Annotated in this window: 49 protein-coding genes (2 of these 49 cut by a window edge); 28 read left to right on the top strand and 21 right to left on the bottom strand. The window is 71.0% G+C overall.

The genetic code is table 11. The annotated features are described in order from the left end of the window. Window positions 1-644, top strand: partial view of a HAMP domain-containing protein gene (locus tag HHX30_RS29200; protein WP_169985634.1) — the 3' portion only. It extends 3,568 nt beyond the left edge of the window; the window shows 644 of its 4,212 coding nt (coding positions 3,569-4,212); its start codon lies beyond the left edge, outside the window; its stop codon occupies window positions 642-644. A gap of 3 nt (window positions 645-647) precedes the next feature. Further along, complete coding sequence (locus HHX30_RS29195; RefSeq protein WP_169985633.1) at window positions 648-1,274, top strand: two-component system response regulator; 627 nt, start codon at window positions 648-650, stop codon at window positions 1,272-1,274. Window positions 1,275-1,352: 78 nt separating this feature from the next. On the opposite strand, the gene HHX30_RS29190 is transcribed toward HHX30_RS29195, so the two are convergent. Together HHX30_RS29190 and HHX30_RS42865 are read right to left on the bottom strand one after the other, a co-directional pair. Further along, window positions 1,353-2,882 carry an NYN domain-containing protein gene (locus HHX30_RS29190; protein WP_169985631.1) on the bottom strand — a complete coding sequence of 510 codons (1,530 nt, stop codon included), beginning with the start codon at window positions 2,880-2,882 and terminating at the stop codon, window positions 1,353-1,355. A gap of 271 nt (window positions 2,883-3,153) precedes the next feature. Continuing rightward, the gene (locus HHX30_RS42865) at window positions 3,154-6,720 is read right to left on the bottom strand and encodes a sigma factor (protein ID WP_169985629.1); all 3,567 of its coding nucleotides are present in this window, start codon (window positions 6,718-6,720) and stop codon (window positions 3,154-3,156) included. Between the two features lie 188 nt (window positions 6,721-6,908). Between HHX30_RS42865 and HHX30_RS29180 the strand changes: the two genes are divergently transcribed. Next, window positions 6,909-7,451, top strand: a complete 543-nt coding sequence (locus HHX30_RS29180; RefSeq protein ID WP_169985627.1) for an orotate phosphoribosyltransferase — start codon at window positions 6,909-6,911, stop codon at window positions 7,449-7,451. On the opposite strand, the gene HHX30_RS29175 is transcribed toward HHX30_RS29180, so the two are convergent. Together HHX30_RS29175 and HHX30_RS29170 are read right to left on the bottom strand one after the other, a co-directional pair. Further along, window positions 7,423-7,872: a DUF4115 domain-containing protein gene (locus HHX30_RS29175; protein WP_169985625.1), complete on the bottom strand. Its 450-nt coding sequence runs from the start codon at window positions 7,870-7,872 to the stop codon at window positions 7,423-7,425. The genes HHX30_RS29180 and HHX30_RS29175 overlap by 29 nt on opposite strands. 99 nt (window positions 7,873-7,971) lie before the next feature. Beyond that, window positions 7,972-8,652 carry a DedA family protein gene (locus HHX30_RS29170; RefSeq protein ID WP_311922902.1) on the bottom strand — a complete coding sequence of 227 codons (681 nt, stop codon included), beginning with the start codon at window positions 8,650-8,652 and terminating at the stop codon, window positions 7,972-7,974. A gap of 178 nt (window positions 8,653-8,830) precedes the next feature. On the opposite strand from HHX30_RS29170, the gene fbaA reads away from it, so the two are divergent. The 4 genes from fbaA to HHX30_RS29150 all read left to right on the top strand — a co-directional run bounded on the left by fbaA (window position 8,831) and on the right by HHX30_RS29150 (window position 12,865). Next, window positions 8,831-9,853, top strand: coding sequence for a class II fructose-bisphosphate aldolase (gene fbaA, locus HHX30_RS29165; RefSeq protein ID WP_169985623.1), 1,023 nt, complete (start codon window positions 8,831-8,833; stop codon window positions 9,851-9,853). Window positions 9,854-10,007: 154 nt separating this feature from the next. Then, on the top strand, window positions 10,008-10,430 hold the full coding sequence (locus tag HHX30_RS29160) for a DUF3151 domain-containing protein (RefSeq protein WP_169985621.1): 423 nt from the start codon (window positions 10,008-10,010) through the stop codon (window positions 10,428-10,430). 151 nt (window positions 10,431-10,581) lie between these two features. Beyond that, window positions 10,582-11,865 carry an adenylosuccinate synthase gene (locus HHX30_RS29155; protein ID WP_169985619.1) on the top strand — a complete coding sequence of 428 codons (1,284 nt, stop codon included), beginning with the start codon at window positions 10,582-10,584 and terminating at the stop codon, window positions 11,863-11,865. 73 nt (window positions 11,866-11,938) lie between these two features. Further along, window positions 11,939-12,865, top strand: coding sequence for a glycerophosphodiester phosphodiesterase family protein (locus HHX30_RS29150; protein ID WP_169985617.1), 927 nt, complete (start codon window positions 11,939-11,941; stop codon window positions 12,863-12,865). Between the two features lie 188 nt (window positions 12,866-13,053). Here HHX30_RS29150 and HHX30_RS29145 read toward each other — a convergent pair whose 3' ends face one another. The 3 genes from HHX30_RS29145 to sigJ form a co-directional block, all read right to left on the bottom strand. Next, entirely contained in the window at window positions 13,054-13,248 is a 195-nt protein-coding gene (locus HHX30_RS29145; protein ID WP_169985615.1) for a ferredoxin, read from the bottom strand. Window positions 13,249-13,268: 20 nt separating this feature from the next. Continuing rightward, window positions 13,269-14,465, bottom strand: coding sequence for a cytochrome P450 (locus HHX30_RS29140; RefSeq protein ID WP_169985613.1), 1,197 nt, complete (start codon window positions 14,463-14,465; stop codon window positions 13,269-13,271). A gap of 145 nt (window positions 14,466-14,610) precedes the next feature. Beyond that, window positions 14,611-15,537 carry an RNA polymerase sigma factor SigJ gene (gene sigJ, locus HHX30_RS29135; RefSeq protein ID WP_169985611.1) on the bottom strand — a complete coding sequence of 309 codons (927 nt, stop codon included), beginning with the start codon at window positions 15,535-15,537 and terminating at the stop codon, window positions 14,611-14,613. Between the two features lie 149 nt (window positions 15,538-15,686). On the opposite strand from sigJ, the gene wrbA reads away from it, so the two are divergent. After that, entirely contained in the window at window positions 15,687-16,295 is a 609-nt protein-coding gene (gene wrbA, locus HHX30_RS29130; protein WP_169985609.1) for an NAD(P)H:quinone oxidoreductase, read from the top strand. Between the two features lie 129 nt (window positions 16,296-16,424). Here wrbA and corA read toward each other — a convergent pair whose 3' ends face one another. Then, window positions 16,425-17,543, bottom strand: coding sequence for a magnesium/cobalt transporter CorA (gene corA / locus HHX30_RS29125; protein WP_169985607.1), 1,119 nt, complete (start codon window positions 17,541-17,543; stop codon window positions 16,425-16,427). Window positions 17,544-18,001: 458 nt separating this feature from the next. On the opposite strand from corA, the gene purD reads away from it, so the two are divergent. From purD to HHX30_RS29095, 6 genes are all read left to right on the top strand, one after another. Beyond that, the gene (gene purD, locus HHX30_RS29120) at window positions 18,002-19,243 is read left to right on the top strand and encodes a phosphoribosylamine--glycine ligase (protein ID WP_169985605.1); all 1,242 of its coding nucleotides are present in this window, start codon (window positions 18,002-18,004) and stop codon (window positions 19,241-19,243) included. Window positions 19,244-19,298: 55 nt separating this feature from the next. Next, complete coding sequence (locus HHX30_RS29115; protein WP_311922901.1) at window positions 19,299-20,147, top strand: phosphoribosylaminoimidazolesuccinocarboxamide synthase; 849 nt, start codon at window positions 19,299-19,301, stop codon at window positions 20,145-20,147. A 177-nt stretch (window positions 20,148-20,324) separates the two neighbouring features. Next, window positions 20,325-21,602: a UDP-N-acetylglucosamine 1-carboxyvinyltransferase gene (gene murA / locus HHX30_RS29110; protein ID WP_169985603.1), complete on the top strand. Its 1,278-nt coding sequence runs from the start codon at window positions 20,325-20,327 to the stop codon at window positions 21,600-21,602. Window positions 21,603-21,864: 262 nt separating this feature from the next. Continuing rightward, window positions 21,865-23,109: a transcriptional regulator gene (locus HHX30_RS29105; RefSeq protein ID WP_169985738.1), complete on the top strand. Its 1,245-nt coding sequence runs from the start codon at window positions 21,865-21,867 to the stop codon at window positions 23,107-23,109. A gap of 36 nt (window positions 23,110-23,145) precedes the next feature. Continuing rightward, window positions 23,146-24,111 (top strand): EamA family transporter, encoded by a 966-nt coding sequence (locus tag HHX30_RS29100; RefSeq protein WP_169985601.1) that lies wholly within the window; start codon window positions 23,146-23,148, stop codon window positions 24,109-24,111. A gap of 140 nt (window positions 24,112-24,251) precedes the next feature. Further along, window positions 24,252-24,722: a Clp protease N-terminal domain-containing protein gene (locus tag HHX30_RS29095; protein ID WP_169985599.1), complete on the top strand. Its 471-nt coding sequence runs from the start codon at window positions 24,252-24,254 to the stop codon at window positions 24,720-24,722. Window positions 24,723-24,833: 111 nt separating this feature from the next. On the opposite strand, the gene hisC is transcribed toward HHX30_RS29095, so the two are convergent. Together hisC and HHX30_RS29085 are read right to left on the bottom strand one after the other, a co-directional pair. Then, complete coding sequence (gene hisC, locus HHX30_RS29090) at window positions 24,834-25,892, bottom strand: histidinol-phosphate transaminase (protein ID WP_169985597.1); 1,059 nt, start codon at window positions 25,890-25,892, stop codon at window positions 24,834-24,836. Between the two features lie 70 nt (window positions 25,893-25,962). Then, entirely contained in the window at window positions 25,963-26,439 is a 477-nt protein-coding gene (locus tag HHX30_RS29085; RefSeq protein WP_169985595.1) for a hypothetical protein, read from the bottom strand. Window positions 26,440-26,578: 139 nt separating this feature from the next. Here HHX30_RS29085 and HHX30_RS29080 point away from each other — a divergent pair, with 139 nt between their 5' ends. Beyond that, window positions 26,579-28,735, top strand: coding sequence for a glycoside hydrolase family 6 protein (locus HHX30_RS29080; RefSeq protein ID WP_169985593.1), 2,157 nt, complete (start codon window positions 26,579-26,581; stop codon window positions 28,733-28,735). Between the two features lie 84 nt (window positions 28,736-28,819). Continuing rightward, a complete protein-coding gene (locus tag HHX30_RS29075; protein WP_169985591.1) occupies window positions 28,820-29,545 on the top strand; it encodes a polysaccharide deacetylase family protein in 726 nt (241 codons plus the stop codon). Here the strand turns inward: HHX30_RS29075 and HHX30_RS29070 are convergent. The 7 genes from HHX30_RS29070 to HHX30_RS29040 all read right to left on the bottom strand — a co-directional run bounded on the left by HHX30_RS29070 (window position 29,524) and on the right by HHX30_RS29040 (window position 38,573). Continuing rightward, window positions 29,524-30,738 (bottom strand): acyltransferase, encoded by a 1,215-nt coding sequence (locus tag HHX30_RS29070; RefSeq protein WP_169985589.1) that lies wholly within the window; start codon window positions 30,736-30,738, stop codon window positions 29,524-29,526. The two genes, HHX30_RS29075 and HHX30_RS29070, sit on opposite strands and share 22 nt — an antisense overlap. 101 nt (window positions 30,739-30,839) lie before the next feature. Further along, the gene (locus tag HHX30_RS29065; protein WP_079314646.1) at window positions 30,840-31,496 is read right to left on the bottom strand and encodes an NrtR DNA-binding winged helix domain-containing protein; all 657 of its coding nucleotides are present in this window, start codon (window positions 31,494-31,496) and stop codon (window positions 30,840-30,842) included. Between the two features lie 178 nt (window positions 31,497-31,674). Next, on the bottom strand, window positions 31,675-32,256 hold the full coding sequence (locus tag HHX30_RS29060) for a hypothetical protein (protein ID WP_169985588.1): 582 nt from the start codon (window positions 32,254-32,256) through the stop codon (window positions 31,675-31,677). A gap of 245 nt (window positions 32,257-32,501) precedes the next feature. Beyond that, entirely contained in the window at window positions 32,502-34,328 is a 1,827-nt protein-coding gene (locus HHX30_RS29055; protein WP_169985586.1) for a DUF4434 domain-containing protein, read from the bottom strand. Between the two features lie 113 nt (window positions 34,329-34,441). Continuing rightward, window positions 34,442-35,530, bottom strand: coding sequence for a glycosyltransferase (locus HHX30_RS29050; RefSeq protein ID WP_169985584.1), 1,089 nt, complete (start codon window positions 35,528-35,530; stop codon window positions 34,442-34,444). Window positions 35,531-35,544: 14 nt separating this feature from the next. Continuing rightward, window positions 35,545-36,807, bottom strand: coding sequence for a nucleotide sugar dehydrogenase (locus HHX30_RS29045; RefSeq protein ID WP_169985582.1), 1,263 nt, complete (start codon window positions 36,805-36,807; stop codon window positions 35,545-35,547). Window positions 36,808-36,905: 98 nt separating this feature from the next. Beyond that, on the bottom strand, window positions 36,906-38,573 hold the full coding sequence (locus HHX30_RS29040) for a glycosyltransferase family 4 protein (RefSeq protein WP_169985580.1): 1,668 nt from the start codon (window positions 38,571-38,573) through the stop codon (window positions 36,906-36,908). Window positions 38,574-38,635: 62 nt separating this feature from the next. Between HHX30_RS29040 and wecB the strand changes: the two genes are divergently transcribed. From wecB to HHX30_RS29005, 7 genes are all read left to right on the top strand, one after another. Beyond that, complete coding sequence (wecB, locus tag HHX30_RS29035) at window positions 38,636-39,769, top strand: non-hydrolyzing UDP-N-acetylglucosamine 2-epimerase (protein ID WP_169985578.1); 1,134 nt, start codon at window positions 38,636-38,638, stop codon at window positions 39,767-39,769. 150 nt (window positions 39,770-39,919) lie between these two features. Then, window positions 39,920-41,998 carry a glycosyltransferase gene (locus tag HHX30_RS29030; protein WP_169985576.1) on the top strand — a complete coding sequence of 693 codons (2,079 nt, stop codon included), beginning with the start codon at window positions 39,920-39,922 and terminating at the stop codon, window positions 41,996-41,998. Window positions 41,999-42,191: 193 nt separating this feature from the next. Beyond that, the gene (locus HHX30_RS29025; RefSeq protein WP_169985574.1) at window positions 42,192-43,112 is read left to right on the top strand and encodes a CPBP family intramembrane glutamic endopeptidase; all 921 of its coding nucleotides are present in this window, start codon (window positions 42,192-42,194) and stop codon (window positions 43,110-43,112) included. Window positions 43,113-43,174: 62 nt separating this feature from the next. After that, a complete protein-coding gene (locus HHX30_RS29020; RefSeq protein ID WP_169985572.1) occupies window positions 43,175-44,476 on the top strand; it encodes a sensor histidine kinase in 1,302 nt (433 codons plus the stop codon). Continuing rightward, window positions 44,464-45,123 (top strand): response regulator transcription factor, encoded by a 660-nt coding sequence (locus HHX30_RS29015; protein ID WP_169985569.1) that lies wholly within the window; start codon window positions 44,464-44,466, stop codon window positions 45,121-45,123. The genes HHX30_RS29020 and HHX30_RS29015 overlap by 13 nt, the downstream gene beginning before the upstream one ends. A 127-nt stretch (window positions 45,124-45,250) precedes the next feature. After that, on the top strand, window positions 45,251-46,771 hold the full coding sequence (locus HHX30_RS29010) for an MDR family MFS transporter (RefSeq protein WP_211592710.1): 1,521 nt from the start codon (window positions 45,251-45,253) through the stop codon (window positions 46,769-46,771). A 162-nt stretch (window positions 46,772-46,933) separates the two neighbouring features. Beyond that, window positions 46,934-48,448 carry an ATP-binding protein gene (locus tag HHX30_RS29005; RefSeq protein WP_169985567.1) on the top strand — a complete coding sequence of 505 codons (1,515 nt, stop codon included), beginning with the start codon at window positions 46,934-46,936 and terminating at the stop codon, window positions 48,446-48,448. 64 nt (window positions 48,449-48,512) lie between these two features. Here the strand turns inward: HHX30_RS29005 and HHX30_RS29000 are convergent, their stop codons facing one another. From HHX30_RS29000 to HHX30_RS28985, 4 genes are all read right to left on the bottom strand, one after another. Beyond that, window positions 48,513-50,018, bottom strand: coding sequence for a flotillin family protein (locus HHX30_RS29000; RefSeq protein ID WP_169985565.1), 1,506 nt, complete (start codon window positions 50,016-50,018; stop codon window positions 48,513-48,515). Window positions 50,019-50,062: 44 nt separating this feature from the next. Continuing rightward, entirely contained in the window at window positions 50,063-50,263 is a 201-nt protein-coding gene (locus HHX30_RS28995) for a hypothetical protein (protein WP_169985563.1), read from the bottom strand. A 172-nt stretch (window positions 50,264-50,435) separates the two neighbouring features. Beyond that, window positions 50,436-51,479 carry an acyltransferase family protein gene (locus HHX30_RS28990; RefSeq protein ID WP_169985561.1) on the bottom strand — a complete coding sequence of 348 codons (1,044 nt, stop codon included), beginning with the start codon at window positions 51,477-51,479 and terminating at the stop codon, window positions 50,436-50,438. Window positions 51,480-51,557: 78 nt separating this feature from the next. After that, a complete protein-coding gene (locus HHX30_RS28985) occupies window positions 51,558-52,370 on the bottom strand; it encodes an SDR family NAD(P)-dependent oxidoreductase (RefSeq protein WP_169985559.1) in 813 nt (270 codons plus the stop codon). Between the two features lie 267 nt (window positions 52,371-52,637). On the opposite strand from HHX30_RS28985, the gene HHX30_RS28980 reads away from it, so the two are divergent. The 5 genes in view from HHX30_RS28980 to HHX30_RS28960 are tightly spaced (at most 27 nt apart) and all read left to right on the top strand, a layout consistent with a single transcriptional unit that may run on beyond the window. Further along, window positions 52,638-55,367, top strand: coding sequence for a nitrate- and nitrite sensing domain-containing protein (locus tag HHX30_RS28980; protein ID WP_169985557.1), 2,730 nt, complete (start codon window positions 52,638-52,640; stop codon window positions 55,365-55,367). Beyond that, window positions 55,364-55,771, top strand: a complete 408-nt coding sequence (locus tag HHX30_RS28975) for a roadblock/LC7 domain-containing protein (protein ID WP_169949728.1) — start codon at window positions 55,364-55,366, stop codon at window positions 55,769-55,771. Before HHX30_RS28980 ends, HHX30_RS28975 begins: the two co-directional genes overlap by 4 nt. A 13-nt stretch (window positions 55,772-55,784) precedes the next feature. Further along, window positions 55,785-56,150, top strand: a complete 366-nt coding sequence (locus HHX30_RS28970) for a DUF742 domain-containing protein (protein ID WP_169985556.1) — start codon at window positions 55,785-55,787, stop codon at window positions 56,148-56,150. After that, on the top strand, window positions 56,131-56,706 hold the full coding sequence (locus HHX30_RS28965; protein ID WP_139573805.1) for an ATP/GTP-binding protein: 576 nt from the start codon (window positions 56,131-56,133) through the stop codon (window positions 56,704-56,706). Before HHX30_RS28970 ends, HHX30_RS28965 begins: the two co-directional genes overlap by 20 nt. A 27-nt stretch (window positions 56,707-56,733) precedes the next feature. Next, on the top strand, window positions 56,734-57,450 hold the 5' portion of the coding sequence (locus HHX30_RS28960; RefSeq protein ID WP_169985554.1) for a PLP-dependent cysteine synthase family protein. It continues 309 nt past the right edge of the window; the window shows 717 of its 1,026 coding nt (coding positions 1-717); its start codon is at window positions 56,734-56,736; its stop codon lies off the right edge, out of view.

Genomic DNA, 57,450 nt, shown 5'->3' with positions numbered 1-57,450 from the left:
TGCCCCCGAACTACTCGGGGCCGCTCGCCGCACCCGACGGCGGCGCGATCGCCACGCCCACCGAACCGGAGGGACGCGAGGACGAGGTGCCCGACCTGCACATCAAGGACATCCTCCCGGAGATCCCGCTCCCGACCGACCTGCCGGTCCCGCAGTACACGCCGCTGGTGGACGGCCATGACTGGCAGGGGGACGACCCGCTGACCGGGGCCAAGATCCTCATCGTGGACGACGACATCCGCAACGTCTTCGCGCTGACCAGCGTGCTGGAGCGGCACGGCTCGACCGTCGTGTACGCCGAGAACGGCCGCGAGGGCATCGAGCAGCTCGAACGCAACGAGGACGTGGCGCTCGTGCTGATGGACATCATGATGCCCGAGATGGACGGCTGGGCCACGACCTCGGCGATCCGCACGATGCCGCAGTTCGCCGACCTGCCGATCATCGCGCTGACGGCGAAGGTCATGCGGGGCGACCGCGAGAAGAGCATCGCGTCCGGCGCGTCCGACTACGTGCCCAAGCCCGTCGACGTCGACCGGCTGCTCGAGCGGCTGCGCGGATGGCTCATGCGCGGCCGCGGCGGGGGCACAGAACGAACGAGGGGCGTGCCGGCCCCGGAGTCCCGAGACGCCCAGGAGACGTGATCGATGGCTGACCGCGCCAGGGTCCTGCTGGTCGACGACCGCGAGGAGAACCTGATCGCTCTGGAGGCGATCCTCAGCTCGCTGGACGTCGTGCCCATACGGGCCCGGTCCGGGGAGGAGGCGCTGAAAGCCCTCCTGTCGACCGACTTCGCCCTCATCCTGCTCGACGTACGCATGCCGGGCATGGACGGCTTCGAGACCGCCGCGCACATCAAGCGGAGAGAGCGCACCAGGAACATCCCGATCATCTTCCTGACCGTGGTCGACAGCGCCCCCGACTACGCCTTCCGTGGGTACGCCGCCGGGGCGGTGGACTACCTCACCAAGCCGTTCGACCCCTGGGTGCTGCGCGCCAAGGTCGCCGTGTTCGTGGAGCTCTACACGATGAACCGGCGGCTCTCCGAGCAGGCGGCACTGCTGCGCGAACGCCTGTCGAACGAGTTGCCGGACGGCGGCGACCACGCCTCCGTACTGGCCGAGCTGGCCGGCCGCGTCACCGCCGTCGAGGACGAGCTGCGGCGGGTGCGCGAACTGGCGGACAAGTCCGCCGACGCGCCCCTCAACGGCGCGGTCGCCGAACTGACCGAACGCGTCGCCCACCTCCGGGCCGGCTTCGACGCCCTCGGCTGAGCCAACGTGCCCTGACCTGACGTACGGGCGCGGGGTGCGCCGCGCCATGGGCCGCCATGGCAAGGACAGCCGCCGGGGTCAGCGGCGGGCGCGCTCGAGGGCGTCCCAGAAGCCGCGGCGCAGGGCGTGCCTGACCTCGTCGTGCAGCAGGAAGTCGATCGGCAGCGAGGACCCCTGCAGGAGGCGGGCCTCGAGGTCGGACGGCATCCGGGGCTTGCGGGCGAGCACGGCCTCCAGCCACAGCGCGGGGGCGTCGCGGGCGACCGACTCGCCGAAGTCGTGCCCCTCCTTGTGCGCCGCCTTGACCGCCTCGGCGAGCGTCGTGGTGCCTCCGGTCTGCACGGGCACCGGAGCGGGCTGCGGGCCCGTGTACGGCCCCAGCTGTGAGGGCGAGTAGGCGGCGTGGCCGGAGCCGTACTGCTGGCTCTGCACCGGGCTGCTCGGCGGCGGCTGGCCCCCCGGGGGCGGCGACGGCGGGGTGGACGCCGGGGGAGCCGGCAGCGGTGTGCTCACGGGCGGCTGAGCCTGGCGCGGCGGAGCGGGCTGGGTGGGCGGCTGCTGGGACTCCGGCGAGTACCCGTTGTAGACCGGCGGGGACGGCTGCGCTGGAAGAGCCGGACGCGCGTGGGCGGCGGAGGACCGCCCGCCGCTGTGTGCACCCGTCCCGTGTGCGCCCGCGCCCTGGGAGCCGATGCCTTGAGAGCCGGCGCCGTGGGAGTCACTGCCGTGGGCGCCGCTGCCGTGGCTGCCCACGCCGTGCGACCCGGCGCTGTGGCTTCCCGTGCCCGGTGTCCCCGTGTGTGTCCCCGTGGGGTGCGGTTGGGTGGCGTTCGAGGCCGCTCCGGAAGCGCTCAGGTGGTCCTGCGGCGGGGTGCCGTGCGCTCCCGTCACCGCCCCACCGTGCAGGCCGGTGGCGTGGCTACCCTGCGAGGGTGTCCCGTTCTGGTGGGAACCGTTGAGGTGGGTCCCGTTGGACAGCGAGCCGTTTCCGCCGTGGGGGACGAGGCCGTTGCCGTGGGACTGACCGTTGCCGTGGGACTGGCCGTTGCCGACGCCGGGGCTCGGGTCCGCCCCGGTGAGCATCGTGACGAACGGCCGGAGATGGCCGCTCCCGATCTCGATGAGGTCGTCGCACTCCTGCCGCAGGGTGCGCGCCGCCGACCATGCGCCGTCGGTGGCGATCTGCATGACGGTCACGCGGATGCCGAGGTCCTGCGCGTCGCTCACCACCTGGGTGAGGTCCTCGTCGCCGCTGACCACGACCGCGTCGCAGACCGCGTTGTTGCGCGCCAGCGTCATGAGGTCACGGTGAACCTGGGCGTCCACGCCTTCCCTGCGGCCCGGCCGGATGCGGCCGAGGCGGAGCTTGAGCCCGGGGATGTCCGCCAGCACGTCGTGCTCCGGCGTACGGCGGCCCTCGACGGTCGCCTCGTACCAGTAGCAGCGCAGAAGCGGCAGGCCCGTCCGCTCTCTTGACAAGGTCGTCAGGAACTGCAGCAGGCTCGGATAGTCCCAGGAGACGGCCTCGCGATGGCGGGTCCCATGGACGGCCATCGCGCCGTCTGCCAGCAAGTAGCCGGCGTCAACGAACAGCGCGCAGCGATCCACGCGACACCGCCCTTCCTACGTGGCCCTCTCAGGGTAGTCAAGCGTGTGTTCCCGCGAGGCTGATTCCCGGCGATTCAGCCCTCGCCCGCCTGGTGGGGGGATCGGGACGCCAACACCCCTGGGGTCGGAAGCGTTCACGCCGACCGTACCAGTTTGTCCAAGTATCGCCTCCCACCAATTTGTTATCGCACGACCGCCCTTGGACGGATACGGGCCGCGGAGTCCGTGAACACGCCGGACGGTGACGGTCGGGCATCCCAGTCAGGGGATGTCAAGACCACGTCCGTGCGCTCACGACCGCGACGCCGAAGAAGACGGGGTCGCGTCTGGTGGCCAGTTGGAGCGCGGGGTGGGGTCCCAGGAGGGCGTGGAGCGTGTCGACCGCGACACCTCCGGGATCCGCGCGGCCCAGGACGCCCGAACCGCGCCGGTCCTCACGATCCCCCATGGTGACGACGCCCGCCCTGACCCCCTCACCGTTCCAGACCATCAGATCGATCCGCGCGGGCGCGCCGTCCGGGGCGAGGCCGTCGAGGGGGAGCCGCAGGGCCCTCTCCTCGTTCCCGATCACCGCCGCGGCGTCCAGCACCACCGCCCGCGTGTACGGCTGCCGCACGTCCGCGACCATCACCACCAGGCCCCAGGCGGAGTGCCGGACCGTACCCGCACGCGCCGGGGCGCCCGCGACCCACCAGCGGCCCCCGCCCGCCGCACGGACGAGAGAGGTCACCTCGGCGAACGCCTGATAACCGGAACCGCTCGGCAGGTCCCGCCGGGCGACCTCGGCGGCGTGCAGGGTCGCGTATCCGGGCCTTCCCGGAGCGCGCACCCGGATGTCCTGCGCGGGAACCGCCCCCCGGCCGCCGCCCGCCCAGTAGAGGCCCGCCCACAGCACGTGGCCTCCGGCCGGCAGGTCGAGATCGGCGCAACTGGACGTGCCCGTCGAGGGGTCCCTGTCGAGATCGACCGGCACGCTGACGCCCGGGCTCCGGCCGCGGCCGCCCGAGGCGGCTCCGCAGGGGCCGGACGACGCGGCGGAGCCCACGAGCACGTTGCCGACGACCCGGGCGGCGAGGCGGCCGTCCGCGGCGAAGCGCGCCGCCGCGCCCGAGGCGCGCACTCCCACGGTCGATTGGGCGGTGCTCTCCAGCCGCCCCGCCCGCACCCGCACCGTGAACGCCCGTCCCGTGGGCGCGTCCGCGGCCACCGCCACCTTCAGGAAGATCGCCGTGACCTCACCGGCGGCGAGCGGTCCCCGGGCACACCGCACCAGACGTCCCGACGCCTCACACGACCAGCCGTCGCCCGCTCCGCTCCGCGTCCGCGCGTCGCCCGCGCCCCTACCCGCCGCACGGTCCTGATCGGCGCTGTCACGCGCCGCGCCGTCCTCCCGCACACCGTTCCGCCGCACGTCGTTCCGCATCGCCTCGTTCTGGGCTCGGTCCGCGCCCCTACCCGCCGCGCGCTCCTGATCGGCGCTGTCACTCGCCGCGCCGTCCTCCCGCACGCCGTCCTGCCGCGGGTGGTTCTGCCCGAGGGCGCCCGGCTTCGCCTCGTGGCCCCGCCCGCCGCGCCCGTCCTGGTCCAGGTAGCGGACGCCGGGTGGCAAGGTCACCGTCGCGGTGACGTCACCGGTGGCGGCGTCGCCCGCGTTGCGCAGCCGTACGGCGACGAGCCCGGGCTGGCCGCGCAGCAGGGCGCCGAGCGGATCGACGGCGACGGCGAGCGCCTCCTTCGCCTTCCCGGGGCTCCCCGCTCCCTTCGCCTTCCCGGGGCTCCCTGCTCCCTTCGCCTTCCCGGGGCTCCCTGCTCCCTTCGCCTTCCCCGGGCTCCCTGCTCCCTTCGCCTTCCCCGGGCTCCCTGCTCCCTTCGCCTTCCCCGGGCTCCCCGCTCCCTTCGCCTTCCCCGGGCTCCCCGCTCCCTTCGCCTTTCCCAGGCTGCCTGCGGTCTTCTGGGCGCCGGTGTCGCTCCGGCCCGTCGATCGGGCACGCTCCCCGGCCTGCGAGCCGCCCGGCCGTGCGAGCGGGGCGCGCCGTGTGGCGGCGTTGCGGGCCTGTGGCTCGCGCCGGTCACGAGTCGCCCCCGGCTCCTGCCGCGACCCCGCCCGCGCGCCGCCCTGCGCCTCAGCCCGGGTGCCGGCCTGGGCACGGGCCTGCTCGGGATGTTCCTGGTAGGGATGCCGGGAGAGCTGACCCCGCACCCGTTGCCGTTCGGGAACCGGACCCCGCGCAGCGTCCGCGTGGCCGGAACCCTGCTCGCGGCGCGGGAGGGCCGTGACCGTCCTGGGCTCCCCCACCGGGCGGCCGCTCGCCGGACGCCGGTTCGCCCGTCCCCCGCCGTCTGCGTCGGCAGCCGCGTGCTCTCCGCCCTCGCGGCCGGGGCGATCCTCACCCGCGTGGCCGGAGGCGGGCGGCGTTCCCGTGGTCTCCTCGCGCGGTGACCGCCGATCGGTGCCCGGGCCGGCCCTGCCGGTGATCTCGGGCATGCCGAGCGCGATGCCCGCGCCCGGCTGGTCGGCGGCGCTCCCGGACGTCCACGGGTGCGGCCTCGGCCGGTCGTACGGAAACGGAGTCCCCGCGGATTCGGTGTCACCGGCGGCGGTCCGCGAAGAGGCGGCGCCGTCCGCGGGCCGCGGACGGTCCAGGGCCCGTTCCCCGGAGCGGCCCGCGGACAGCGTCTCCATCGGCTGGGCGACGAGCAGGAAGGCGGCGGTCGCGAGGCCGGCCACGGCGATGCCTCCCAGCACCGCCCGATGCGGCGTCGGCATGCTCCGCACCAGTGCCGACAGCCGCGCCAGCGCCGCCCGCACCCGGACGTACGCCGCCCTCGGCAGCGCGCCGGCCTTCCCGTACACGCGCCGGATCGTCGTCCGCGTCCCGCCGTATGCCGCCCCCGGCAGCGCGCCCGCCTTCCCGTACAGACGCCGGGCCGTCGTCCGCGCCCTGCCGTACGCCTCTCGGAGCAGCGCGTGCGCCCGCCCCGCGGGCCGGTCCCGCGCGGCCCGCAGGACTCTCCTCATGCGGCGGTCCGCACGGCTCTTCACCATCCTCACGTGCTGGCGGGCCGCCTCCAGCCGCGCCCGTGCCCCGCCGTACGACCGCGAGCGCGCGGTGGTGGCGGTGGCGAGATCGGCGAGGTAGTCGTCCACAGCCGGCCCGGCGACCAGCTGGCCGACGACGGCCCGCAACTCCTGGGTGAGATCGACCAGCTGGAGGAAGACCGACCGGCAGTCGATGCACTCGGCCACGTGGGCGTCGACCGCGGCGGCCTCCCCCTTGGGCAGACCGCTCTCGAGATAACGAAGGATCATCGACACGATCGGCCGGCACTCGGCCCGGGGACCGTCCTCCAGGTGCAGCCGCACGTACGCCTCCCGCAGGCCCCGGCGGGCCCTCCGGGTGAGGTCGGCCGCGGCCCTGCCCGACAGGCCGACCAGCGGGCCCGCGTCGGCGGGACCGCCGCCCTCGATCTCCACGTGCCACAGCAGCGCGCGCCAGCGCTCCGGCAACGAGCGGTACGCCCGGGCGAGCGGCGAGCGCTCCAGCCCCGCGAGTTCCGGATCCACGTAGAGGGAGTCGCCGTCGGCCAGGTCGACCACTCCGGTGGCGGCGTAGCGACGCAGCGACCCGAGGAGATAGGGCCGGAACGCGGAGGCGGGGCCGTCGCCCCGCCGCACCACCTCCAGGACCCTCGCGAAGGTCTCGGCGAGGAGGTCCTCCACCGCGTCCTCGCTCTGCGCGATCCGCCGCGCCAGCGACCGCGCGGCGACCGAATGCCGCCGGTAGAGCGTCCCGAAGGCCGCCGTGTCCCCTCCCCGCACGGCCTCGAGCAGTTCCATGTCGGTATGCCGGACTTCTCTACGCATTGCGACCTCGCGATTACGATGAGTTGCACGGCGATACATTCCGCAGTCCGTGTCCTGGCTAAACCGCTGAGACCTCTTTACTCTGCGTAGTCGTCGCACGCCGCGTCCGGCCGCCGGACCCGTACGGCCCGCACGGCGTGACCGGCCGTACGCTGAGCCTCATGAGTGACCGCGAGAGACTGCTGGACGAGATCAAGAACAAGGGCATCGTGCACGGCCGGGTCGTGCTGTCCTCCGGCAAGGAGGCCGACTGGTACGTCGACCTGCGCCGCATCACCCTGGACGGGGTGGCGGCGCCGCTCGTGGGCCGCGTGATGCTGGATCTGACCGAGGACCTGGGCTACGAGGCGGTCGGCGGTCTCACGCTGGGCGCCGACCCGGTGGCGACGGCGATGCTGCACGCCGCGGCGGCCCGCGGACGCACGCTCGACGCTTTCGTGGTGCGCAAGGCGGGTAAGGCGCACGGCCTGCAGCGCAGGATCGAGGGCCCCGACGTCGCCGGACGCCGGGTGCTGGCGGTGGAGGACACGACCACGACGGGCGGGTCCGTGCTCACCGCCGTGGAGGCGCTGCGCGAGGCCGGCGCCCAGGTCGTGGGCATCGCGACGATCGTGCACCGGGGCGGCGACGAGGCGCTGGCCGCCACCGGTGTGCCGTATCGCTCCGCCTACTCCCTCACTGACTTGGGGATCGCTTCACACTGAACGCCTGCCGCTCGCCGGGCGGCCCGGGGGATCTGGCGCTTCCGTTCTCGAAGACCTGAACCGTGCTCGCGTCGTCGAGGACGACGTCGAGCTCGGGCTGGAAGTAGGACGCCTGCTCGCCCCGGGCCAGGTCCCGGTCGATGAGCACGTCGCCGCCAGGCACCCGGACGAACACGGGGCACCGGTCGGCCTGGCACACCACGCGCACGGTGGGCACGCGGGGCGCGGAGGGCTCCGCGGAAGGCTCGGCGGAGGGCTGCGCCGACGGGGTGGAGGACGCGCCGGTCGCGGGCTCCTCCGATCCGAGCGTGGACAGCAGCGCCCTCGCGCCGATCACGACGACGGCGAGCAGCAGCACGACCGCCAGGCCGACCAGCGCCAGCCTGGCTATACCGAGGGGATCAGACCTGTGGCGTCCCACATTCGGGAGAGTAGCGGTTGTGAGGCATATCTCAGTACTCGTCGGTCACTTCTTGTGCGTTAGCACTTCCCGCAGGTCACCCGCCTGCGAGGAGCGACGTCACCGGTCGGCGTGGTGGCGGCCCTTGGGGACGGCGGTGGCGGCCCGGCGGTTCTTCATCACCTCGCGCACGATCGGGATGACCGACAGCAGGACGATGACGAAGACACCGGGAAGGATGAACCTGTCGATGCCCTCGACCTTGCTGCCCAGGAAATAACCGAGCAGCAGCAGCGCCTCGACCCAGACGACGCCGCCGACGACATTCCAGACGAAGAACCGTCGCGCGTCCATCTCCAGGACGCCGGCCACCGGGTTCATGAAGGTGCGGACGATCGGCATGAACCGCGCGGCGACCACGGCCTTGGCGGGGCCGAACTTCTCGAAGTAGTACTCCGCCTTCTCGACGTGCTCCCTCTTGAACAACCGCGAGTCGGGCTTGTCGAACATCCTCCTGCCGACCTTCGCCCCCAGGAAGTGGCCCAACTGCGCCCCCGCGACCGCCGCCAGCGGCGCGCCGATCAGCAGGGCGGGCAGCGACAGGGGCGCGATCCCGAATCCGTGCGCCGCGGCCGCGGTGCTGAAAATTCCAGCGGTCACCAGCAGCGAGTCGCCGGGCAGGAAGAACCCGACGAGCAGCCCCGTCTCTGCGAATACGATGGCGATGACGCCGATCGTCGCGAAGGCGCCGAGCATGCTCAGCCACCACTTCGGGTCAATAAGGTCCAAGAGCACGTCCACGGGGCGAGCCTACCTGTCCCCGATGAGATGAGACTGAGAAGCGGCAGAGCTGTGGAAAACCGTGAATCGCGGAATGACCGCGGCTTTCCCGGCGCCGTGAACCGGCCCGGCTTTCCCGATCGGCCCGGCCTTCGGGATACTTGCCACGCCGCATACCGTCAGAAGGAGATGACTTCGCATGCCTATCGCGACTCCAGAGGTCTACGCCGAGATGCTCGACCGCGCCAAAGAGGGCGGCTTCGCGTACCCGGCGATCAACGTGACCTCGTCGCAGACCCTGCACGCCGCGCTGCGCGGCTTCGCGGAGGCGGAAAGCGACGGGATCATCCAGGTGTCGACCGGTGGCGCGGAGTTCCTCTCCGGCACCACCGTGAAGGACATGGTCACCGGGTCGGTAGCGTTCGCCGAGTTCGCCCGCGTGGTCGCCGAGAAGTACCCGGTGACGGTGGCGCTGCACACTGACCACTGCCCGAAGGACAAGCTCGGCTCGTTCGTCCGCCCGCTGCTGGAGATCTCCGCCGAGCGTGTCGCGCGCGGCCAGGACCCGCTGTTCCAGTCGCACATGTGGGACGGCTCCGCCGTGCCGCTGGACGAGAACCTCCAGATCGCCTCCGAGCTGCTCGACAAGACCGCCGCAGCCAAGGTCGTCCTCGAGATCGAGATCGGCGTCGTCGGCGGTGAGGAGGACGGCATCGTCGGCGAGATCAACGAGAAGCTCTACACGACGCCGGAGGACGCGCTGGCCGTCGCCGAGACCCTCGGCCTGGGCGAGCGCGGCCGCTACGTCGTGGCCGCCACGTTCGGCAACGTCCACGGCGTGTACAAGCCGGGCCACGTCAAGCTGCGCCCGAGCGTGCTCAAGGAGATCCAGGACGCCGTCGGCGCCAAGTACGGCAAGGAGAAGCCGTTCTCGCTGGTCTTCCACGGCGGCTCCGGCTCCACCCTGGAGGAGATCCGCGAGTCGATCTCGTACGGCGTGGTGAAGATGAACATCGACACCGACACGCAGTACGCCTTCACCCGCCCGATCGTGGACCACATCTTCCGCAACTACGACGGCGTGCTGAAGGTCGACGGCGAGGTCGGCAACAAGAAGGCCTACGACCCGCGCGCGTACGGCAAGTCGGCCGAGGCCGGCATGGCCGCGCGCATCGTCGAGGCGTGCCAGCAGCTCAAGTCCGCGGGCACCAAGCTCAAGTGACGCCCTCCCCGGCCGTACGGCCGGGGACCGTGCCACCCGCCCCGGGCGCAGGACCAGGGAAAAGGCGGGAACGGAAGATCCATTCTTGTATCGATCTCCGTTCCCGCCGGGCGGCCCATACCCCTGTGCGTGTTCGGCAGGTAGAACTGTCCACATGGAAACGCACGAGAACCTCCTTGCCGGCCCGCCGCCCACCCTGCTGCCGGACAACCCCGAGGCGCGGCAGATGCTCGAGTCGGGTGCCAAGGCGGCCGACGTGGCCGCGCGCTTCCCCGCCTACTCCGCGGCCTGGGGCGCCCTGGCGGACGACTACTTCGCGGCGGGCCACGCCGTCACCTCGTACGCCTTCGCGCGTACCGGCTACCACCGGGGGCTCGACCAGCTCCGCCGGGCCGGTTGGAAGGGCCACGGGCCGATCCCCTGGGAGCACGAGCCGAACCAGGGGTTCCTGCGTTGCCTGAACGCCCTCGCCCGGGCCGCGAACGCCATCGGCGAGAGGGACGAGGCCGAGCGCTGCGCCCAGTTCCTGCGTGACAGCAGCACGGCCGCCGCGGAGGCGCTGACGGCCAATCACTGACGGACTTCCGTACACGGAGCCCCGGCCGCGGTCCCCGTCTCGCGAGTTAAGACCGCGTTCACCCGCGGCATGCCCCTCGGGTAGTCTCTGTGTGCAAGAGGCCCCTGCGCGCTTGCGTCAGGGGCTTTCGTCTTGGTGCGGGAGTTAGACCATGCCGGCTGTCGTTCTCGTTGGCGCCCAGTGGGGCGATGAGGGCAAGGGGAAGGCCACCGACCTGCTGGGTGGTGACGTCGACTACGTCGTGCGTTACCAGGGTGGCAACAACGCGGGCCACACCGTCGTCATCGGCGACCAGAAGTACGCGTTGCACCTGCTCCCGACGGGTGTGCTGTCGCCCGACGTGGTGCCGGTCATCGGCAACGGGGTGGTCGTCGACCCCGGTGTGCTGCTGAGCGAGATCGACGGGCTGGCCGAGCGGGGCATCTCCTGCGAGCGGCTGCTGATCTCCGCCAACGCGCACCTGATCATGCCGCAGCACAAGGCCATCGACAAGGTCAGCGAGCGCTTCCTCGGCAAGGCCAAGATCGGCACGACCGGCCGCGGCATCGGCCCGGCGTACGGCGACAAGATCTACCGCATGGGCATCCGGGTGCAGGACCTGCTCGACCCCGGCATCCTCGGCAAGAAGATCGAGGCCGCGGTGGGCGAGAAGAACCAGATCCTCACCAAGATCTACAACCGCCGTGGGCTCGACCCGGCGAAGGTGCTGGAGGAGTACCTCGGCTACGCCGAGCGGCTGCGCCCGCACATCGCCGACACCTCGCTCGTGCTCTCGCGGGCGCTCGACCAGGACAAGGTCGTGCTGCTGGAGGGCGGGCAGGGCACGCTGCTCGACATCGACCACGGCACCTACCCCTTCGTCACCTCCAGCTCGCCCACCTCGGGCGGCGCCTGCGCCGGCTCGGGCATCCCGCCGACCCGCCTGACCAGGATCATCGGCATCCTGAAGGCGTACACGACCCGTGTGGGCTCCGGGCCGTTCCCGACCGAACTGCTGGACGAGCAGGGCGACTGGCTGCGCCAGACCGGCGGCGAGTACGGCGTGACCACCGGCCGCAACCGCCGCTGCGGCTGGTTCGACGCGGTCATCGCGCGGTACGCCACCCGGATCAACGGCGTGACCGACTTCTTCCTGACCAAGCTCGACGTGCTGTCCGGGCTGGAGCGGATCCCGGTCTGCGTGGCCTACGACGTCGACGGCGTCCGCCACGACGAGATCCCGATGACGCAGACCGAGTTCCACCACGCCACGCCGGTCTACGAGGAGCTGCCCGGCTGGCAGGAGGACATCACCAGCGCCAAGACGTTCGACGACCTGCCGCCGAACGCGCAGGCGTACGTCAGGGCGCTGGAGGAGATGAGCGGCGCCCCGATCTCCGCCATCGGCGTCGGCCCTGGCCGGACCCAGACCATCCAGATCCGTTCCCTCATCTGATGATTCGTGGCGTACGCGCCCGGAATCGGAGGGTTCCGGGCCGCGGACGGGCGAGGCGGTAAGGTACGCCGCTGTGCATGGATACGTTGAGCTGCACGGGCATCGTGGAGCCCGGGGCCTGAGGCCCGAGAACACCCTGCCCGGCCTGGCCTTCGCGCTGGAGCTGGGGGTCGACGCGCTGGAGTTCGACGTCGCCATGTCCGCGGACGGGCAGCTCGTGCTCACCCACGACCTGCACGTGTCCCCGGTGACCAGCGCCGACACCGGGATGGCCGCGCCGGGGGACGAGATGTTCCCCTACGTCGGCAAGCCGATCATCGCGCTCACGCTGCCCCAGTTGCGGACCCTCGACGTCGGCGTACGCCTGCCGGAGCGGCCGGACGACCGCTTCGCGCTCACGCAGGTGCCGCTGCCGGACACCCGGATGCCGACGCTCGGAGCGGTGCTCGGCCTGATCGGCGCGCTCGGCGCGGATCACGTGCGCCTCCACGTCGAGCTGAAGTCCGATCCCACCCGTCCCGACCTGTGCGCCGACCCGCGCCGGTTCGTCGAGGAGGTCGTGCACGAACTCGACCGGCACGACCGGCTGTCGAGGGCGTCCCTGCTCAGCTTCGACTGGCGCGTCCTGGAGATCGCCAGGCCGATGGTCGAGCGGCGCTACGCCCTGGTCGAGCGCGACACGATGACTCCCGCCTGGATGAACGGCATCCGCCTCGGCGAGGCCGGCGGCGACCTCGCGGCGGCGGCCGCGGCGGTGGGGGCGACGACGCTGTCCCCCGACCGCGTGCTCGTCGACGAGGCGCTGATGGCAGGTGCGGCCCGGCAGGGCCTGCCGGTCGTGGTGTGGACGGTCAACGAGCCCGACGAGGCCGCCCGCCTGATCGACATGGGCGTGGCCGGCATCGTCACCGACTACCCCGACCGCATGCGCCGCCTGTGGAAGGCCCGCGGCCTGTCGCTGCCCGATCCCGTGACCCCGCTGAGGACAGTGGGAGCCTGAGGCCCAGCCCTCCGCGGCCGGACAGGGGAAGAGCCCCGCCCGGGCCTTCGACGGCCGGGACGGGGCTCCAGGGTCACCCACAAGAATGGCTTGCACAGCCGATTACCAGCCAACAGCATCGGACCGTGCGCGTCAAGTCGCTGAGCGTCACCCGGGCCGGCGTGTCGCGCGCGTTCACTCCTCCACGGTCACTCCTCCACGGCGAGCGCGCCGGACGGGCAGAGCTGGACGGCCCTGTTCACGGCGGGCCCGAGGGCCGCCGGGGGCTCGGCGTCGAGCACCACGACCGTCCCGTCGTCCTCGCTCTGGTCGAACACCTGGGGCAGCGTGAGCGCGCACATCCCCGCACCGACACACCGGCCGGCGTCCGCCTTGATCTTCATCGTTCCCCCAGCGACTTTCCTCACCAGAGCACCGGCAGGCGGTGCACACCGTAGATCGCCATTTTGGACCGCAGCGGCACCTCCCGCGCCGGCACGGCCAGGCGCAGGTTGGGGAAGCGGCGCAGCAGAGCGGGATAGGCGATGCGCATCTCGATCCGGGCGAGTTGCTGGCCCAGGCACTGGTGGATGCCGTGCCCGAAGCTCAGGTGCCCGTGCGCCGGCCGGGTCACGTCGAGGTTGTCACCGCCCTCGAACCGCCCGGGATCGCGGTTCGCCGCCCCCAGGGACAGCGTCACCGACTCGCCCGCCCTGATCAGGACGCCGCCGATCTCCACGTCCTCCAGGGCCGTACGGGTCGGCCCTATGTGCACGATGCTGAGGTGGCGCAGCAGTTCCTCCACCGCGTTGTCGACGGCGGCCGGGTCGTCCCGCACGACGGCGAGCTGTCCGGGGTTGGTCAGCAGCGCGAACGTGCCGAGGCCGAGCATGTTCGCGGTCGTCTCGTGCCCTGCGATGAGCAGCAGCAGCGCCACGCCGCCGAGCTCCTCGGTCGTCAGCTCTCCGCCCATGACCAGACCGCTCAGCATGTCGTCGTCCGGCTCCTTCGCCTTCAACGCGACGAGGCCGTGCAGGTAGGAGAGCAGATCCTGCACCGCCGCCCGGACCTCCTCCATCGACGAGTCCAGGTTCACCAGCACCGCCGAGTCGCGCTGGAACTTCTCCCGGTCCTCGTACGGCACGCCGAGCATCTCGCAGATCACCAGCGAGGGGATGGGCAGTGCGAAGGACTCGACGAGGTCGGAGGGGGCGCCCTCGCGCTCCATCGCGTCGAGCCGGCTCTCGGTGATCTCGTGGATCCTCGGTTCGAGCTGCTTCATCCGCCGTACGGTGAACTGGCCGGTCAGGAGGCGGCGGTAGCGGGTGTGCTCGGGGGGATCCATGCGCAGGAAGAACCCCGGGGTCAGCGGCTCCTTGTTGAACTCGCCGCGCTGGGGGATCGGCGAGTGCAGCAGTTCGGGGCGGGTGCTGAAGCGGTTGTCGGCCAGGATCGCGCGTGCCTCGGCGTAGCCGGTCACCAGCCAGCCCTCGTGCCCGTCCGCGTACGTCATCCGCTGGACCGGCGCCTCGTCGCGGCGGCGCGCCAGTTCGTCCGGTGGATCGAAGGCACGTTCGCGCGCCAGGGGGAAAGTCGCCAACCGGGGTGTCGCCTCTGTCATGACACGCTCCTGCGAGAGTGGAAACGGTCGATGTGTCGAGCGGCCCGCTCCCCCCACCTAACAACATCATCTGACATACCGCAATGACCGATTGCTCATGATTGCGGTCATGAAGTGTACGTGTTGAAGCGAATACCGCTGGTTGTCAGCGCGCCGTCCACGGCCGGAGCTTGTCGGGGTTGAGGATCGCCCAGATGTGCGTGATCCGGTCGCCTGCGATATCGAACGCCATCACCGACACGGTGACGCCCTCCTGCCGGGCCACCAGACCGGGCTGGCCATTGACCGTGCACTCCAGGATCGTCACCCCGGGCACCGCACTGGCCCGATCCACGAAGAACCGGGCGATCCGCTCGGCGCCCTCGACCGGACGGGGCTCGGCGCCGACGAGTCCGCCGCCGTCGCCGGTCGCCGTGGCGCCGGGGGCGAGAAGGCCGATGAGGGCGTCGATGTCCCCGGCCTCCCACGCCTGCTTGAAGTCCCTCACGATGCCGGCGCGCCGGGCCGCCGGAGTCGCGGGGGCCTGTGCGTCACGGATGCGGCGGCGGGCCGAGGAGGCCAGCTGGCGGCAGGCCGCCGGGGTGCGGCCGACGATCTCGGCCACCTCGGCGAAGGAGTAGCGGAAGACGTCGTGCAGGACGAACGCGACCCGCTCGGCCGGGGTCATCGAGTCGAGCACGACGAGGAACGCCATACTGACCGACTCGTCCAGGGTGACCCGGTCGGCCGGGTCGGCGGTGATGCCCGGCCGCCCGTCGGTCCACTCCGCGGGCTCGGGCAGCGGCTCGGGAATCCATTCCCCCACGTAGCGCTCCCGCCGGGCCCGTGCCGAGCCGAGCAGGTCGAGGCAGATGCGACTGGCGACCGTCGTCAGCCAGCCGCCGGGGGACTCGACGGCCTCCTGCCGCTGCCGCGACATGGCGTACCAGCGGGCGTAGGTCTCCTGCACGACGTCCTCGGCGTCGGCCAGGGAGCCGAGGAGCCGATACGCGAGGTTGATCAGCCTGCGCCGCTCGTTCATGATCACGCCCAGGCTCGGGTCGAGCCCTTCCGGCTCGGACTGGATCGTCATGGTGTCTCCGGCCCCCCTTGGTCGCATCCGTCCTCACTGGGTTCGACGAGACGTCCGGCCCAACTGTGAGGTCGCGGCGTCGCCTCACATAGCGAGGGGGTGTGTCGTCGTACCGCTGAGACCGACCCCGATGGAGAGGGAAACCGATCATGGAGCCCGTGAACGTCGCGATCATTTACTACAGTGCCACGGGCACCGTGCACGCCTTGGCGCGAGCCGCCGCCGAGGGCGCGGAGAAGACCGGCGCACACGTGCGGCTGCGCAAGGTCGCGGAAACGGCCCCACCGGAAATCGTCAGCTCCAGGCCGGAGTGGGCCGCGCACCTCCAGGACACCGCCGACGTCGCCGAGGCCGTCCACGACGACCTGGAGTGGGCCGACGCGGTGCTGTTCGGCACCCCCAGCCGCTTCGGCAACCCGGCAGGCCAGCTCAGGGCGTTCATCGACACCACCGGCCCCCTGTGGTACCAGGGCAAGCTCGCGGACAAGGTGTACTCGGCCTTCACCGCCTCCAGCACCGCCCACGGCGGACAGGAATCCACCCTCCTGGCGTTGGGGAACACGTTCTACCACTGGGGCGGCGTCACCGTGCCCCCCGGCTACACCGACCCCGTCCAGTTCAAGTCAGGCAATCCGTACGGCACCTCGCACGTGTCCGGCGAGGGCGCACCCGGCGAAGTGTCCTTGGAGGCGGCCCGTCACCAGGCCCGCCGCGTCGCCCGCACCGCGGCCTTGCTGAAGGCCGGCCGCGCCGCCTGATCCGGCACACGCCGATGCCTGATCCGGCACACGCGCGTCCTGGAGAGGGGGAGACGCCCACCGGGACGCGCGTGGGCGGCGGCCGAGGCTGACGGCACGCCCTCCGGGCGCGTCCCGGGGGAAGGGCGGTCAGAGCCAGCCGTTACGGCGGAAGGCGCGGTGCAGGAGCGTGCACGCGACGACCATCACGCCGAGCACGACGGGGTAGCCGTACACGGACTTGATCTCGGGCATGTGGTCGAAGTTCATCCCGTAGATCCCGGCGATCATCGTGGGGACCGAGATGATCGCCACCCATGAGGAGATCTTGCGCATGTCCTCGTTCGCGAGGGCGTTGGAGCGCGCCAGCGCGGCCTGGAGGATCGAGTCGGACAGCTCGTTGGACGCCTGGACCTGCTCGCACACGCGGGACAGGTGGTCGCCGACGTCGCGGAAGTACTCACGCATCTCGGAGGGGATGCTGCGCCGCTGGGGAAGGGCGTTGAAGGGGGTCTGGAGCGGTCCGACCGCCCGCTTGAGCTCCAGCATCTCGCGCTTGAGCTGGTAGATCCTGTTGATGTCGCGGGAGCTGACCTCGGCGAAGACGGCCGCCTCGACCTCTTCGAGCTCGGCCTGCATGAGGTCGGCCACCTGCAGGTACCTGTCCACGACGTGGTCGGCGATGGCGTGCAGGACACCCGTCGGGCCGCGGTTGATCAGCTTCTGCTTCGACTCGAGCTTCTCGCGGATCTCGCCCAGCGGGCAGTAGCGGCCGTGCCGTACGGTCACCACGAAGTCGGGCCCGACGAACGCCATGATCTCGCCGGTGCCGATGATCTCGCTGCTCGCCGTCGACACCTCGTGGTCGAGGAACTCGACGGTCTTGAGCACCACGAACAGCGAGTCGCCGTACCGTTCCACCTTGGGCCGCTGGTGGGCCTTGATGGCGTCCTCCACGGCGAGCGGGTGCAGGCCGAACACCTCCGCCAGCCACTCGACCTCGGGCGCGGCGGGCTCGTGCAGACCGACCCAGACGTACGCGTCGGGCATCTCGTTGGCCTCGTTGTGCTCGCGGACCAGCCGCACGGCCTCCGGTATGCCACCGGCGGCGACCTTCTTGCCTGCGACATAGGCGCCGAACTCGACGAGCGAGTTGCTCGGCGGCACGCAGCGGACGACGGGCTCGGCGTTCATCGACGCGGCGCCGATGTGCGTGGGCAGCACACGGGTGTGCCTGTTGATGCGGGGAAAGAGCAGAGAGGAGCGCATGGCGGTCCCTTCCCGCCCGAGCCGGCACGCTCTACGCGCGACGTGATGTCACCCCTTCATACAGGCGTGAGCTGCCCCTCGGGCTTCAGTTTCGGAGTGGTCGGGAATGCGCACGACGTACGTGCGCGAGCACGTACTGACGGGATCACCAGAATTCATCCCAGACCACCTCCAATCGCCACGAGACAGCGCGAAGCCTGACTAACCTACCACATTGCCGCTCGGCGGCTTTTCCAGAGTACCCGCGTCAAGTGCCGTCGATCATGCACTTCTTGCCAAAAACAACCCGAGCAAACTAGCCATCGGTGTGTATCCCCACTTGAACCACCCCACTCAAGACAACCCTGAGGCGCCCGCGGGAGCCGCTAGGGGCGCGGCCGTGGTCTGGACTGAGGTGACCTCAAGGCGCCCGAGCAGCCGAGCGAAGGGAGGCGGGAAAACACTGCGACAATGGACGGGTGCGCGTACTTGTCATCGGTTCCGGGGGCCGCGAGCACGCTCTGTGCCGGGCCCTGCGGCTCGACCCCGCCGTCGAAGAGGTCCACTGTGCTCCCGGCAACGCCGGCATCGCCGACGTCGCCACCCTGCACCAGGTCACGGCGACCGACGGCGCGGCGGTGACCGCGCTCGCGGAGCGGCTGGGCGCCGACCTCGTCGTGATCGGTCCCGAGGCGCCGCTGGTCGCCGGCGTCGCCGACGCCGTCAGGGAGGCCGGGATCGCCTGCTTCGGGCCGTCGGCGCGGGCGGCGGAGATCGAGGGATCCAAGGCGTTCGCGAAGGACGTGATGACCGCCGCCGGAGTGCCGACCGCGCGCGCGTACACCTGCACCACGGAGGAGGAGGCCGCGGCGGCGCTCGACGCGTTCGGCGCGCCGTACGTCGTGAAGGACGACGGCCTGGCCGCGGGCAAGGGCGTGGTCGTGACCGACAGCCGCGAGGAGGCACTGGAGCACGCCAGGGCGTGCGGGCGGGTCGTCATCGAGGAGTACCTCGACGGCCCCGAGGTGTCGCTGTTCGCGCTGTGCGACGGCACGGACGCCGTGGCGCTGCAGCCGGCCCAGGATTTCAAGCGGGCCTACGACGGCGACAAGGGCCCCAACACCGGCGGCATGGGGGCCTACACCCCCCTGTCCTGGGCGCCCGAGGGCCTGTCCGAGCGGGTCATGGAAGAGATCGTGCGCCCGACCGTGGCCGAGATGTCCCGGCGCGGCATGCCGTACGCGGGAGTGCTGTACGCCGGGCTGGCGCTGACCTCGGCCGGTCCCCGGGTGATCGAGTTCAACGCGCGGTTCGGCGACCCGGAGACCCAGGTCGTGCTCGACCGGCTGGAGACCCCGCTCGGCGGGCTGCTGCTGGCGTGCGCGACCGGCACGCTCGCCGGGCACCCGCCGCTGCGGTGGCGTGACGGCGCCGCCGTGACCGTGGTGCTCGCCGCGGAGAACTACCCGGCCGACCCGGTGAAGGGCGACCCGATCGCGGGGCTGCCGGTCACGGTCGAGGGCGCGTACGCGCTGCACGCGGGCACGTCCCTCGACGCGGAGAACCGGCTGGTGTCCAACGGCGGACGGGTCCTCAACGTGGTCGGCACGGGCGCGGACGTCGCCCAGGCCAGGGCGCGGGCGTACGAGGCCCTGGAGCAGATCACGCTGCGCGGCTCCCACCACCGCTCCGACATCGCGCTCGCCGCCGCGTCCTCCTGACACCCCGGCTCTCCCCCCTGCTCAACACGGGTGGGAGAGCTGGGAAGATGGGACTGTGAAGCACCTGCACTCCGGCAAGGTACGCGACCTCTACGAGATGCCCGACGGGCTGCTGCTGATGGTCGCGTCCGACCGCATTTCGGCCTTCGACTTCGTGCTCGAACCCGGCATCCCCGACAAGGGAGAGATCCTCACCCGGTTGTCGCTGTGGTGGTTCGAGCAGCTCAAGGACGTCGTTCCGCACCACGTGGTCTCGACCGACGTCCCGGCGGAGTTCGCCGGTCGCGGGGTGCTGTGCCGCAGACTGCGGATGGTGCCGGTCGAGTGCGTGGCGCGCGGCTACCTCACCGGCTCGGGCCTGGTGGACTACCGCAGGGAGGGCGTCGTCTCCGGCGTGCGGCTCCCGGAAGGGCTCACCGACGGCTCGCGGCTGCCCGAGCCGATCTTCACGCCGTCGTCCAAGGCCCCGATGGGCGAGCACGACGAGCCCATGACGTACGACGAGGTCGTGGCGGAGGTCGGCGGGGACGTGGCCGAGCGGCTGCGCCGGATCACCCTCGACGTCTACAGCCGCGGGGCCGAGATCGCTTTGGAACGCGGCATCATTCTGGCCGACACCAAAATCGAGCTGGGTTTCGACGCCGACGGCGTGCTGACGCTGGGAGACGAGGTGCTGACGCCGGACTCCTCCCGCTTCTGGCCCCTCGACCAGTGGGAGCCGGGCCGCTCCCAGCCGTCGTTCGACAAGCAGTTCGTCAGAGACTGGCTGCTGTCCCCCGAGTCGGGCTGGGACAGGTCGTCCGGCGAGGCGCCCCCGCCGCTGCCCGACGAGATCGTCGAGCGCACCCGCAGCCGCTACGTCGAGGCGTACGAACGGCTCACCGGAGAGCGCTTCCGCGGCTGAATCACACAGGTCACACAAGTAGTCTCAAGTGACCCGTTCCCCCGCGTGTTCCGAGGGTAGTTCCACCCCCGAAACTCCCGGCACAGCGGCTACTCTAGGCCGATCGTCCTCGCCGACGACTCGGCCGCCGGCTGACGGGAGTCCCCCGCCTTTCCCCCATACATAGGAGTCGAACCCATGGTCCGTTACCGCGTGCGCGGTGGCAATGTACTGCGTGGAACCGCCTTCATCCAGGGCGCGAAGAACGCCGTACTGCCCATGATCGGGGCGGCGCTGCTCGCGTCCGAGGGCCGCACGGTGCTCCGGAACGTGCCCGTCATCGAGGACGTGCGCCGGGCCGTCGAACTCGCCCAGGCCGTGGGCGCGAAGGTGGAGTTCCACGAGAGCGAGCGGACGCTCGTCATCGACGCCTCCCGCCTGACCAGCCCGGTCCTGCCCGCGGAGATCGCCCGCCGGTTCCGGGGGTCGGTGCTGTTCGTCCCCGCGCTGCTCCACCGCCTCGGCGAGGCGATCATCGAGGGCATCGGCGGGTGCAACCTCGGCAGCCGCAACCTCGACTTCCACTACCTGGGCTACAAGCGCCTGGGCGCGATGGTGGACGAGGGCGAGTCGGTCATCCACATCAAGGCCGGCGGCCTGGTCGGCGCTCCGCTCTACCTCGACACCCCGTCGCACACCGGCACCGAGAACCTGATCATGGCTGCCGCGCTGGCGCGGGGCACCACCGTCATCGAGAACGCGGCCCTCGAACCCGAGGTGCTCGACGTCATCACGATGCTGAGCCGGATGGGCGCGCGTATCCGCGGCGGCGGCACGGGCTTCATCACGGTCGAGGGCGTGGACGAGCTGACCGCGGTCGAGCACACGGTCATGCCGGACCGGCTCGACGCGGGCGTGTTCGCGATGGCCGCGGCGATCACGGGCGGCGACGTGAGCCTGGTCGGCGCATCGCTGGAGCACCTCGGCGTGGTCCGGTGGAAGCTGGAGCAGATGGGCGTCGAATTCGAGCAGCACGGCGCCGTACTGCAGGTGCGCCGCAACCGCCCGCTGCGCCCGATCAACGTCATCACCGACACCTACCCCGGCTTCGCGACCGACCTGCAGTCGCCGCTGATGACCGTCGCCTGCCTCGCGGAGGGCTCCAGCTACATCCACGAGCGCATCTTCGACGGCCGCTTCGCACTGGCGGGCGAGCTGAACAAGATGGGCGCGAACGTCGAAGTCGAGGGCAGCCGGGCGGTCGTGCACGGCCCGACTCCGCTGCGCGGCACCGACGTGACGGCCCACGACCTGCGGTCGGGAATCGCCCTCGTGCTCGCCGGTCTCGCCGCGGAGGGTGAGACGACCATCGGGTCCGGATATCTCATCGACCGTGGGCACGCCGCGCTCGCCCAGCGTATGCAGGCACTCGGGGCAGATGTGGTGCGTGAAATTTCCACTTCGGACGGGGACTGAGTCCGGAAACCTTTACTAATGCCCTGACCAGGAGAGACCTTCCGAATTACGGAACCCCCGGGACTACCCAGAATGGTATTCCGGTAAATCTGGGCGTGACATTACGGCCTTAACCAGCGATCGTTCCAAAGAGAAGCCACAACAACGAGGGCGACGTGGGATGGGACGAACATTGGTCGAGCGCACGGAAGACACTGCGCGCGGGTCACGTCTGGGCACGGTGACACCCGACCTCACCATCGGCGTGGTGGGGTCGCACGATCTGGTCGAGCGGGTGATGCTCATGGGGCACTCGGCTGCCCCGGTGCCCTGCCGGCTGGTCGCCGCCGCGTACCGAGACGAGCAGGAGGCGGCGGACAAGGTGACCCGGCTCGGTCCGGGTGTGGACGCGTGTCTGTTCGCGAGCCCGGTGCCCTTCGAGCTCGCGCGGCGGGCCGGGGTGCTGACGATGCCCGCGACGCACGTGCAGCTCGGCGGGGCCGCGATCGTGGCGGCGATCGCGCGGGCCGCGCTGGATGAGCGAATCGATCCGCGCCGGGTGAGCGTCGACGTGCTCGGCCGGCCGGAGATCGACGAGGCGTACGCGGACCTCAACCTCTCCTCCGGAGAGGTGCACAGCCGGGACGAGCCGGGCCCGGTCGGCACGATCACGGCCTTTCACGAGCGGCTGCTCCGCCAGGGGGCCACGACGGGCGCGCTCACCTGCGTCCAGGGCGTGGCCGACCGGCTGACATCCGCCGGGGTGCCGGTGGTGCCGATACGGCCGACCTCCGCGGCCGTACGCACGGCGCTGCACACGGCGGCGCTGCTCGGCGCACGCCACCGGCTGGAGGAGTCGCAGCTCACGGTGGTGCTGGTCGAGGTGCCGACGCTACGCGAACCGGTTCGGCGGGCCGCGCCGCGCTACTGGCGTGACGAGCTGCGGCTGTCGCTGCACCGCCTGCTCGTGCAGGAGGCCAACCGGATCAACGCGAGCGTGTGGCCGATCGACGACCACAGCTACCTGGTGGTGGCCACCAAGGGCTCGATCGCGGCGGCCACCGACGGGTTCCGGATCCTGCCGTTCGCCGCCAGGATCCGCGAGGAGCTGGGCCTGGCCGTCGAGGTGGGTGTGGGGATGGGCCGCACCACGCACGAGGCCGAGACACACGCGAGGGGCGCGCTCGCCCGCACCCAGGGCGGCAAGCAGCCGCAGGGCTTCGCGGTGGACAGGGAGGGCCGCGCACTGGTGCCGCCGCCCCGGATGCCGCCCCAGCCCGGCGGGCCGATCAAGCCCAAGGGGGTCGAGGTGCTGGCGCGCCTGGCCGCCAAGCTGGAGGGTGGGGACACGGTCGTGGACGCGGAGGGCGCCGGGCGCATGCTCGGGGTGACCCCGCGTACGGCCAGGCGGTTGCTGCGCACGCTGGTTGACGAGGGACTCGCGTGGCCGCTTCCGCCGAACCGCACTCCCCAGCCGGGCCGGCCGCGTCAGCTCTACCGGCTCATCGTGGAGAAGCTGAACCGGTAATCAGCGTCCGGAAGCGACGCTCTATCGTCATGACCCATGGAACGGAACGGTCATGACGTACGGGTGTGGTTGGCCTTGGCGGCCGTGTACGTGGTGTGGGGCTCGACGTACCTCGGCATCGCCATCGCCATCCGGACCCTTCCGCCGATGACGAGCGGTGGGCTCCGTTTCGTCGCGGCGGCGCTGGTCCTCGGCGGGGTCCTGCTCGTCAGGGCCGTGCCGTTCAGGATGAGATGGCAGGAGTTCGGCGGCGCCGCGCTCGTCGGGCTCCTGCTCCTCGCCGGGGGCAACGGCATGGTCGCCGTGGCCGAGCAGCACATCTCCAGCGGCCTGGCCGCGCTGCTCGTCGCCTCGACCCCGCTGTGGCTGATCGTGCTCAGGACGGTCTTCCGCGACCGGCCGCACGTGCTGACGCTGGCCGGGGTGCTGGTCGGCTTCGCCGGCGTCGCCTTCCTCTCACTGCACGGCGGCAACGCGTCGGGCAGCGGGGCAGGCATCACCGTGGTGCTGCTGGGCTCGGTGTCGTGGTCGCTGGGGTCGTTCCTGTCCCCGCGGATCCCGATGCCGGCCAACCCGTTCGTGGCCAGCACGATCGAGATGGCGGTGGGCGGCGCCGCGCTGCTCGTCATGGGCGCCGCGCAGGGCGAGCGACTGCATCTCGCCTCGGTGAGCTGGCAGTCGTGGGCGGCCCTGGCCTACCTGGTGCTGGTGGGCTCCTTGGTCGGCTTCACCTCGTACATCTGGCTGCTCGGCCACGCGCCGATCTCGCTCGTGTCCACCTACGCGTACGTGAACCCGGTGGTGGCGGTGATCCTCGGAGCGGCGATCCTGTCGGAACCGGTCACCGCGGCCATGCTCGTCGCGGGAGGCCTGATCGTCGCGGGGGTCGCGCTGGTGGTCTCCACCGAGCGCCGCAACCGGGTGGATGGGAGGCCTGCGGAGCAGGAGACCCCCGCGGGTGCCGGGAGCCATCCGGCCGCGCAGCCGGCCTCCGAACCGTGAACGCCCCATAGCGCCCGCCGGCCGCGCGCCTGCGAGTTTTACCGAGATCCACTACCGTCACAGGGCAATTCAGTCATCACGGCGGACGACGTCCGCCGGACCCGAATGGGTTCACGAACTGCATTGCGAGGAGCGGCGGTATGTACGAGAAATTCACCAACCGAGCGCGACGCGTCGTCATCCTGGCCCAGGAGGAGGCCAGGATGTTCAGCCACCCGTCCATCGGCACCGAGCACGTTCTCCTCGGTCTGATCCGTGAGGACGAGGGCATCGGCGCCCAGGTACTCAAGAGCGCGGTGCTCAAGGGCCTGGGCCTGACCCTCGAGGATGTGCGCCTGCGGGTCAAGGAGATCATCGGGCAAGGCCAGGCGGCTCCGAATCCGGGGGAGCCCATTCCGTTCAGCCCGTCGGGTGGCAAGGTCCTCGAGTCGGCGAACCAGGAGTCCGTACGGCTCGGCCACGACCGCATCGGCACCGAGCACATCCTGCTCGGGCTCATCCGCGACGGCGAGAGCGTGGCGTCGCGGATCCTGGTCGAGCTCGGAGCCGGTCTCGACCAGATAGGGGAGAGCACGAACGCGCTCGTCCGGCAGTACTACCCCGCTCACTAGGACCCGTTCCCACCGACTCAGCGCAGGGTTAGCCGGGCCTCGGCTCCGATGCGGGACAGCTTCTCCGGGTCGCGGACGCAGTAGAGACCGGTGAGCGGCCCGGCGCCCGTGTCAGCGCCTGAACTCCGCGGCGGCGGCGAGGAAGACGTCGTTGGACTCGGGGTCGCCGATGGAGATCCGGGCTCCCTCGCCCTCGAACGGGCGCACCGCGACGCCCACGGCCGCACACTTGCCGGCGAACTCCATCGTGCGCTCGCCGAGGCGCAACCAGACGAAGTTGGCCTCGGTGGGCGGGACGGTCCAGCCCTGCGACAGCAGCGTCTCCCGGACGCGGGCGCGCTCCTTGACCACGTTCTCGACCCGCTCCTGCAACTCGTCCTCCGCCTGCAGGGACGCGATCGCGGCGGCCTGCGCGAGGTGGTTGACCGCGAAGGGCAGCAGCGTCTTCCGGACGGCGGCGGCGACGGGCTCGTGCCCGATCAGGTAGCCGACCCGCAGCCCCGCGAGGCCGTACGCCTTGGAGAACGTGCGCAGGACGGCGACGTTGGGACGGTCGCGGTAGAGCGTGAGGCCGTCGGGCACGTCCACGTCCCTGACGTACTCCCGGTAGGCCTCGTCGAGGACGACGGTGACGTTCTCCGGCACGCGGTCGAGGAAGCGCACGAGCTCCTCGGTCCGGTTCGCCGTCCCGGTCGGGTTGTTGGGGTTGCACACGAAGACCAGGCGCGTCTCGGGCGTGATGGCCTCGGCCATCGCGTCGAGGTCGTGCGTCTCGTCGCGCAGCGGCACCTCGACGGCGTTGGCGCCCGAGAGGCCGACCAGCAGCGGGTAGGCCTCGAAGGAGCGCCAGGCGTAGACCACGTCGGCGCCGGGCTCACCGACCGCTTCGAGGATCTGCTGGGCGACCGCCACCGATCCGGCGCCGAGCGCGACGTGGTCGTAGGGCACCCCGAACCGTTCGGCGAGCGTCTCGGTGAGCCGGACCGCACCGGGGTCGGGATAACGGTGGATCTCCGTGGCCGCCCGCGCGATCGCCTCCACCACCGACGGCAGGGGCCCGAAGGGGCTCTCGTTGGAGGACAGCTTGTAGGACCGGCCGTCCGGGGAGACCACGGCCTTGCCGGGCTTGTAGGCCGGCATGGTGTCGAGGATCGAGCGGAATCGAGGCATGCCCTAACGATAGGAGATTCGCCTGTTCCGGCGGCACCCCGTACGCCCCCTGCGGACCGCTCACGCGTCCCTACTTGTAGTACGCGTACAGCGTCTTCCAGGTGCCGGCGTACTGGCAGTTGAGGGACGGCTTGGCGGCCTTGGCCTCGGAGCAGACCTTGAGCTCGACCTCGCCGACGTTCTTGATGGTGAAGGCGAACTGCTTCTTCGCGCCGTAGGAGCAGGTGCGGTAGTTGCGGTACGCCAGGTGCGGCTTGTTGGCGGAGTCGAAGTAGCTGACGCGGAACAGGGCCCAGCCGCAGGTGGACGCCTTGCGGTTCAGGCTGGTGACGCTGCCGGCGACCTTCACGTACGGCGCGGGCAGGCTCGGGTCGTTCTTGGCCGCGGCGGTCAGCGAGCCGCTCGTCTTGGCCTTCGACCCGGCCGCGTAGTAGGGGCCCCAGGGCTTGGCCGGGGCGGCCTGGGCGGCCGTGGCGGTGGCGATCGGGGCGAGAGCCAGAATGCCGGCCGCGAGCGTGATTCCTGCCAGGGAGCGGGTGAGGGTCATGGCTGGGGTTCCTTCCTGCGTCGTTGCACGCAGTCTGCGCCGCGACGCTTTCAAGTCCCTTGACGCCCGCTGTACACCGCCTGGTCGGCGGAGGAGCGCCTGGTTAGGATCACGCGGTAACCGGGCGATCGAGGAGAACATGACGAGCGGCGTGGAGGGCGAAGGTCTCCGGGACGGTGATCCCCGGCGGATCGGGCCGTTCCGCATCCTCGGCAGGCTCGGTCAGGGCGGCATGGGCGTGGTCTACCTCGGCCGGGACGCCGAGGGCCGCGACGCGGCGGTCAAGGTGATCCATCCGCAGTGGACGGCCGACCCCGGCTTCCGGCGCCGGTTCCGGCGCGAGGTCGCCGCCGCGCAGCGGGTGGCGCGTTTCTGCACCGCCGCCGTCCTCGGCGCGGGGCTGGACGGCGAGACCGCCTACCTCGCCACCGAATACGTCCCCGGGCCCACGCTTCAGGAGATCGTGCGGGAGCGAGGGCCGCTGTCGGGGTCGAGCCTGGAGGCGGTGGCGGTCAACGTGGCCGTGGCGCTGCAGGCGATCCACAGCGCGGGGGTGATCCACCGCGACCTCAAGCCGTCGAACGTGCTGCTGTCGCCGGTCGGCCCCAAGGTCATCGACTTCGGCATCGCCCAGGTCACCGACACCACGGCGGACATCAGCGGCATCGTCGCGGGAACGCCGTCCTTCATGTCGCCGGAGCAGGCGAAGGGCGACCGCCTCACCCCGGCGTCCGACATCTTCGCCTGGGGCGCCCTGGTCGCCTACACCGCCTCGGGCCGGGCGCCGTTCAGCGGGGAGTCGATCCCGGGCATCCTCTACCGGGTGCTGCACGAGCCTCCGCACATCTCCGGCCTCGACCCCCGGCTTCGGTCGATCGTCGAGCTCGCGCTGGCGAAGGACCCGGTCCACCGCCCCACCGCGCAGCGGCTGGTCGAGATGCTGACCGGTCACGAGCCCGTCACCCCCGCGCCCGAGGCCGCGTGGCGGGGCACCGCGCCCGAGGTCTCGCGGCTGGGCACGGCGGCCGCGGTCGCAGCACCGGACGGGACACGGGCCGGTGCCGGGACGCCCGGCGCGGACACCCGGACGAGGCGATGGTCCGGATCATGCCTGGGGATCGCGACCGCCGCCGCGGCCGTCCTGGTCACGGCCGGGGTCGTCGTCGCCGTCCAGTCGGCCTCGTCGGGCGGGCACCAGGCATCGGGCGGAGGGCGGACGCCGGGTGGAGGGCAGGTCTCACCCGCGACCGCCGGCGCTCCGGCCGGCGGCAATCCGCTCCGGGGGCAGGCCGTACGGCTCTACGCGAGCCCGACCGGCGACGAGGCCACACAGGCGTCGGCCCTGGAGACGGCCGGCCGGGCCGCGGACGCCACGTTGATTCGGAAGCTGGCCGCCGCGCCGAGGGCCGTGTGGCTGGGACAGATCGACGCGGCGCAGGCGGCCAGTACGACGAGTGCCACGGTGGAAGCGGCGGCGCGGCTGGGCGCGGTGCCGGTCTTCGTCACCGACCACATCCCGCTGCGGGCGTGCAACGAGGGCGGCGCGGCGGATTCGGCGGAGTATCTCGCGTGGATCGACGCGATCGCGTCGTCCGTCGGCGACCGGAGCGCGGTGTTCGTGCTGGAGCCCAACAGCCTCGCCGAGTTGCCCGCTTCGCCCGACTGTTCCCTCGGCGACGCCGACGATCAGAAAGCCAGACTGCGCATGCTCGCCTCGGCGGTCGAGCGGCTCGGCGCGCTGCCGAACACCGCCGTCTACCTCGACGGCAGCCTGGACGGCTGGCCGTCCCCCGAGGTCGCGGCCGCGCGGCTGGTGAAGGCCGGGATCGCCGGGGCCGACGGCTTCTATCTGAACGCCGCCGGATATCAGAGAACCGACCGGCTCATCGCGTACGGCACCCGCCTGGCCGCCTGCGTGAAGTCCGTGTCCGCGGGCGCCGCCACGTGCTCCGACGCCGGTACGGACGCGGGAACGGCCGGGCTCCCCCACTTCGTGATCGACACGAGCAGGAACGGCAGGGGCGAGTGGAACCCGCCGGCGGGCAGGTACAAGGACCCCGAGGTCTGGTGCAACCCGCCGGGGCGTGGCGTCGGCGTACGGCCGACCACCCGGACCGGCAGCCCGCTCGTGGACGCGTACCTGTGGGTGCGGCCGGTCGGCATGTCCGACGACCGCTGCACCCGGGGAGAGGGCGGCGCCGAGGACCCGGTGTACGGCACCGTCACCCCGTACGGCGGCGCGTGGTGGCCGGAGCTCGCCCTGCAGCGAGCGAAGGACGCCGTTCCGCCGCTTTGATGACCATCTCGCCGGTTTTCACTAAGATCCCGCGACATGTGGCGGAAAGTAAGAATCGTAATGGCCGGTATCTGCGCAGCCGGCGTGAGCGTCGTCCCCACCCCGACCGGATCCGCGACCGCCGCCACCACGAAGACGGCGGCCGTGACCCGGGCCGAGGCGAAGCAGGCCGAGACGAAGACGAAGACCGAGCCCTACTGCGCCCGGTACAAGTGCATCGCCCTCACCTTCGACGACGGTCCGTGGCACTACACCCCCGCGTTGCTCGACACGCTGAAGAAGCACAAGGCGAAGGCCACCTTCTTCCTGCTCGGCAGGAAGGTGGCCTACCGGCCCGAGCTCACCAGGCGGATCTACGAGGAGGGTCACGACATCGGCAACCACACCTGGACCCACCCCTCGCTCACCAAGCTGTCCGACGGCGAGGTGTTCGACGAGGTCTCGACCACCTCGGAGGTCATCTACCAGACGATCGGCAAGAGGCCCGAGTACATGCGCCCGCCGAACGGCGCGACCGACTCCCGGGTCTCCGGTCTCATGGTCGACCTGGGGCTGCCGCAGATCCTGTGGACGGGGTCCACGCTCGACTGGCAGGCCCGCGACACCAAGGTGATCGCCGAGCGCACGCTGAAGCTCGCCAAGCGCAACGGTGTCATCCTGCTGCACGACATCGTCCCCGAGACGGTCAAGGTCATGCCGGGCGTGCTCGCCGCGCTGGAGAAGGAGAACTACAAGTTGGTCACGCTGACGACCCTGCTCCAGGGCCGCAAGCTGCGTCCCGGCGAGATCTACCCGCCGCGCGGCAAGTAGCCGGCTCCGGGCGCCGTCTCCGCATACGGCGGCGGAGGCATCGCCGGGGGCATCGCTGCGGGCATCGGGGGCATGGGAGAGGCCGCCGCCGTCTCGGCCAGGGGGACGCGGGCGGCGTCGGCCGTGAGCGAGCGGTCCAGAGCCGCGCGCATCCGCGGTTGCAGGGGCCGCTCGACCAGCCGGTGCACGCCGTACGCGACCACGAGCACCGCGACCACGGCCAGCGGGAGCGTGAGGCGGTTGCCCAGCGCGGGGTGGAGCCACTGGATCAGCAGGAACCCCACGTGGTGGTGGAAGAGGTAGAGCGGGTAGGTCAGCGTGCCGAGGAAGGTGAGCCACCGCCAGTCGAGCCGGTCGAACACGCCGACCGCCACGAGGATCATCACCAGGAAGATCAGCGAGATCACGCCCACCACGAGCGCCGAGCCCAGCGCCTGCCCGTATCTCCGGACCGCCGTCGGTTCCCCGTCGAGCGCCGTGTAGAGCCCGAGCGCCCAGCCCACGGCCACGAACAGCCAGGGGAACAGCGACCCGCCGAAGCGGTGGATGAGATAGAGCGCCATCCCCGCGATGAAGTACGGCGCGCTGAACGGGACGAGCAGCTGCTGCAGCAGGTCGGCGTCCGCCCGGTCGGCGATCGCCAGCAGGATCACCCATGCCCCCATGAAGGCCAGGCACCGGCGATAGGTGATCCCCACGGCCGCGAGGCACGCGATGAGGGCGTAGAAGACCAGCTCCTGCCACAGCGTCCAGTAGACGATCTCCAGGTCGCGTACGCGGAAGCCGTGCTGGAGCATGGTCATGTTGGCCAGCAGCTCGGTGAGGCTCGGCCGGTGGTCGGTGATCAGTCCCCCGACGGCCAGGCCGCCCAGGACGAGCACGCTCGCCCAGTACGCCGGGTACAGCCGGGCGATGCGCGACGCCGCGAAGTGACCGGGGGTGCGGCCCCAGGCGCTCATCAGGATCACGAATCCGCTGATCAGGAAGAACAGGCGCACGCCGTACACGCCGAACATGGTCACCGCGCTCAGCGCGGGGAAGGCGTTGGGCGTGCCCCAGGCGCGCGTCTCGCCGAAGTGGAACAGGACGACGCCGAGGGCCGCGCAGAACCGCAGAAGGTCGAGAACGCGCAGCCGGGACGGTCCGGGGAGGTTGGCCGGCGCATCGGGGATGCGGGGGGCCGCAGCCAGCATAGGCCGGAATATATCCTGAAAGATCGCTGTGAGGCGCACCTTCTGCGCTGACGTCCCGATATGAGCGCTTTCCGGCGTCCGCAGGCGTCCGGTGTCAGGTGTCAGGTGCGGAGCATGGGCGGGTGCAACAGCACGGCCGGGCCACGACGGTAGAGCATGGCGGGACGGCCGCCGTCCCGGGTCGTGGTGCGCCCGGTGGGCACCAGGAAGCCCTCCGTCTTGGTGACCTTACGGTGGAAGTTGCGCGGGTCCAGCGGCCGTCCCCAGACGATCTCGTAGACGCGGCGCAGCTCCGCGACGGTGAACTCGGGCGGGCAGAAGGCGGCCCCGAGCGAGGTGTACTCGAGCTTGCCCCTGGCCCGCTCCACGCCGTCGAGCATGATCCTGCGGTGGTCGAAGGCCATCTCGGTCAGCTCCGCCACCGGCTGCCAGCTCATGTGGGCCTCGGTGGACGCGGGCAGGTCGGGGGCGAGGCCCAGGTAGGCCACGCTGACGACCCGCTGGCGCGGATCGCGGTCGGGATAGCCGTAGGTCTGGAGTTGCTCCAGGTGGACCGGCGCGCCGGGAAGGCCGGCCCGTTCGGCCAGCACGCGGGCCGCCGCGGCGGGCAGGTCCTCCTCCAGCTTGATGAAACCGCCGGAAAGCGCCCACCGGCCTTCGTACGGCGGCCTGTCGCGCCGCCAGACGAGGGCGCTGAGCTGCTGGGACCTGACGGTGAGCACGACGAGATCCACGCTGACGGGGATACGCGGGATCATGCTCAGCACGCTACAGGACGCGGGCCGCAACTCGGGCCGTCCGCCAGGACGCGGCACGACCGCCGTGCGCCCCCTGAACCGGGATGTCCGTCACCTGACGTCCCCGGGCGTCCCAGAGTGTCCCCGCGGGTCGCCCGGCGCGGCGCGGGCGGCGCCGGGCGACGTGCCGCCGGGAACGTCAGAGCGCCTGTGTGGGCTTGACGTAGGTCACCCGGAGGTTCAGGTAGGCCGCCACGCCGGCGTCGTGGGCGCGGACGGCCAGCAGGTTGCAGCAGTCCAGATCGGTCACGGGCACGACGACGTCGATCGCCCCCGCGGCGCACCTGCCGCTCGTGACGCTCTGCAGGAGGTGACCGTTGAAGTAGACCTGCGCGTCGTTGTCCACCGTGCCCTGGATGCGCACCTGCTGCGCGTCGCGCGGCAGGTGAATCCAGTGCCGCACCAGGAGGTCCGTGTTGACCGCCCACGGCGTCTTGACACTGGCCTGGTTGTTCCACGAGCAGGTGCCGTTCGTGGTGCCGAAGCCCGCCTGCCCCGTCGGCCAGGCGCTGTCGTCGAATCCCCGTGCGGCGAAGCCCGGCACCTGGGTCGTGGCGGGCACCTGGCGGTACGTCCAGCCCGTGCTGTCGTAGCCGAGCGCGGTGACGACGGTCGCACGCTCGCTCGCGGCCTGGGCGGTGGCCGCGGGGGCCGCCAGGGCCATCGCGGCCACCAGCGCACCCGCCGTGAGACCGGCGGGCAGGTGACGGAGTCGGTTCATGGGCGGTCTCCTTGTCGATCGTCCAATGCCCTGATGCGACGGGCACCTCGAAGCCGGCGTGCACCGGCCTGTGGTCGCTCCGCCCGGGCGGCAAGATCCGCCGGGCGGCGCAGGCAAGGAGATCAGCGGGCGGGACCGGCCGCGCGGGCGCCCCGCCGCGGCATTGTCCGTTCCTTGCGCGGACATTGCCGGGCCCGGGAACGGGCGGGGAACGTCCGGTTCGCAGCCCGGCGGGAGAGGACCGGTCAGCCGGTCTTGTGGTAGTAGACCGGCTCGGCGGACTTCCTGCCGTCGGCGGAGGTGACCTCCACGCGGATCCACACGTCTTCGGGGACCGTGGCCCAGTCGACCGGGATCCAGATCTGCTCCGTGCCCGCCGGCAGCCCCGGGATCGGCGTGGCGTCGTGCCAGCCGACCGTGGCCGAGTCGACGACCCTGGGGGTGTCCAGGTCCGGCCAGCTCAGCGTGACCTTGGCCGAGCCGAGGTGGTAGCCGCGGATCTCCAGGCCGTCCTGGATCTGCCGCGCGTGCCGCTGCGCCTCGATGGGGATCGGGCGGTTCCAGTCGGCCGCGATCTCCTCCGCCAGCGACGGCGAGCCGCAGGTGAAGAAGTCGCTCCACATGTACGAGATGATCTTCGACACGTACGGCGCGGCGAGCGTCACCTGCGTGTCGAGCCTGGGCTTGTCCGTGCGCCCGCGAGTGCCCTGACGGCCGCAGGTCTCGGTCGAGGTCGAGGGCTCGAACGCCTCCACGTTGGCCCACAGCTCGACCTGGGCGCCCTCCTGGACCAGCTCCTGCCTGGCCAGCGACATCGCCCGGTAGTAGTCCCGGGTGCTGCCGTAGTAGGCCGTGGAGTACGTGCTCTCGCCGACGACCGGCTTGAGTGCGTCGTCCACCGGCTTGTTCTTCCAGTTCGGCCAGAACAGGCCGACCTTGCCCGTGCCCCGGCCGTCCTGCGGGGCGATGATCTCCACCCCGGTGCGCGCGAGGGCCTTGAAGCCCTGGGCCACCTGGCTGGGCGTGGAGGTGTACTTCACCCGTCTGCGGCTGTCGATGTACGGGCTCACCAGGATCGGTTTGTCCGGCAGTTCCTGCTCGACGATCAGGTGCTGCTCGGCGTACACCTGGAGCGTCTGGACCTTGCTCGGGTCGGGCCAGTCCCGCAGTTGCAGTTCGAACGGCTGGTAGACGCCGCCCAGCGACTCGCGGCCGTTGAAGCGGTCGCCGTAGTCCTGCAGGATCCGCCGGGTCAGCGTCGTGAGCGTGCCGATGTGCCGGGGGTCGGCCCGGGTGGACTCCTCGGGGTCGCGCGGAGCGAGCGGCAGGGCGGGGAAGACCTTGATGCCGAACCGGTCGCCGAGGCCGAGCAGCTCGGCGAGGCTGTCCTTGGCGCCCGCGGAGACGAGGATCAGGTGATAGCCGCGTCCCTGGGAGGTGAAGTCGCAGGTGGGGTCGTCCGAACCGTCCTCGGGCGCGAGGAGCCGGAAGAAGACGGCGTCCCCCACGACGATCTCGTGCTCCATCTGCGGGCAGCGGAGGATGCCGGGACCGAACCGCTCGTCGGTGCGGTAGACGTACGTCCCGGTGATCTCGTTGCCGGGATTGGCGGCCTTGATGTCCTTGTCCGCCGCCTGCACGCAGGTGAGCCCGTTCTCGGCGCAGCGGGCGTACCTGCCGTCGGGCTTGGGGTCCTTCCCCTCGGGGGTCGACGCCTCCAGGACCTGGCCCGCGTCGTCGGTCTCGCGCGGCGACAGGCCGAACCCGAGGCGTACGACCGTGTCCCCGCCGAGCCGGTGGATGGCCTCCAGCTGACGCCGCCATGTGCAGGGATCGGAGGTGGGGATCAGCCAGTAGCCGCTCACGGCGTAGGGCGTGGTCGCCGCGGTCTCGAACGTCCCGCAGGGGTCGGTGAACTCGCTGTGCGTCGGCGACCCGAGCGCCGGGGTCGCGGGGGCGGTCTGCCCGGCGCTGGCGGTGCCGGACCCGGTGTTCCCGTCGCGGAAGACGATCACCACTGATGCGACACCGGCGAGGATCGCCACGCCGAGGATCAGAGTGAGCCAGCGCACTTTCAGGACACTACCGCCCGTCGTTCAAATGATCTTGCTGGTGCCCAGCCTACCCGGATGTCGCACTGCCCGGTCGCCGTCGACGGCCGCCCGGGGCGGTGTTCACCGCGTGTTCAGCTCTTGACGCCGGCCCAGGCCTCCAACTGCGCGACGAACCGGCGTGCGGAGTTGGGCCAGTGGTGGTGCGCCCGCGCGGCGGCGTAGCCCCGGCCGCCGGTCCCGTGCCGTTCGAAGGGGTTGTCCCTGAGCTGCAGCACCGCCCGCGCCACCGCCTGGGCGTCCTGCCAGGGGACGACCAGGCCGCACTGGTAGCGCTCGACGAGCTCCACGGCCCGCGGCGAGGGGGTGGTGATGACCGGGATGCCGTGCGCCATGTACTCCACGATCTTCGTGGGCATCGAGTGGCGATAGTTGGGCTCGTCGTGCAGCAGCGAGAGCCCCGCGAGCGCGCCGTCGAGCCGCTTGAGCGCCTCGTCGTTCGGCATGAAGTCGCGCCATTCCAGCAGGCCCTGGGCGACGGCCTCGTTCAGCAGGGGCCGGCTCTGCGGGTCGGCGTAGCCGATGAGCTCCACGGCCACGCGGTGCGGCTGGAGCAGCCGGGCCACCTCGACGGCCTCCTGGACGCCCCGGGCCTCCGACAGCCAGCCGAGGTAGACCACGCGGTCGTCTCCGGGCGGGCTGACCCTGTCGGGCACCCACGTCTCGTTCGGCACCACGAGGTGCTCCTGTTTGAACCGGCCCGCGTACGCCGTCTCGGCCAGCAGCAGGTGCAGCCGGCGCTCGGCGGTGGTTTCGAGCAGCCGGGCGAGGAACCGCGTCGGCGGGCGCAGGAACGCCGGCAGCCACGGCTTGAGCGACAGCGTCGCGGGGGTGTCCTCGTGGACGTCCCAGACGACCGGCGGGCGCCCGCGCACCCCGGCGACCGCGAACAGCAGCTCGGGGTCGTGGATGAGGGCCAGGTCGACCTTGCCGCGCATGCTCTTGAACAGCTTGCGGGCCGCCCGCACCGCCGCCAAGCGGCGCCGCTCGGCGGCCCTGGGCAGGTCCACGCCCGTCACGAACGAACGCGGCACGACCCCGCGGGCGGTGTACGGCGCGGCATACGTGACCTCATGACCGGCGTCGACGAGCGCGCGGATCTGCCGGTGCAGGATCCGGGCGTCCTCGGGGTGATGCACCACCGTCATGACGAGCACGTGCACGCGCGGGACCCTTCCTACAACCGCTCGACGCGTTCGCTCGTGGCGAGCACGCCGCGAGTGTCCAGCACGAGAGAGGCTCGCTCCTCCACCACGTCAAGGTCGAAGGCCGAATGCTGCTGCAGCAGGACCACCACGTCGGCGGCGGCCACGGCCTCGGCCAGGTCCTCCTCGCGGGGGACCGGCGTGCCCTCGACCGACCACTCCTTGACGTACGGGTCGCAGAACGACAACTCGGCGCCCAGCTCCAGCAGCGCCTCGGCCACCGGGATCGCGGGCGTCTCCCGCTCGTCGGCGATGTCGGGCTTGTACGTCACGCCGAGGAGCAGCACGCGCGAGCCGTTCACCGGCTTACGGGCCCGGTTGAGCAGCCGCTGCACGCGGGCCACCACGTAGGACGGCATCCGCTCGTTGATCTCCTGGGCCAGTTCCACGAACCGGAACGGATAGCCGAGCTTGCGCACCGTGTACGACAGGTACGACGGGTCGACGGGGATGCAGTGCCCGCCGACGCCGGGGCCGGGCAGGAACTTCTGGAAGCCGAACGGCTTGGTCGAGGCCGCCTCGATGGCCTCCCACAGGTTCACGCCGAGCTCGTCGCAGAAGATCGCCATCTCGTTGACGAGGGCGATGTTCACGTGCCGGTAGGTGTTCTCCAGCAGCTTGGCCATCTCCGCCTCGCGGGTGCCGCTGACCGGCACGACCCGCTCGACGAACTGGGAGTAGAAGGCGACGGCCCGCTCCTTGCACGCGGGGGTGTAGCCGCCGACGACCTTGGGAGTGTTGCGCAGGCCGAACTTCGGGTTGCCCGGGTCGATCCGCTCCGGCGAGAACGCCAGATGGAAGTCCTCGCCCGCCACCAGCCCGGACTGCTCCAGGATCGGCCGCGCCAGCTCGTCGGTGGTGCCGGGCCACGTGGTGGACTCCAGCACGACGAGCGTGCCCGCCTGAAGGTGCTCTGCGACGGTCCTGGTGGCGCCCTCGACGGCCGACAGGTCGGGACGGTGGTCCTCGTCCAGCGGCGTCGGGACGCAGATGACGATCGTGCGCGACCGCGACAGCACGGACGCGTCCAGCATGGCCGTGAAGCCGCCGGAGAGCATCGCGTCGAGATCGGCGTCGGTCAGGTCGTCGATGTAGGAGCGGCCGGCGTTGAGCGCGTCGACCTTGCGGGGGTCGACGTCCAGACCGGCCACCCGCAGGCCCGCCGCCGTGGCCTCCTTGGCCAGCGGCATGCCCACGTACCCCAGCCCGATGATCGTCAGATCGAAGGCTGTCACGATGTGGCCTGAGGGCGGAAACAACACTTCATGGTGGCAAAGGTTATCTCAACTCGGCACCAAGCATGCCTGATGCAACACATCGGACTTCCTGCTGTTCATCGAGCTTCGGTCACGGACTGGTAGATCCCTTGGTAGGTGCGGGCCAGGCTGCTCCAGGTCCGGTGCGCCGCGACCTCGGCCTTGCCGGCCTCACCCATGGCACGGCGGCGCTCCGGATCGTCGCGCAGGGCGGCCAGCGCCTTCGCCAGCTCGGCCGGGTCCCCCGGCGGCACCAGCAGACCGGCCCCCTCGCCGCCGACGAGCTCCGAGAGCGCGGGCAGGTCGCTCAGCACGACCGGCTTGCCGAGCGCCATCGCCTCGACCGGCTTCAGCGGCGTGACGAGGCGGCAGACCCGCAGGTCCTCACGCGGGCAGACGAAGATGTCGATGGCCGCCTGGGCCTGCAGGGCCTCGTCCGGGCCCACCCGGCCGGGCAGGATCGCGTCCTTCAGGCCGAGCCGTTCGACCTGTTCGAGCAGCGCGGGCCGTTCGGCCCCGTCGCCGACGAGCAGGACCTTCACCGGCGTCCCCGAGTCGCGCAGCAGCGCGGCGGCGCTCAGCAGCGTGGCGAAGCCCTCGTAGGCGACGATGCTCGACACCGAGCCCACGACGATCTCGTCCCGGCCGATCCCGAACCGCTCGCGGAACGTGTCGCCGTCGTAGTCGGCCGTCAGCAGGGAGTCGTCCACGGCGTTGGGCGCGAGGAAGATGCGCTCCCTGGGCACGCCGCGCTCCACGATCTCGGCGGCCATCGTCTCGGCGAGCGTGACGACCGCGTCGGCCTCGCGCATGATCTGCGCCTCGCGGTCACGCTGCATCCTGTGCCGCTCGCTGCCGACTCGGGCGGGGTCGCGGGAGACCCAGGTCTCCTCCAGGAAGCCTCGCACCTCGTACACGAAGGGCGTGTTCGTCCGCTCGCGCACGGCGAGCGCGACCGAGCCGTTGCGGTGGTCGGTCGCCGCGTGCAGGACCTGCGGGCGGAGGGTCCTGACCAGCTCCGACACGTCCGCGGCGCCGCGGATCATCCGCCCCTGGCTCTCGAAGGGCACCTCGTCCTTGGGCAGCAGCCGGTAGTAGGGGATCCCGTCGATCTCCTCGTACGGCTCGGCGTCGGTGTGCCCCTGGAGCATGGGCCAGCCCCAGCTCGTCACGACGTGGGGGTCGAGCCCCGCCGCCTTCTGCGCGGTGACGATGCGGTGGGTGCGCACGGTGTAGCCCGCCTGCGTGTACGGCAGGGCGTTGGTGACCATGTGGAGCACCCGGCCGGGCATCCGGTCACCCATGATGATCTTGGCCTTGGGCGGGATCGGATTCGGCCCGAGCGCGGCCTTCTCGCCCACGTAGTAGGCCATCCTCCGGCGGACGAACGGCCACCGGGCGTGCGGCTGGAGCACCTGGACCGCCTCGGTGAGCCGGCCGGCGTCGAAGTGGGCCTTGGCGTCCCGCAGCGGGCCCTTGGCCGCTCGTTGCAGGATCTTGCGGGTCCTGACCTTCACGAACCTGGCCGCGGGCCAGGCGACGCGGCCGACGACCGGACGCATCCCGGGCGGTATCGCGTCGGCGGCGGCCTGGGCCACCCGCATGGGGTCGGACTTGACCTTGCTCGCGACGATCCGGGAGACGAGGACCGGGTTCCTCGCGAACCCCCGGAGGAAGCCGCCGAGGCCGGCCTTCGCGGACGCGGCGGACACGGCCTTTACGGGCTTGTTGGCCTCGGATTCCACGGCGCGACCGTACCATAGGCAACGTTTGTCCAAGGTCGGAGAAAAGGCGAAAGGCGAGGTAGATGAGAGACAACCCCCTCGTCCTGCACGTACTGGGCGCACGGCCCAACTTCGTCAAGGCGGCCCCGGTCGTCAAGGGGTTGGCCGAGCTCGGCATCCGGCAGGGCATCATCCACACGGGCCAGCACTACGACGCGCTGATGTCGGACGTGTTCTTCGCCGACCTCGGCCTGCCCGAGCCGGTCGCGAACCTCGGCGTCGGCAGCGGCACCCACGCCCGGCAGACGGCCGCCCTGCTCACGGGGCTGGAGGACGTCGTGCTCGAACACCGCCCGGCGCTCGTGGTGGTGTACGGCGACGTGAACTCGACGCTGGCGGCGATCCTCGTCTGCGCCAAGCTGCACGTGCCGACCGCGCACGTGGAGGCGGGCCTGCGCTCCTTCGACCGGGAGATGCCGGAGGAGGTCAACCGGGTCGTCACCGACGCGCTGTCGGACCTGCTGTTCGCCACCTCGCCGGAGGCGCTTTCCCACCTCTCCAACGAGGGCGTGGATCCGGCCAGGGTGCACCTCGTCGGCAACCCGATGATCGACAGCCTGTTCGCGGCGCTGCCGAAGCTCGACCCCGCGCCCGTCCAGGAGCGCCTGGGGATCGAGGGCAGGTACGCGGTCGCCACGCTGCACCGCCCGGCGAACGTCGACGACCCGCAGGCGGCCCGCGAGCTGGTCGACGCGGTGCTCGGCGTGGCCGAGCAGGTGCCCGTCGTCGTCCCGCTCCACCCTCGCGGCCGGCAGCGGCTCGCGGAGGCCGGGCTCGTGGACAGGCCGCATCTGAAGATCGTGGACCCGCTCGGGTATGTGGACTTCCTGTCCCTGGTCAGGGGCGCCGCCCTCGTGGTGACCGACTCGGGCGGCGTGCAGGAGGAGACGACCATGCTGGGCGTCCCCTGCCTGACCGTACGGCCCAACACCGAGCGGCCGATCACCGTGACCCACGGCACCAACCGGCTCGTCACGCCCGCCTCGCTGCCCGCCGCGGCGTCCAAGGCGCTGGCGGACGGCGCGACCACGCCGAGCGGCGAGCTGCCGCCGCTGTGGGACGGCGCGGCCGGGCCGCGGATCGCCCGCGTCATCGAGGCCTGGCTCCGCGGCGACAGCCTCTCCCCCGCCGCCCAGTCCCGCGTGAGCTCGCGATAGGTCGCAGACACGCCGTCCGACGCACTACAAGATCACGCTGGTGGTGTTGTGGGGGGTGCGGGGACAAAAGGACACAAAGGTACGGGTAACGGCCCTACCATTGGGCCTTTGTCAAGCTCCTCACTCTCATGGTCCTCAAGGGGGCGAAACATGGCTGAGACCGACGAGACTCCTGAGGCTTCGGAAGGCCCGCGTTTCCAGCGACTGGGGCCGGTGAACTGGCTGCCCGAGGAGCGCAAGCACGTCGAGCAGTACGAGCAGCGGATCCGCGACCTGGAGAACCGGCTCGCCTACCAGGAGGCCCGTGCCGACTACGCCCTGTGGAGGCTGCAGGCCACCCAGACCCAGAAGCCGTACCGGGTCGCGCAGGTGCTCACGAACGCGTCGAAGCCCAAGAAGATCGTCCGGCTGCCGCGCGACCTCAGCAAGGCCATGAAGGACGGCAGGAAGGCGCCGAAGGCGCCGCCGTCCGCGATCGAGGTCGCCGCAGAGGCCGAGGCGCGCGGCCCCGAGGTCAAGATCCCGGGCCTCAAGTGGCCCGACGGCCCGGTCGTACGGCCGGACATGCGCGTCGCGGTGATCCTGGACGACTTCTCCCGCATGGCGTTCAGGTACGAGTGGGACCAGATCGAGTTCGGCCTGCAGGACTGGCGGGAGATCTTCGCCGAGACGCGGCCGGAGATACTGTTCTGCGAGTCGGCCTGGCACGGCAACCAGGGCCGCTGGCGCTACCAGATGACCGGGACCAACGCGCCCAAGCAGGAGCTGCGCGACCTCATCGCCTGGTGCCGCGAGGAGGGCATCCCCACGGTCTTCTGGAACAAGGAGGACCCGCCCAACTTCGACTTCTTCATCGAGACGGCCAAGCTGTTCGACTACGTGTACACGTGCGACGGCGACATGATCCCGAAATATCGCGAGGTTCTGGGTCATGACCGTGTCGGTGTGCTGCAGTTCGCCGCCCAGCCCCGGATCCACAACCCGATCCAGACCAAGCAGGGCCGGCCGTACGACGTCGTCTTCGCCGGGATGTACTTCCGCGACAAGCACCCCGAGCGGCGCGAGCAGATGGAGACGATCCTCGCGCCCGTACGTCCGCTCGGGCTGCACATCTACGCCAGGAACGCCTCCGTGGCCGACAAGTACGCCTGGCCGGAGGAGTACCGCCCGCACATCGTCGGCGAGCTGCCGTACGAGCAGATGCTGGCCGCGTACAAGATGTACAAGGTATTCCTGAACGTGAACTCGGTGATCGACTCGCCGACCATGTGCGCGCGCCGGGTCTTCGAGTTGTCGGCCTGCTCGACCACCGTGCTGTCGGGATGGTCTCGGGCCATCGAGGAGACGTTCGGGCCGCTCATCCCGGTCGCGCACTCCCAGGAGGAGGCGTACAACCGGGCGATCTACCTGATCAACAGCCCCGAGCTGCGGGCGCGCCAGGGGCACCTGGCGATGCGTGAGGTGTTCGACAAGCACCTGTTCTCCCACCGGGTCGACCAGATCCTCACCGACCTCGGCCTGCCGGTCGCCCCCCGGTCGCGGTCGATCTCCGTGGTGCTGCCGACCAACCGCGCGGGCCAGCTCGAACACGCGATCAGCCAGGTCGCGCGGCAGCGGCACCGCAACCTGGAGCTGGTGCTGGTCATGCACGGCCTGTCGGAGGACCCGGCGGTCGTGCGCGACAAGGCCCTCGCGGCGGGCATCCCGGCCGTGAAGGTGCTGACCGCCGACCCGTCCTGGACGCTCGGCGAGGTGCTCAACCACGGCATCGCCCACGCCGAAGGCGAGCTGATCTCCAAGATGGACGACGACAACATCTACGGCGAGCACTACCTGTCCGACCTGGTCCGCTCCTTCGACTTCGCCGACGCCGAGATGGTCGGCAAGGGCGCCCACTACACGTACTTCCCCGAGCAGGACGTCACGATCTTCCGCCTGCCCGGGCTGGAGCACCGCTACGCCCACCTCATCCAGGGGGCGACGATCCTGGCCAAGACCGACCTGCTGCGGGCGTTCCCGTTCGAGGCGGTCAACGCGGGCGAGGACACCCGGCTCGTACGGCGCTGCAAGGAGGAGGGTGTCCGGATCTACTCGTCCGACCGGTACAACTTCATCTACATGCGCGGCTCGGACGCCACCGCCCACACCTGGCAGGCGGCGGACTACAAGCTGACCCGCAACGCGCAGTTCTGCTTCGCCGGCAATCCTGAGCCGCACGTGCTCATCTGAGCGGGACGGACCGCCGGGGCCCGTCATCGTCCCCGGCGGTCGCCTCCGGCCCGACGACGCTCCGACCTGGTCGTTCTCGCCCTTGGTACCCCTGGCTATACCTCGATTGGGGCGTACGCGGGAACGACCTGGAGTGCCTGCGACTGGTGTGCTGATCACTGTCAGTCAAGCGTTCCTCGCAGGAGACAGTGAAATGACAGTCGACAGCCGGCCGGCGGCCGAGCGCCACACGGGTCGGAGCGGGCTTCGGGGCCTTATCAGCCGCTATCCCCTGATCAGCTTCTTCGTCCTGGCCAACCTCATGAGCTGGGTCGCGTGGACGCCCTTCATCCTCTCGTCGACCGGCCTCGGAGTCTGGGACTTCACGTTCCCCGAGCCCGGGCAGATCACCGGGATGCTGCCCGGCGCCTATCTCGGCCCCATCTTCTCCGCGTACATCGTGACCAGGGTCGCGGACGGCAAGGAGGGCGTCCGCCGGTGGCTCCAGGGGATGACCAAGTGGCGGGTCAACTGGGTCTGGTACGTCGTGGCCATCTTCGCGGTGCCCGTCTCCATCATCGCCGCCTCGGCGGCGCTCTCCGACGAACCCGCCCGCATGCCGTCCCTCGTCATCCTGGCCGCCTACGTGCCCGGCCTGCTGATCCAGATGGTCACCACCGGTCTCGCCGAGGAGCCCGGCTGGCGTGACTTCGCCCTGCCCCGCATGCAGCGCCGGTTCGGCCCGCTGGGCGGCACCGCCATCCTCGGCATGATGTGGAGCATCTGGCACCTGCCGCTGTTCATGAGCGAGTGGGGCGGGTGGCCGCACGTCACCGTCATGCGAGTCGGCGAGTTCGTCGTCTTCTGCTGCGCCTTCAGCGTGGTCGTCACCTGGCTCTTCAACCGGACCGGCCAGAGCCTGCCGCTGGTCATGCTGCTGCACGTGAGCGCCAACAACTTCATGTCGATGGTCTACGCGGAGATGTTCCCGTCGATCAGCACCGCCGAGCAGGCCAGCCGTGTCGTCCTGCTCGCGGCCACCACGGCGGCGATCGTGCTGCTCATCACGACCCGCGGCCGTCTCGGTTACCGTCCCGCCGAGGAGCCCGCGCCCGCGCTCGCCCCCCAGCGCTGAACCCCACGCTGAACCACCACGCCGCCGAAGACCCTAAGATCACTTGTCCGAGGGGGTGCGTGATGGAGCCGCCGGAGACCCGCGAAGACGCCCGTACGGACATCCGGCGCGCCCCGGCCGGCGCCCGGCGAGACGCGCCGAGGGGTCTCACCGCACACGCCCGTCGCCTCCTCGACGCCGTCGAACGCCTCGTCGGCGGTCTCGCCACCGCGCTGCTGGCGTTCGCCGGTCTGGTGTGGCTCGTCCTGGTCGCACTCACCTGCCTGATCGGGGTGGGCCTGCTCCTGGCGCCCACCGTGCCGCGCGTCGTGCGGTCCGTCGCCGAACGGGAGCGTGACCGGTTGTCCCGCTGGGGGCCGGAGATCGTCCGGCTGGGGCCGGCGCCGGACGGCGTACGCGCCGCGCTCGCCGACCGGGCCGTACGGCGGGAGGTGGGCTGGCTCCTCGTGCACAGCACGCTGGGCCTGTTCCTCAGCCTGTCCGGGCTGACGATGGTGGCGAACTCCGTGCAGGACGTCACCTACCCCCTGTGGTGGCGGATGCTGCCCCCGGACGATGCCACTCCCGGCCTGGTGTTCTGGGACGTGCACGCCCCCGGGGGCGTCCTGGCCGTCGCGCTCTTCGGCGTGGGGCTGGCCGTCTGCTTCCTGCTGCTCGGACCGGGGATGGCGTGGGCGCAGGCGTGGCCGGGGCGCCGGCTCCTGGCGCCCACCGCGGACATGGACCTGTCTCTGCGCATCGCACAGCTGTCGGCCACCCGCGCGGCGGCGCTGGACGCCCACGCCGCGGAGTTGCGGCGGATCGAACGCTCACTGCACGACGGGGCGCAGAACCGGCTGGTCGCCGTCACCGTGCTGCTCGGCGCGGCCCGCCGCGCGCTGGCGCAGAACCGGCCGGGCGCCGAGGACATGCTCGAACGCGCCCAGGAGACCGCCGAGCAGGCGCTGGCGGAGCTCCGTACGGTCGTGCGCAGCATCCTGCCGCCCGTGCTGGCCGACCGGGGGCTCGCCGACGCGCTCGCCGGGCTCGCGGCGAACTGCGGGGTGCCCTGCCGGGTGGACGTCGACGCGCTCGGCAGGTGCGCCGCCTCCATCGAGGCCACCGCCTACTTCGTGAGCGCCGAGGCGCTCACCAACATCTCCAGGCACAGCCGGGCCCGGCACGCCACGGTGACCGTACGACGTGCGGGCGGCCGGTTGTCCCTGCGGATCGAGGACGACGGCGTCGGCGGCGCGGACGAACGGCACGGCTCCGGGCTCACCGGCATGCGCAGCCGGATCGAGGCGCACGACGGGCGTCTCACCCTGACCAGCCCACCTGGTGGGCCGACCACCCTCGACGTGGAGTTGCCGTGCGGATCGTGATAGCCGAGGACGACCCCCTGCTGCGTGAGGGGGTCGCGCTGCTGCTGCGCGCGGAGTCCCTGGACGTGGTGGCCACGACCGACTCCCCGGACACCTTCCTGGCGGCCGTCGACGCCCACCGGCCCAATGTGGCCATCGTCGACGTCCGGATGCCTCCGACCCACACCACCGAGGGCATCGCCGCCGCCGTGGAGGCCAGGCGCCGTCAGCCCGGCCTGGCGGTGCTCGTGCTGTCCGCCTACGTCGAGCAGGCGTTCGCCACCGAACTGCTCGCCGCCGGAACCGACCGGCTCGGATATCTACTCAAGGAGAGAGTCGGCCGCGTCGGCGAGTTCCTCGACGCCCTGCACCGGGTGGCCGCCGGGGGCACGGCCATCGACCCCGAGGTCGTGGCACAGCTGCTCACGCGCACCCGCTCCGACAGCGGGCTGGAACGGCTGACCGCCCGGGAACGCGACGTGCTCGCCCTGATGGCCGAGGGACTGGGCAACACCGCCATCTCCGAACGGCTGTTCATCAGTGAAGGCGCCGTCCACAAGCACATCCGCAGCATCTTCGCCAAACTCGACCTGGCGCCCACCGACCGGGCGGACCGCAGGGTCACGGCCGTCCTGCGCTACCTGGAGGAGACCCAGCGCCGCGGCTGACGCCTGATCCTGCCCGGCGACGACAAGGAATGCCGGGCGGTTTGCGATAGTTGCCCTGTTCCGGGACCTTCCCGCTCACGTGGGAAGGTCCCGCGTACGTGCACGAACATTCGGGGGAGCCTTCCACGTGACCACGACGACGACATCGAAGGGCATCGGCCTGCGGTCAGAACGCGGTCCCGTGCTCGGCGCCATCATGCTCTGCACCGCTCTGGTGGCGCTGGACAGCACGATCATCGCGACCGCGGTGCCCTCGGTCGTCACCGACCTCGGCGGGTTCTCCCAGTTCCCCTGGCTTTTCTCGATCTACCTGCTCACGCAGGCCGTGACCGTCCCCATCTACGGCAAGCTCGCCGACGTGTTCGGGCGCAAGCCGGTGATGTTCTTCGGCATCGGGGCGTTCCTGCTCGGGTCGGTGCTGTGCGGGATCGCCTGGAGCATGCCCGCGCTGATCGCCTTCCGGGCGATCCAGGGCATCGGCGCCGGGGCGGTGCAGCCGATCAGCATGACGATGGCCGGCGACCTTTACACGGTCGAGGAACGGGCCCGCGTTCAGGGCTACCTCGCCAGCGTGTGGGGCATGTCGGCCGTCGTCGGCCCGACGCTCGGCGGTGTCTTCTCCGAGTACGTCTCCTGGCGCTGGATCTTCTTCATCAACCTGCCGCTCGGCGCGGTGGCCGTCTGGATGCTCGCCCGCCGGTTCAAGGAGCAGGTGAAGCGGGGCTCCCACCGGATCGACTACACGGGCGCCGCGCTGCTGACCGGCGGCTCCTCGCTCCTCATCCTCGGCCTGCTGGAGGGCGGCGTCGCCTGGGACTGGGGCTCCGCGCCCAGCCTGCTGATCTTCGCGGCGGGCGTGCTCATGATCGTCGCCTTCGTGCTGGTGGAGCGCCGCGCGGCCGAGCCGGTGCTGCCGCTGTGGGTCTTCCGCCGCCGCACGCTGACCGGTGGCAACCTGACCTCCCTCGGCATCGGCGCCCTCACCATCGGGCTCACCTCGTACGTCCCGACGTACGCGCAGGGCGTGCTGGGCACCGGCGCGCTGGTGGCGGGCTTCGCGCTGGCCGCGCTCACCGTCGGCTGGCCTCTCGCGGCGACGTTCTCCGGCCGCTTCTACATGCGGATCGGGTTCCGCGACACCGCGCTGATCGGCATCGTCGTGGTGGTGGCCGGCACCGTGCTGTGCGCGCTGCTCGGGCAGAACGCGATGATCTGGCAGGTCGCGGCCGCCTGTTTCGTCGTCGGCGTCGGCCTCGGCCTGTCGGCCAGCCCCACGATGGTCGCCGTGCAGTCGGTCGTCGGCTGGGAGCGCCGCGGCGTGGTGACCGCGACCAACATGTTCTTCCGCTCGATCGGCAGCACGGTCGGGGCCGCGGTGCTCGGCGCCATCTCCAACGCGACCCTGTCGGACCGCTTCGCCCACCCGCCCGCCGGCGTCGCGGGACAACTGCCGGACAGCCTCGACGCCACGAGCCTGGTGCTGAAGGCGCAGGGCGCGCAGGCCCATTCGGCCGCCGCCTCCTTCGTCCGGGGCGCGCTGTACGACGCCGTCCACCACATCTTCCTGGCGCTCGTCGTCGTGGCCGTGCTCAGCGTCGCCGCGCTGCTGCTCATGCCCCGCCGTACGACCGAGTTGTCGTTCGACTGACGCCCGCTGATCCCGCCGCTGACCGCGAGCGGCGCCGCCATGCCGTACGGGCGGGCGAGTTGTTCTGGTCCCCATCGCCACGCTCAAGCCGTTCGCGCCCGGTGCTCGCCGCAGGGAAGCTAATCTATCTAAGTTCACTTCGTCGAAGTGGAGTTAGATGAGATGGCGGCTCAAGCCAAACCAGTGGAGATCTTCGATCGCGATGCGGAGTGGGCGGAACTAGATCGTTTTGTTACAAACCCCGACCCCGGCCCCAACCTCGCTGTGGTGTACGGCCATCGTCGCCAGGGCAAGAGCTTTCTCCTCGATCACCTGACCAGGCGGTACGGCGGGCTTTATCACGTGGCCGCCGAGGATGATCCGCGCACGGCGTTGGACAGTTTCGCCGCGTCTTTGGCCGAATGGCTCGGCCTGGCCGTGCCGCTGAGGTTCGAGGACTGGAAGTCCGCGATCGAGGCTGCGGTGGAGCAGATGACCCGGCGCTCCACGGAGACCGGCAGGCCGGCCCTCATGGTCATCGACGAGTACTCGTACCTGCTCTCCGGAACGCCCGCCCTGTCGTCGTACATCCAGAACACGTTCGATCGCTACAAACGCGACCGGCGTGGCACCGTTCGCATCGTGTTGTGCGGGTCCGCCTTCCCCTTGATGGCAAACCTGCTCTCCGGGGACAAGCCGCTGTATGGAAGAGCAGCGCTCAGCAGGCTGATGCGGCCCTTCGACCACCGTGTCGCCGCCCGGTTCTGGAACGCCACACATCGGCCCACAGCCCTCCGGCTGCACGCCATAGTGGGAGGAGTGCCGGGTTACCGGATGCTGTCCGAAGCCGTGTATCCCACCTCGGGGTTCCACTCTCCGGGCGACCTGGACGAGTGGGTGGTCGCAACCGTGCTGAATCCCGCGTCCATGCTGTTCCAGGAGCATGACCGGCTGCTGCGAGAGGACCCTCGGATCAGCCACCGCGCCCTTTACCAGGGAGTGCTGCGGCAGATCGCCCAGGGCGTGACCAAACCCGGCAAGATCGCCGCTGCCCTGGGCCGCGACGCGCGGAGCATGAAGCATCCGCTCGATGCCCTCGTGGACACCGGACTGGTGCGACGCGTGGAGGACCTCGTGTTCTCCGGCAAGACCAGCTATCACATCGCCGAACCGATCCTCCGGTTCGCCCACGCCGTCATCCTGCCCCGCCTCAGCCAGCTCGACCGCGGCAGGTCCCGCCTTGTCTGGGAGCGTTCAGCCGATGGCTTCCGCAGCAACATCCTCCGACCGCATTTCGAGGACCTCGTTCGCGACTGGCTCGCCGACCAGGGGTGGGTCCGGCTGGGCTTCCCCGAGCCGGGCGAGGTCGGCCAGACGACGATCAGCTCAGGAGCCGACGGGCAACGTGGCCATCAGATCGACGTGGTGATGCTGGACCCTGAGTCCTCTCCACGCGGAGACCGGATCACGGTCCGGCTCCTGGGCGAGGCCAAATGCACCGCGGAGCCGCGCAGTGGGCACGATCTGCGACGACTGGAGAAGATCAGAGAGCGTATGCGCTCCATCAGCAAGATCGACGTCTCCGCCGCGCAGTACGCCGTCTTCAGCGAATCCGGCTTCGCGGCCGATCTTCTCGCGGAGGCAAGCCGTAGGGATGACGTCCACCTGGTGGATCTCGACGACCTCTACGACGAATGACCCCGGCGTACGCGAGACGTTCGTCCCCGTCCGATGGGACGGGGACGAACGCGGGCCGTGAGGGTCAGGGCGTGGTGTCGATGGCGTCCTTCGTGGCCGGCTCGGCGCCGTTCACGCTCGCGCCGTCCTTCGCGGCCGGGGAGCCGCCGGCCAGCAGGGAGCGGGCCAGGCCGAGGCCGGTGCCGCCGAGCGTGAGCGCCTTGGCCAGCATCTCCTCGATGCCCTGGGCGCCGTTGAGCACCACCATGTGGTCGACGTTGCCGAACGCCTTCGCGCCGGCCTCCACGATCTGCGGCCAGTTCTCGGCGAGCTGCTGGGCGATGACGGCCTCCTGGTTCTCCCGCAGCGCCTCGGACCGGGCCCTGATCGCGTCGGCCTCGGCCAGACCCTTGGCCTTGGCGGCCTCCGCCTCCGCGAGACCCTTCGCCCTGGCCGCCTCGGCCTCCGCGAGACCCCGCGCCTTGGCGGCCTCCGCCTCGCCCAGACCGGTCGCCTTGGTCGCCGACGCGGCGGCCTCGCCGCGCAGCCGCACCGACTCGGCGTCGGCCGCCGCCGCCTGCTTCACCTGGGACGCCTGGGCCGCGGCGCGCAGCTCGGTCTCCCTGGCCTCCGCCTCGGCCTGGGCGATGCGGGCGTCGCGCTCCGCCTGGGACAGCGTGACGGTCTCGTACGCCTTGGCGTCGGCGGGCTTGCGAACCTGCGACTGGAGCCGCTGCTCGGCGAGCTGTGCCTCCAGCTCCGCGGCCCTGGTCTCCTGGACGACGACCTCCTGGCGCGCGGTGGCCTCCGACAGCGGGCCGGCCTGCCGGGCCTTGGCCGACGCCTGGTCCACCTCCGCCTGGTAGCCGGCCTGCTGGATCTGCGACTCGCGGATGGCGGAGGCCTTCTTGGCGGCCGCGACCTGCTCGGCCTCGGTGGCCTCCTGGTCGCGCTGCGCCTCGGCGATGCGCGCGGCGGCGGCGATCTTCGCGGCGTGCGGCTTGCCGAGGTTCGTGATGTAGCCGGTCTCGTCCTCGATCTCCTGGATCTGCAGCGAGTCGACCACCAGGCCGAGCTTGCTCATCTCGTCGGCCGCGGAGCTGCGGGTCTCGCTGGTGAGCCGCTCGCGGTTGAGGATAAGGTCCTCGACGGTCAGGTTGCCGATGATCGAGCGCAGGTGACCGGTGAACAGTTCGTGGATGGCGCCGTTCATCGAGTCCTGCTGGTCGAGGAAGCGCCGCGCCGCGTTCGCGATGCTGGTGAAGTCGTCACCCACCTTGTAGATGATGACGCCGCGCACCTGGACCGGGATGCCCTGCTGCGTCACGCAGTTGACCTGCAGGTTCGTGGCCCGGCTGTCGAGCCGCAGCCGCCGGGCGGTCTGGAAGCCGGGCAGCACCGCGGTGCCCTTGCCGGTCACGATCTTGAAGCCGAGGCTGTCGGCCAGCTCGTTCTTCGTGTGGGCGCCGAGGCCCGAGATGATGAGCGCCTCGTTGGGCTCGGCCACCCGCCAGATGGCCTTGAACAGGAGGATGAGGACGATGAGGGCGACAACGGCCACACCGCCCACGACCAGGATCTCCGGGGACATGGGAGCCTCCGTGTAGTGGGGGGAGATAAGAGCGAGGGAGCGAGTCAGACGACCGCACGAGCGACGTAGACGGTGCGCGGGGGCGAATACTCCACGACGACGACGATCGACCCCACCGGGATTTCCTCGTCCGGAATGCTCGGATAGGCGTAGAACGCCTCGACACCCCCGCGGATGGGCACCATCACCTCGCCGACAAGGCCGGGCCCGATCTTGCCCGTGACCCTGCCCTGTCTGCCGACCACCCGCGTCACCCCGTCGTTTCCACCGCTCCTGGCTGCACCGCGAATGCGCACGTTACCCCGTATTACCGTGCCGTGACAGAGCCGTTTTCGGTGGCTCGTCCCGCCGGATGTGCGATTCGCCCAACTCTGCACCATCACTTCGGCCAACGGAGGGTCGTCGCGCAAAGTTCCACTATGTCGCAGCGGGCTCCCTCTTCACCGGCCGGCGCAGTCTCGTGAAGGCCCAGGAGACGTCGGGCTCCACCGCCCATCGAAACGCCCTGCGCACCGGGGACGTGCAGAGCAGGGCCGCGAGGACGGCTCCGAGGGCCGCCATGGCGGCCACGCCGAGCGGGTTGACGAGGGCGTCGTGGAAGCGCTCGGACACCTTCGCCGCGAAGCCGTGCAGCAGATAGGCGTACATCGTGGCGGCGCCGAGGCCCGTGAACCAGGTGCGGCGGCTCGGGGTGATCGCGAGGAACGCCGTCACCAGCAGGGCGCCCACCGCCAGCATGCCGAGCCTGATCAGCGTGCCGGTCAGGTCGTCCACGCCGATCTGGTGGTTGGAGTGACGCCAGCGGATCCACTCCGTCGGCACGAGCGTGTGGACGGCGAACGCCCCGGCGAGCACCGTCGCGAGCACGGCCGCGCCCGCGATCCTCGCCCGCCGCCCGCGGAGGCGGTCGAGGTGCTCCGGCGTGAGCATGAGGCCGAGCACGTAGAACGGCAGCAGGCCGAACGTCCGATTCATCGACAGCTCGTCGGGCAGGGCGCTGGTGCCCGACAGCAGGCACAGCCCGACCGCGACCGCCAGAGGGTGCCGCAACTGCTGCCAGACCGGCGTGGACAGCCGCCACAGGAACAGCGACATCAGAAACCAGGTCAGGTAGTACGGGTCGAGCAGGCTGATTTCGAGCTTGCCGTACAGGAAGAAGCGGGGCAGCGAGTAGGCCACTTCGAAGATGACGTACGGCACCGCGAGGCCGCTGATGAGCTTGCGCGCCTTACCAGGAGAAAACGTGAAATTTCGGGACAAATAGCCGCTGACGACGATGAAGAGCGGCATGTGGAAGAGATAGACGAAGAAGTAGAGCGCGTGCGCCGCCGGGACGTCCCTCAGCTCCTCGATGAGATGCCCGGAAACGACGAGCACGATGGCGAGGAACTTGGCGTTGTCCAGCAGCGGGTCGCGGGCGACGGCCGCACCGGAGGGGCGGGCGGGAGCGGTCACGGTCATGCGGCCGGACCCTAGTCACCCGTCCGTGAGCACCGGCGCAACCGCGGGCGAACAGTGCCCGAACTCTTCGCCGCCCCTTCAGGGAGTCAGGCCGGTGGCGGCGCGGCTCGCGTCCCACAGGGCGGCGGCGAGGGCGGGGTCGGACATCTTCTCCGGCGCCCGTACGGGAGCGTTCTTCACGAAGTACCGGCCCGGATGATCGACGCCGTCGGGGTGGGTGGCGAGGTGGACGATCCGCGCCGCCCCGGCCTCGACCGGCTCGCCCATTCCGGGCAGATGCCACACCACCTTCATGAAGAACGTGCCCTCCGCGAAGCCGGTCTTCAGGACGCCCGGGTGCAGGCACGTGGCGGCCAGGCCGCGCTCGGCGAGTGACACCGTGAACAGCGCGTTGGCCTGCTTGGAGTCGCCGTACTGCAGCCAGCCGTTCCAGCGCCGCCGCTCCCTGGACAGGTCGGCGGGGTCGAGGCGGCCCGTGGTCGCGGCCCGGGACGACGTGGTGACGACGCGGGCGGACGACGCCGTGAGCCGGTCGAGAAGCAGGTTCGTCAGCAGGAACGGTGCCAGGTGGTTGACCTGCATCATCCACTCGTTGCCGTCCACGGTGGTGCGGCGGTCGGGTGTCATGACGCCGGCGTTGTTGATCAGCACGTCGATGCGCTCGTACCGCGCCAGCAACTCGGCCGCCAGCCGGCGCACCTGGTCGAGGGAGGAGAAATCCGCGACGAGCGTGTCCGGACGGCCGCCACCGGCCTGCTCCGCGCGGTCGGCGACAGCGCGGAGCTTCTCCTGGGTGCGTCCGACGAGCACGATTTGATGACCTCGCCGGGCGAGATCAAGGGCAGAAGCTGCGCCGATTCCGGCACCGGCCCCAGTGATCACAGTAATCATCGAAACCTCCCACTGCGCCAGCACTGTATCGGTGCTAGCCTTCTGTGCGATCTTCCGGAGGTGCATTCCCCCATAAATGCGGCGCGAGCCTCCAGCACTGCAGGAGTGGCCATGGGTTCAAGAAACCGGTCGATTCGGTTCAAGATCTTCTCGTTGCTGCTCCTGCCATTGCTCATGTTGAGTGCTATGTGGGGGTTTGCCCTAAAGCTCACGGTTGGCGATGGCCTCGTCCTCCTCAACTCGAAGACGCTGTACGACACCATCGGGGTGACCTCCACCGACCTCGGCACCCAGATCCAGGCCGAGCGCGCGCTGACCGCCGGCGTGCTGAGCAGCGGCCAGACCGGCTCCACCGCGCTCACCGCCCAGCAGGCCAAGACCACCGCCGCCGTGGACAGGTTCAGGAAGTCCGCCGACGACGGGGCGACCCGCGACGCCATGAGCGACGAGCTCGTAGCGCCGTTGGACGACCTGCTGTCCTCCCTCGACCGCCTGCCGTCGGTCAGGGAGTCCGTCACGCTCGGCAGGGTCGACAGGCTGACCGCGATCACGTCGTACAACGCGATCATGGACGACCTGTTCGCGGTGTACGAACGTCTCGTCTCCGTGCCCGACCTGCCCACCTTCCAGGTGGCCAGCGCGATGCAGGGAATGGGCAACGCGCACGAGATGATCACTCGTGAGGACGCCCTCGTACGCGGCGCGCTCGCCAGCGGCACGATGACGGCCCAGGAGCAGAACGCCTTCAGCGAATGGGTCGCCACCCGGCGGTTCCTCTACGGCAAGAACCGGCCGGTCCTCAGCGGGGAGATGCGGGCGCCGTACGAACAGGTGCTCACCTCGCCGCTGTTCGACCGGTTCACCGCCCTGGAGAACCAGATCGTCGACCAGGTACGTTCCGGCGGGCCGCTGCCCGCGGACGCCGAGAGGTGGTCGGCGACCGTCGACCAGCTGATCGTCAGGCTCGACTCGGCCCGGATCAAGGCCTCGGACGCGCTCAGCGGCTCCGCCACGTCGGTCGCCACCGCGATCATGCTCCGCATCCTGATCGCCGGCGGTCTCGGGCTCGTGGTCATCGTCGCCACGATCATCTTCTCCGTCCGCTTCGGCCGTCGTCTCGCCCGCGACCTCGCCGGCCTGCGCGACGCTGCGCTCGAACTCGCCGACGTACGGCTGCCGCAGGTCGTCGAGAAGCTGCGGCGGGGCGAGGACGTCGACGTCGAGGCCGAGGCGCCCCCGATCAAGGCGACGGGGGCCAACGAGGTCGAGGACGTCGCGCACGCGTTCAGCTCCGTCCAGCGCACGGCAGTGGAGGCCGCCGTCGGCCAGGCCGCCCTCCGCCGCGGCGTCAGCCAGGTCTTCCTCAACCTGGCCCGCCGCAAGCAGACCCTGCTGCACCGCCAGCTCACGCTGCTCGACACGATGCAGCGCCGCGCCGAGGACCCCGAGAGCCTGGAGGACCTGTTCCGGCTCGACCACCTGACCACCCGCATGCGCCGCCACGCGGAGAGCCTGATCATCCTGTCCGGCTCCGCCCCCGGACGGTCCTGGCGCAAGCCGGTGCCTCTCATCGACGTGGTCCGCGCGGCGACCTCCGAGGTCGAGGACTACACCCGCGTCTCGATGGCCCCGATGCCGGACGCCGCCATCGCCGGCGCGACCGTGGCCGACGTGGTGCACCTGATCGCCGAGCTGGTGGAGAACGCCACGATCTTCTCGCCCCCGCAGACGAAGGTGGAGGTGCGCGGGGAGATCGTCGCCAACGGGCTCGCCGTGGAGATCGAGGACCGTGGTCTCGGCCTGCTGCCCCAGGAGTACGACGAGATCAACGCACGGCTGGCCGACCCGCCGGAGTTCGACCTGGCGGACAGCGACCGGCTCGGGCTCTTCGTCGTCGGCCAGCTCGCCGCCCGCCACGAGATCGGCGTGGTCCTGCGGGGCTCGCCGTACGGCGGGACGACCGCCATCGTGCTCATCCCCCGGGCCCTGATGGTGGAGGAGGGCTCGCCCGCGGCGCTGGCGGGCCCGGCCGGCCGCGGCGCCCACGCCAAGTTCGCGCTTGCCTCCGGCGGTGACGACACCGACGTGTCGCTCGGTGAGACGTTCGACGCCGACCTGGGGCTGGGCCGCCCGTCCCACGACCCCCGGGAGATCCGCACGATCGCCGGAGAGGTCGCCGGGGACGTTCCGGTGGGTCCCCGCGGGGAGACGGTGAGCCTTCGCGGGGAGACGGTGGGCCTCCGCGGGGAGACGGTGAGCCTCCGCGGGGAGACGGTGGGCCTCCGCGAGGAGACGGAGGGCCTCCGCGAGGAGACGGAGGGCCTCCGCGGGGAGACGGTGGGCCTTCGCGAGGAGACGGTGGGCCTCCGCGGGGAGACGGTGAGCCTTCGCGAGGAGACGGAGGACCTTCGCGGGGAGACGGAGGACCGGGAGGAGCGTCCGAGCGCGTCCGAGCCGTCCCCGTTCTTCACGCCGGCCGCCCTGCGGACCGAGGCCGTGCCCTCCGCGACGCGCGACGACCTCTCCCCACGGTCCTTCGGCTCCGGCTTCGAGAGTCCGCGCCCGGCCGCGCCCAGCGTTCCGCCCTCGGTCTCGCCCTTTGTTCCGCCCGCGGTTTCGCCCGCCCCCGAGCCGGCGGCCGCCGGGGTGGCGGCGAACGGCCTGGCGCAGCGGACGAGCACGAAGCGGTCCGGAGGATCCGTCTCCAGCGGCACCCACGCCGGCCTGCCGCGCAGGGTTCGCCAGGCCAACATCGCCCCGCAGCTTCGCCCTGAGTATCAGCAGGCCCCATCCCAGCAACCCCAGCAGGCGCAGTCCCCGCAGAGGCAGCCGCTGTCCGCCCCGACCGTGGAGGAGCGGTCGCCCGAGGAGGCGAGGGCGATGTTCAGCGCCTTCCAGCGCGGTGCGCTGCGGGGCCGGGAGGACTCCGATCGGCCGGGTGTGGCCGCACCCGGCCACCACGAACACAACACGCACGGCGAAAAGGGTGACGAATGACCGGCAAAGCGACGTCGACCGGCGAACTGAACTGGCTGCTCGACGATCTCATCAGCAGGGTCGCCGCCGTCCGCCAGGCGGTGATCCTCTCCACCGACGGCCTCGTCGTGGGAGCCTCCCAGGGGCTGAGCCGGGAGGACGCGGAACACCTGTCCGCGGTCGCGGCCGGCTTCCAGAGCCTGGCGCGAGGCGCCGGACGGCACTTCGGCGGGGGCGAGGTCAGGCAGACCATCGTGGAGATGGAGGCCGCGTTCCTGTTCGTCACGGCCGCGGGACAGGGCACCTGCCTCGCCGTCCTGGCCGCCTCCGACGCCGACGTGGGGCACATCGCGTACGAGATGGCGATGCTGGTCAAGCGGGTGGGGCAGCACATTTCCACCAACCCGCGGCGAATTGCCCCATGAGATTGGCGGCCACATGACGGGACCCCAGTGGATGGACGAGGAGGCCGGACCGTTGGTCCGGCCCTACGCGCTGACGGGGGGCCGGGCACGGCACTCCGGGGCCAAGCTCGACCTGATCACCATGGTGACCACCTCGGGCTCACCGAGGGACGTCCCCGGCATGGGCCCCGAGCAGCGGCGGATCCTTGAGCTCGCGCGCCGCGGCGCGTCGGTGGCGGACATCGCGTCCGACATCGATCTGCCCCTGGGCGTGGTCCGGGTTCTGATCGGGGATCTGCACGACCTCGGGCTCGTCGACGTACGGGCTCCGGGCAAGGTGGCGCCGCTGCCAAGCGAGCGCATTCTCAAGGAAGTGATCAATGGCCTTCGCGCCCTCTGAGGAGCCGGTCGCCCTCAAGATATTGGTGGCCGGCGGCTTCGGCGTCGGCAAGACCACGCTGGTCGGCGCGATCAGCGAGATTCGCCCCCTGCGCACCGAGGAGGTGCTGTCCGATCGCGGCGTCGGCGTCGACGACACCGACGGCGTGGAAGGCAAGACGACCACGACCGTGGCCATGGACTTCGGCCGCATCACCATCAGGGAAGGGCTCGTGGTCTACCTGTTCGGCACCCCCGGACAGGAGCGCTTCTGGTTCATGTGGGACGAGTTGTCCTACGGCGCGCTCGGGGCGGTCGTGCTGGCCGACACCCGCAGGCTGACCGACTGCTTCCCGTCGATCGACTACTTCGAGCAGCGCGGCACGCCGTTCATCGTCGCCGTGAACTGCTTCGACGGCGCCGATCGCCACGAGCCCGACGACGTGCGGATCGCCCTCGACCTCGACCCCGAGGTCCCCGTCCTGCTCTGCGACGTACGGCGCCGCGCCTCGGCCAAGGTCGTGCTCGTCACGCTCGTGGAGCACGCGCTCAAGATGCTGACGGCCGCACAACGCTGATCAGCCCGGCGGGCCGGGAGTGCGAACATGATCAGCAGGTGGGCGGCCGAAGCCGTCGCGCTCCTCGACCGGGAGCGGGTTCAGGCGGGCACGACGCCGCTCCGCGAGCTCCCGACGCCCTCGGAGTGGGGGGTGCGGCTGCGGCTGAAGGACGAGTCGGCGCAGCCCACCGGGGGTCTCAAGCACCGGCTGGCCCGCGCACTGTTCGCCCAGGCGATCGCCTCCGGGCGGATCACCGAGGGGACGACCGTGGTCGACGCCACCGGCGGTCCCATGGCGGTCGCCGAGGCCTGGTTCGCCCGGCTGCTCGGCCTGCCGTACATCCCGGTGATGCCGAAGAAGTCGTCCGGGGCCGGTGTCGAGCGGCTGGGCGGCACCTGCCGGTACGTCGATCCTCCGCTCGCCGTGTACGAGGAGGCCGCCCGCCTGTCCGGCGAGATCGGCGGTCACTACCTCGATCACTACCGCTCGGCCGCCGTGGTCGACTGGCGTGGCGCGAGCCTGGCCGACGAGCTGTTCGGGCAGCTGGACGGCTGCCCCCGCTGGATCGTGGTCGGGGCGGGCACCGGCGCCACGTCCGCCGCGATCGGCCGGCGCCTGCGGGGTCACGACCTGCCGGGGAGGCTGGCCGTGGCCGATCCGGAGAACTCCGCCTACTTCCCCGGCTGGGCCACCGGCGCCCCGGACTACGCCACGGGCATGCCCAGCCGCATCGAGGGCGTCGGCCGGCCGCGGATGGAGCCC

The sequence above is a fragment of the Microbispora sp. H10836 genome, from assembly GCF_012999525.1.
In the GTDB taxonomy this organism is placed as follows: Bacteria; Actinomycetota; Actinomycetes; order Streptosporangiales; family Streptosporangiaceae; genus Microbispora.
Note: the sequence above shows the minus strand (reverse complement) of the source record. Positions and strands in the feature narration are given on the sequence as shown.

Excerpts from the sequence above, each read along its gene's own strand:
- HHX30_RS29020 (WP_169985572.1), top strand. The coding sequence starts at position 43,175 with ATGGAGCCGCCGGAGACCCGCGAAGACGCCCGTACGGACATCCGGCGC.
- HHX30_RS29160 (WP_169985621.1), top strand. The coding sequence starts at position 10,008 with ATGGAAACGCACGAGAACCTCCTTGCCGGCCCGCCGCCCACCCTGCTG.
- HHX30_RS28990 (WP_169985561.1), bottom strand. The coding sequence starts at position 51,479 with ATGACCGTGACCGCTCCCGCCCGCCCCTCCGGTGCGGCCGTCGCCCGC.
- HHX30_RS28965 (WP_139573805.1), top strand. The coding sequence starts at position 56,131 with ATGGCCTTCGCGCCCTCTGAGGAGCCGGTCGCCCTCAAGATATTGGTG.
- HHX30_RS29080 (WP_169985593.1), top strand. The coding sequence starts at position 26,579 with ATGACGAGCGGCGTGGAGGGCGAAGGTCTCCGGGACGGTGATCCCCGG.
- HHX30_RS28975 (WP_169949728.1), top strand. The coding sequence starts at position 55,364 with ATGACCGGCAAAGCGACGTCGACCGGCGAACTGAACTGGCTGCTCGAC.
- HHX30_RS29025 (WP_169985574.1), top strand. The coding sequence starts at position 42,192 with ATGACAGTCGACAGCCGGCCGGCGGCCGAGCGCCACACGGGTCGGAGC.
- HHX30_RS29195 (WP_169985633.1), top strand. The coding sequence starts at position 648 with ATGGCTGACCGCGCCAGGGTCCTGCTGGTCGACGACCGCGAGGAGAAC.
- HHX30_RS29060 (WP_169985588.1), bottom strand. The coding sequence starts at position 32,256 with ATGAACCGACTCCGTCACCTGCCCGCCGGTCTCACGGCGGGTGCGCTG.
- HHX30_RS29030 (WP_169985576.1), top strand. The coding sequence starts at position 39,920 with ATGGCTGAGACCGACGAGACTCCTGAGGCTTCGGAAGGCCCGCGTTTC.
- HHX30_RS29145 (WP_169985615.1), bottom strand. The coding sequence starts at position 13,248 with ATGAAGATCAAGGCGGACGCCGGCCGGTGTGTCGGTGCGGGGATGTGC.
- HHX30_RS29070 (WP_169985589.1), bottom strand. The coding sequence starts at position 30,738 with ATGCTGGCTGCGGCCCCCCGCATCCCCGATGCGCCGGCCAACCTCCCC.
- HHX30_RS29065 (WP_079314646.1), bottom strand. The coding sequence starts at position 31,496 with ATGATCCCGCGTATCCCCGTCAGCGTGGATCTCGTCGTGCTCACCGTC.
- HHX30_RS29140 (WP_169985613.1), bottom strand. The coding sequence starts at position 14,465 with ATGACAGAGGCGACACCCCGGTTGGCGACTTTCCCCCTGGCGCGCGAA.
- HHX30_RS29155 (WP_169985619.1), top strand. The coding sequence starts at position 10,582 with ATGCCGGCTGTCGTTCTCGTTGGCGCCCAGTGGGGCGATGAGGGCAAG.
- corA (WP_169985607.1), bottom strand. The coding sequence starts at position 17,543 with ATGCGCTCCTCTCTGCTCTTTCCCCGCATCAACAGGCACACCCGTGTG.
- HHX30_RS29005 (WP_169985567.1), top strand. The coding sequence starts at position 46,934 with ATGGCGGCTCAAGCCAAACCAGTGGAGATCTTCGATCGCGATGCGGAG.
- wecB (WP_169985578.1), top strand. The coding sequence starts at position 38,636 with ATGAGAGACAACCCCCTCGTCCTGCACGTACTGGGCGCACGGCCCAAC.
- sigJ (WP_169985611.1), bottom strand. The coding sequence starts at position 15,537 with ATGACGATCCAGTCCGAGCCGGAAGGGCTCGACCCGAGCCTGGGCGTG.
- HHX30_RS29095 (WP_169985599.1), top strand. The coding sequence starts at position 24,252 with ATGTACGAGAAATTCACCAACCGAGCGCGACGCGTCGTCATCCTGGCC.
- wrbA (WP_169985609.1), top strand. The coding sequence starts at position 15,687 with ATGGAGCCCGTGAACGTCGCGATCATTTACTACAGTGCCACGGGCACC.
- HHX30_RS29180 (WP_169985627.1), top strand. The coding sequence starts at position 6,909 with ATGAGTGACCGCGAGAGACTGCTGGACGAGATCAAGAACAAGGGCATC.
- hisC (WP_169985597.1), bottom strand. The coding sequence starts at position 25,892 with ATGCCTCGATTCCGCTCGATCCTCGACACCATGCCGGCCTACAAGCCC.
- fbaA (WP_169985623.1), top strand. The coding sequence starts at position 8,831 with ATGCCTATCGCGACTCCAGAGGTCTACGCCGAGATGCTCGACCGCGCC.
- HHX30_RS29100 (WP_169985601.1), top strand. The coding sequence starts at position 23,146 with ATGGAACGGAACGGTCATGACGTACGGGTGTGGTTGGCCTTGGCGGCC.
- HHX30_RS29000 (WP_169985565.1), bottom strand. The coding sequence starts at position 50,018 with ATGTCCCCGGAGATCCTGGTCGTGGGCGGTGTGGCCGTTGTCGCCCTC.
- HHX30_RS42865 (WP_169985629.1), bottom strand. The coding sequence starts at position 6,720 with ATGGAACTGCTCGAGGCCGTGCGGGGAGGGGACACGGCGGCCTTCGGG.
- HHX30_RS28985 (WP_169985559.1), bottom strand. The coding sequence starts at position 52,370 with ATGATTACTGTGATCACTGGGGCCGGTGCCGGAATCGGCGCAGCTTCT.
- murA (WP_169985603.1), top strand. The coding sequence starts at position 20,325 with ATGGTCCGTTACCGCGTGCGCGGTGGCAATGTACTGCGTGGAACCGCC.
- HHX30_RS28970 (WP_169985556.1), top strand. The coding sequence starts at position 55,785 with ATGACGGGACCCCAGTGGATGGACGAGGAGGCCGGACCGTTGGTCCGG.
- HHX30_RS29085 (WP_169985595.1), bottom strand. The coding sequence starts at position 26,439 with ATGACCCTCACCCGCTCCCTGGCAGGAATCACGCTCGCGGCCGGCATT.